Source organism: Streptomyces sp. UF-297 (assembly GCF_058245575.1).
In genome coordinates this window covers 1-54,255 of sequence record NZ_JBSIBZ010000063.1, presented here as the reverse complement: position 1 = coordinate 54,255, position 54,255 = coordinate 1, and the positions used below count along the sequence as shown (strand labels likewise).

53 protein-coding genes and 1 pseudogene (1 of these 54 only partly in view) are annotated in these 54,255 nt (G+C 70.5%); 19 read left to right on the top strand and 35 right to left on the bottom strand.

From position 1 onward, the window contains the following. On the top strand, positions 1 to 464 hold the 3' portion of the coding sequence (locus AC4IJH_RS29470; protein ID WP_490854948.1) for a gamma carbonic anhydrase family protein. It extends 79 nt beyond the left edge of the window; only the last 464 of its 543 coding nucleotides appear in the window; the start codon falls outside the window, past its left edge; it ends in the stop codon at positions 462 to 464. 170 nt (positions 465 to 634) lie between these two features. Here the strand turns inward: AC4IJH_RS29470 and AC4IJH_RS29465 are convergent, their stop codons facing one another. Further along, positions 635 to 1,810, bottom strand: coding sequence for a glycosyl hydrolase family 28-related protein (locus tag AC4IJH_RS29465; RefSeq protein WP_490854947.1), 1,176 nt, complete (start codon positions 1,808 to 1,810; stop codon positions 635 to 637). 149 nt (positions 1,811 to 1,959) lie between these two features. Then, entirely contained in the window at positions 1,960 to 3,195 is a 1,236-nt protein-coding gene (locus AC4IJH_RS29460) for an FAD-dependent oxidoreductase (RefSeq protein WP_490854946.1), read from the bottom strand. An 80-nt stretch (positions 3,196 to 3,275) separates the two neighbouring features. Between AC4IJH_RS29460 and AC4IJH_RS29455 the strand changes: the two genes are divergently transcribed. Next, positions 3,276 to 3,743 carry a MarR family transcriptional regulator gene (locus tag AC4IJH_RS29455; RefSeq protein ID WP_490854945.1) on the top strand — a complete coding sequence of 156 codons (468 nt, stop codon included), beginning with the start codon at positions 3,276 to 3,278 and terminating at the stop codon, positions 3,741 to 3,743. A gap of 86 nt (positions 3,744 to 3,829) precedes the next feature. On the opposite strand, the gene AC4IJH_RS29450 is transcribed toward AC4IJH_RS29455, so the two are convergent. Then, entirely contained in the window at positions 3,830 to 4,501 is a 672-nt protein-coding gene (locus AC4IJH_RS29450; RefSeq protein WP_490854944.1) for a DedA family protein, read from the bottom strand. A gap of 818 nt (positions 4,502 to 5,319) precedes the next feature. On the opposite strand from AC4IJH_RS29450, the gene AC4IJH_RS29445 reads away from it, so the two are divergent. Both AC4IJH_RS29445 and AC4IJH_RS29440 read left to right on the top strand, forming a co-directional pair. Beyond that, positions 5,320 to 6,141, top strand: coding sequence for an SDR family NAD(P)-dependent oxidoreductase (locus AC4IJH_RS29445; RefSeq protein ID WP_490854943.1), 822 nt, complete (start codon positions 5,320 to 5,322; stop codon positions 6,139 to 6,141). Between the two features lie 68 nt (positions 6,142 to 6,209). Then, positions 6,210 to 7,943, top strand: a complete 1,734-nt coding sequence (locus AC4IJH_RS29440) for an MFS transporter (protein ID WP_490854942.1) — start codon at positions 6,210 to 6,212, stop codon at positions 7,941 to 7,943. Between the two features lie 151 nt (positions 7,944 to 8,094). On the opposite strand, the gene AC4IJH_RS29435 is transcribed toward AC4IJH_RS29440, so the two are convergent. The 4 genes from AC4IJH_RS29435 to AC4IJH_RS29420 form a co-directional block, all read right to left on the bottom strand. Next, entirely contained in the window at positions 8,095 to 9,228 is a 1,134-nt protein-coding gene (locus AC4IJH_RS29435) for a GDSL-type esterase/lipase family protein (RefSeq protein WP_490854941.1), read from the bottom strand. Then, positions 9,225 to 10,424 carry an MFS transporter gene (locus tag AC4IJH_RS29430; RefSeq protein ID WP_490854940.1) on the bottom strand — a complete coding sequence of 400 codons (1,200 nt, stop codon included), beginning with the start codon at positions 10,422 to 10,424 and terminating at the stop codon, positions 9,225 to 9,227. The genes AC4IJH_RS29435 and AC4IJH_RS29430 overlap by 4 nt, the downstream gene beginning before the upstream one ends. 83 nt (positions 10,425 to 10,507) lie before the next feature. Further along, positions 10,508 to 11,218 (bottom strand): FadR/GntR family transcriptional regulator, encoded by a 711-nt coding sequence (locus AC4IJH_RS29425; protein ID WP_490854939.1) that lies wholly within the window; start codon positions 11,216 to 11,218, stop codon positions 10,508 to 10,510. Positions 11,219 to 11,413: 195 nt separating this feature from the next. After that, a complete protein-coding gene (locus AC4IJH_RS29420; RefSeq protein ID WP_490854938.1) occupies positions 11,414 to 11,932 on the bottom strand; it encodes a VanZ family protein in 519 nt (172 codons plus the stop codon). Between the two features lie 140 nt (positions 11,933 to 12,072). Here AC4IJH_RS29420 and AC4IJH_RS29415 point away from each other — a divergent pair, with 140 nt between their 5' ends. Further along, positions 12,073 to 14,442, top strand: a complete 2,370-nt coding sequence (locus AC4IJH_RS29415; RefSeq protein WP_490854937.1) for a phosphoketolase family protein — start codon at positions 12,073 to 12,075, stop codon at positions 14,440 to 14,442. Positions 14,443 to 14,604: 162 nt separating this feature from the next. On the opposite strand, the gene AC4IJH_RS29410 is transcribed toward AC4IJH_RS29415, so the two are convergent. Together AC4IJH_RS29410 and AC4IJH_RS29405 are read right to left on the bottom strand one after the other, a co-directional pair. Continuing rightward, positions 14,605 to 15,123, bottom strand: a complete 519-nt coding sequence (locus AC4IJH_RS29410) for a cupin domain-containing protein (protein WP_490854936.1) — start codon at positions 15,121 to 15,123, stop codon at positions 14,605 to 14,607. A gap of 247 nt (positions 15,124 to 15,370) precedes the next feature. Further along, the gene (locus AC4IJH_RS29405; RefSeq protein ID WP_490854935.1) at positions 15,371 to 15,826 is read right to left on the bottom strand and encodes a DUF4442 domain-containing protein; all 456 of its coding nucleotides are present in this window, start codon (positions 15,824 to 15,826) and stop codon (positions 15,371 to 15,373) included. Between the two features lie 140 nt (positions 15,827 to 15,966). On the opposite strand from AC4IJH_RS29405, the gene AC4IJH_RS29400 reads away from it, so the two are divergent. Continuing rightward, positions 15,967 to 17,292 carry an MFS transporter gene (locus AC4IJH_RS29400; RefSeq protein WP_490854934.1) on the top strand — a complete coding sequence of 442 codons (1,326 nt, stop codon included), beginning with the start codon at positions 15,967 to 15,969 and terminating at the stop codon, positions 17,290 to 17,292. A 573-nt stretch (positions 17,293 to 17,865) separates the two neighbouring features. Here AC4IJH_RS29400 and AC4IJH_RS29395 read toward each other — a convergent pair. The 5 genes from AC4IJH_RS29395 to AC4IJH_RS29375 form a co-directional block, all read right to left on the bottom strand. Further along, entirely contained in the window at positions 17,866 to 18,765 is a 900-nt protein-coding gene (locus AC4IJH_RS29395; RefSeq protein ID WP_490854933.1) for a spermidine synthase, read from the bottom strand. Positions 18,766 to 18,868: 103 nt separating this feature from the next. Continuing rightward, complete coding sequence (locus AC4IJH_RS29390; RefSeq protein WP_490854932.1) at positions 18,869 to 19,849, bottom strand: patatin-like phospholipase family protein; 981 nt, start codon at positions 19,847 to 19,849, stop codon at positions 18,869 to 18,871. Between the two features lie 405 nt (positions 19,850 to 20,254). Beyond that, positions 20,255 to 21,424, bottom strand: coding sequence for an elongation factor Tu (gene tuf / locus AC4IJH_RS29385; RefSeq protein ID WP_490854931.1), 1,170 nt, complete (start codon positions 21,422 to 21,424; stop codon positions 20,255 to 20,257). Between the two features lie 148 nt (positions 21,425 to 21,572). Further along, positions 21,573 to 21,740: a hypothetical protein gene (locus AC4IJH_RS29380; RefSeq protein WP_490854930.1), complete on the bottom strand. Its 168-nt coding sequence runs from the start codon at positions 21,738 to 21,740 to the stop codon at positions 21,573 to 21,575. A gap of 249 nt (positions 21,741 to 21,989) precedes the next feature. Next, a complete protein-coding gene (locus tag AC4IJH_RS29375; protein ID WP_490854929.1) occupies positions 21,990 to 22,724 on the bottom strand; it encodes a DNA alkylation repair protein in 735 nt (244 codons plus the stop codon). 49 nt (positions 22,725 to 22,773) lie between these two features. On the opposite strand from AC4IJH_RS29375, the gene AC4IJH_RS29370 reads away from it, so the two are divergent. Both AC4IJH_RS29370 and AC4IJH_RS29365 read left to right on the top strand, forming a co-directional pair. Next, a complete protein-coding gene (locus tag AC4IJH_RS29370; protein WP_490854928.1) occupies positions 22,774 to 23,475 on the top strand; it encodes a TVP38/TMEM64 family protein in 702 nt (233 codons plus the stop codon). Positions 23,476 to 23,673: 198 nt separating this feature from the next. After that, positions 23,674 to 24,546: an undecaprenyl-diphosphate phosphatase gene (locus AC4IJH_RS29365; protein WP_490854927.1), complete on the top strand. Its 873-nt coding sequence runs from the start codon at positions 23,674 to 23,676 to the stop codon at positions 24,544 to 24,546. 245 nt (positions 24,547 to 24,791) lie between these two features. Here the strand turns inward: AC4IJH_RS29365 and AC4IJH_RS29360 are convergent, their stop codons facing one another. The 7 genes from AC4IJH_RS29360 to AC4IJH_RS29330 all read right to left on the bottom strand — a co-directional run bounded on the left by AC4IJH_RS29360 (position 24,792) and on the right by AC4IJH_RS29330 (position 30,742). After that, positions 24,792 to 25,316 carry a hypothetical protein gene (locus AC4IJH_RS29360; protein WP_490854926.1) on the bottom strand — a complete coding sequence of 175 codons (525 nt, stop codon included), beginning with the start codon at positions 25,314 to 25,316 and terminating at the stop codon, positions 24,792 to 24,794. Positions 25,317 to 25,325: 9 nt separating this feature from the next. Then, on the bottom strand, positions 25,326 to 26,498 hold the full coding sequence (locus AC4IJH_RS29355) for a restriction endonuclease fold toxin-2 domain-containing protein (protein ID WP_490854925.1): 1,173 nt from the start codon (positions 26,496 to 26,498) through the stop codon (positions 25,326 to 25,328). Positions 26,499 to 26,943: 445 nt separating this feature from the next. Continuing rightward, positions 26,944 to 27,330 carry a hypothetical protein gene (locus tag AC4IJH_RS29350; RefSeq protein ID WP_490854924.1) on the bottom strand — a complete coding sequence of 129 codons (387 nt, stop codon included), beginning with the start codon at positions 27,328 to 27,330 and terminating at the stop codon, positions 26,944 to 26,946. Then, complete coding sequence (locus AC4IJH_RS29345) at positions 27,327 to 28,457, bottom strand: 3-oxoacyl-[acyl-carrier-protein] synthase III C-terminal domain-containing protein (protein WP_490854923.1); 1,131 nt, start codon at positions 28,455 to 28,457, stop codon at positions 27,327 to 27,329. Before AC4IJH_RS29345 ends, AC4IJH_RS29350 begins: the two co-directional genes overlap by 4 nt. A 75-nt stretch (positions 28,458 to 28,532) precedes the next feature. Then, complete coding sequence (locus tag AC4IJH_RS29340; protein WP_490854922.1) at positions 28,533 to 29,294, bottom strand: enoyl-CoA hydratase/isomerase family protein; 762 nt, start codon at positions 29,292 to 29,294, stop codon at positions 28,533 to 28,535. Then, positions 29,291 to 30,079 carry an SDR family NAD(P)-dependent oxidoreductase gene (locus tag AC4IJH_RS29335; protein WP_490854957.1) on the bottom strand — a complete coding sequence of 263 codons (789 nt, stop codon included), beginning with the start codon at positions 30,077 to 30,079 and terminating at the stop codon, positions 29,291 to 29,293. Before AC4IJH_RS29335 ends, AC4IJH_RS29340 begins: the two co-directional genes overlap by 4 nt. A 90-nt stretch (positions 30,080 to 30,169) precedes the next feature. Beyond that, the gene (locus AC4IJH_RS29330; RefSeq protein WP_490854921.1) at positions 30,170 to 30,742 is read right to left on the bottom strand and encodes a DUF6082 family protein; all 573 of its coding nucleotides are present in this window, start codon (positions 30,740 to 30,742) and stop codon (positions 30,170 to 30,172) included. On the opposite strand from AC4IJH_RS29330, the pseudogene AC4IJH_RS29325 reads away from it, so the two are divergent. Next, positions 30,655 to 31,402 (top strand): annotated as a pseudogene (locus AC4IJH_RS29325) (helix-turn-helix domain-containing protein). The gene AC4IJH_RS29330 and the pseudogene AC4IJH_RS29325 sit on opposite strands and share 88 nt — an antisense overlap. 93 nt (positions 31,403 to 31,495) lie before the next feature. On the opposite strand, the gene AC4IJH_RS29320 reads toward AC4IJH_RS29325, so the two are convergent. Then, a complete protein-coding gene (locus AC4IJH_RS29320; protein WP_490854920.1) occupies positions 31,496 to 32,242 on the bottom strand; it encodes a TetR/AcrR family transcriptional regulator in 747 nt (248 codons plus the stop codon). A gap of 81 nt (positions 32,243 to 32,323) precedes the next feature. Between AC4IJH_RS29320 and AC4IJH_RS29315 the strand changes: the two genes are divergently transcribed. Continuing rightward, positions 32,324 to 33,877, top strand: a complete 1,554-nt coding sequence (locus tag AC4IJH_RS29315) for an FAD-dependent monooxygenase (RefSeq protein ID WP_490854919.1) — start codon at positions 32,324 to 32,326, stop codon at positions 33,875 to 33,877. Positions 33,878 to 34,005: 128 nt separating this feature from the next. On the opposite strand, the gene AC4IJH_RS29310 is transcribed toward AC4IJH_RS29315, so the two are convergent. Further along, positions 34,006 to 34,200 (bottom strand): hypothetical protein, encoded by a 195-nt coding sequence (locus AC4IJH_RS29310; protein WP_490854918.1) that lies wholly within the window; start codon positions 34,198 to 34,200, stop codon positions 34,006 to 34,008. A gap of 478 nt (positions 34,201 to 34,678) precedes the next feature. On the opposite strand from AC4IJH_RS29310, the gene AC4IJH_RS29305 reads away from it, so the two are divergent. Further along, complete coding sequence (locus tag AC4IJH_RS29305) at positions 34,679 to 35,401, top strand: adenosylcobinamide amidohydrolase (RefSeq protein ID WP_490854917.1); 723 nt, start codon at positions 34,679 to 34,681, stop codon at positions 35,399 to 35,401. Positions 35,402 to 35,842: 441 nt separating this feature from the next. Here AC4IJH_RS29305 and AC4IJH_RS29300 read toward each other — a convergent pair whose 3' ends face one another. Continuing rightward, positions 35,843 to 37,378 (bottom strand): SDR family oxidoreductase, encoded by a 1,536-nt coding sequence (locus AC4IJH_RS29300; protein ID WP_490854916.1) that lies wholly within the window; start codon positions 37,376 to 37,378, stop codon positions 35,843 to 35,845. Positions 37,379 to 37,704: 326 nt separating this feature from the next. On the opposite strand from AC4IJH_RS29300, the gene AC4IJH_RS29295 reads away from it, so the two are divergent. After that, positions 37,705 to 37,845 carry a hypothetical protein gene (locus AC4IJH_RS29295; protein WP_490854915.1) on the top strand — a complete coding sequence of 47 codons (141 nt, stop codon included), beginning with the start codon at positions 37,705 to 37,707 and terminating at the stop codon, positions 37,843 to 37,845. A gap of 7 nt (positions 37,846 to 37,852) precedes the next feature. Here the strand turns inward: AC4IJH_RS29295 and AC4IJH_RS29290 are convergent, their stop codons facing one another. Next, positions 37,853 to 38,314: a hypothetical protein gene (locus tag AC4IJH_RS29290; protein ID WP_490854914.1), complete on the bottom strand. Its 462-nt coding sequence runs from the start codon at positions 38,312 to 38,314 to the stop codon at positions 37,853 to 37,855. Positions 38,315 to 38,821: 507 nt separating this feature from the next. After that, entirely contained in the window at positions 38,822 to 39,223 is a 402-nt protein-coding gene (locus tag AC4IJH_RS29285; RefSeq protein WP_490854913.1) for an effector-associated constant component EACC1, read from the bottom strand. Between the two features lie 416 nt (positions 39,224 to 39,639). On the opposite strand from AC4IJH_RS29285, the gene AC4IJH_RS29280 reads away from it, so the two are divergent. Next, positions 39,640 to 39,843, top strand: a complete 204-nt coding sequence (locus AC4IJH_RS29280) for a bacteriocin immunity protein (protein ID WP_490854912.1) — start codon at positions 39,640 to 39,642, stop codon at positions 39,841 to 39,843. A gap of 16 nt (positions 39,844 to 39,859) precedes the next feature. Here AC4IJH_RS29280 and AC4IJH_RS29275 read toward each other — a convergent pair whose 3' ends face one another. The 6 genes from AC4IJH_RS29275 to AC4IJH_RS29250 form a co-directional block, all read right to left on the bottom strand. Beyond that, positions 39,860 to 40,696 (bottom strand): M55 family metallopeptidase, encoded by an 837-nt coding sequence (locus tag AC4IJH_RS29275; RefSeq protein ID WP_490854911.1) that lies wholly within the window; start codon positions 40,694 to 40,696, stop codon positions 39,860 to 39,862. A 499-nt stretch (positions 40,697 to 41,195) separates the two neighbouring features. Beyond that, on the bottom strand, positions 41,196 to 42,383 hold the full coding sequence (pqqE, locus tag AC4IJH_RS29270; protein ID WP_490854910.1) for a pyrroloquinoline quinone biosynthesis protein PqqE: 1,188 nt from the start codon (positions 42,381 to 42,383) through the stop codon (positions 41,196 to 41,198). Further along, on the bottom strand, positions 42,380 to 42,616 hold the full coding sequence (gene pqqD, locus AC4IJH_RS29265; protein WP_490854909.1) for a pyrroloquinoline quinone biosynthesis peptide chaperone PqqD: 237 nt from the start codon (positions 42,614 to 42,616) through the stop codon (positions 42,380 to 42,382). Before pqqD ends, pqqE begins: the two co-directional genes overlap by 4 nt. A 107-nt stretch (positions 42,617 to 42,723) precedes the next feature. Further along, a complete protein-coding gene (gene pqqC, locus AC4IJH_RS29260) occupies positions 42,724 to 43,413 on the bottom strand; it encodes a pyrroloquinoline-quinone synthase PqqC (protein WP_490854908.1) in 690 nt (229 codons plus the stop codon). Continuing rightward, positions 43,410 to 44,351 carry a pyrroloquinoline quinone biosynthesis protein PqqB gene (gene pqqB, locus AC4IJH_RS29255; RefSeq protein WP_490854907.1) on the bottom strand — a complete coding sequence of 314 codons (942 nt, stop codon included), beginning with the start codon at positions 44,349 to 44,351 and terminating at the stop codon, positions 43,410 to 43,412. The genes pqqC and pqqB overlap by 4 nt, the downstream gene beginning before the upstream one ends. Before the next feature lie 10 nt (positions 44,352 to 44,361). After that, the gene (locus AC4IJH_RS29250; RefSeq protein WP_490854906.1) at positions 44,362 to 44,532 is read right to left on the bottom strand and encodes a pyrroloquinoline quinone precursor peptide PqqA; all 171 of its coding nucleotides are present in this window, start codon (positions 44,530 to 44,532) and stop codon (positions 44,362 to 44,364) included. A gap of 737 nt (positions 44,533 to 45,269) precedes the next feature. Here AC4IJH_RS29250 and AC4IJH_RS29245 point away from each other — a divergent pair. The 5 genes from AC4IJH_RS29245 to AC4IJH_RS29225 all read left to right on the top strand — a co-directional run bounded on the left by AC4IJH_RS29245 (position 45,270) and on the right by AC4IJH_RS29225 (position 48,899). Next, the gene (locus tag AC4IJH_RS29245) at positions 45,270 to 46,388 is read left to right on the top strand and encodes a PQQ-dependent sugar dehydrogenase (protein WP_490854905.1); all 1,119 of its coding nucleotides are present in this window, start codon (positions 45,270 to 45,272) and stop codon (positions 46,386 to 46,388) included. Between the two features lie 190 nt (positions 46,389 to 46,578). Continuing rightward, positions 46,579 to 47,106, top strand: coding sequence for a methylated-DNA--[protein]-cysteine S-methyltransferase (locus AC4IJH_RS29240; protein WP_490854904.1), 528 nt, complete (start codon positions 46,579 to 46,581; stop codon positions 47,104 to 47,106). 81 nt (positions 47,107 to 47,187) lie between these two features. Next, positions 47,188 to 47,901 (top strand): 2OG-Fe(II) oxygenase, encoded by a 714-nt coding sequence (locus AC4IJH_RS29235; RefSeq protein WP_490854903.1) that lies wholly within the window; start codon positions 47,188 to 47,190, stop codon positions 47,899 to 47,901. 42 nt (positions 47,902 to 47,943) lie between these two features. Next, complete coding sequence (locus tag AC4IJH_RS29230) at positions 47,944 to 48,636, top strand: alpha-ketoglutarate-dependent dioxygenase AlkB family protein (protein WP_490854902.1); 693 nt, start codon at positions 47,944 to 47,946, stop codon at positions 48,634 to 48,636. 32 nt (positions 48,637 to 48,668) lie between these two features. Beyond that, positions 48,669 to 48,899: a DUF2277 domain-containing protein gene (locus tag AC4IJH_RS29225; RefSeq protein WP_490854901.1), complete on the top strand. Its 231-nt coding sequence runs from the start codon at positions 48,669 to 48,671 to the stop codon at positions 48,897 to 48,899. Here the strand turns inward: AC4IJH_RS29225 and AC4IJH_RS29220 are convergent. From AC4IJH_RS29220 to AC4IJH_RS29210, 3 genes are all read right to left on the bottom strand, one after another. Next, positions 48,878 to 49,783 (bottom strand): endonuclease/exonuclease/phosphatase family protein, encoded by a 906-nt coding sequence (locus AC4IJH_RS29220; RefSeq protein ID WP_490854900.1) that lies wholly within the window; start codon positions 49,781 to 49,783, stop codon positions 48,878 to 48,880. The two genes, AC4IJH_RS29225 and AC4IJH_RS29220, sit on opposite strands and share 22 nt — an antisense overlap. A 104-nt stretch (positions 49,784 to 49,887) precedes the next feature. After that, positions 49,888 to 50,514 (bottom strand): flavin reductase family protein, encoded by a 627-nt coding sequence (locus tag AC4IJH_RS29215; protein WP_490854899.1) that lies wholly within the window; start codon positions 50,512 to 50,514, stop codon positions 49,888 to 49,890. A 177-nt stretch (positions 50,515 to 50,691) separates the two neighbouring features. Continuing rightward, on the bottom strand, positions 50,692 to 52,446 hold the full coding sequence (locus AC4IJH_RS29210) for a CocE/NonD family hydrolase (protein WP_490854898.1): 1,755 nt from the start codon (positions 52,444 to 52,446) through the stop codon (positions 50,692 to 50,694). 299 nt (positions 52,447 to 52,745) lie between these two features. On the opposite strand from AC4IJH_RS29210, the gene AC4IJH_RS29205 reads away from it, so the two are divergent. After that, positions 52,746 to 54,209 carry an amino acid permease gene (locus tag AC4IJH_RS29205; protein ID WP_490854897.1) on the top strand — a complete coding sequence of 488 codons (1,464 nt, stop codon included), beginning with the start codon at positions 52,746 to 52,748 and terminating at the stop codon, positions 54,207 to 54,209. Positions 54,210 to 54,255: the final 46 nt, after the last annotated feature.

The following is a 54,255-nucleotide window of genomic DNA, read 5'->3' as shown; positions in this document are numbered from 1 at the left end:
CGGTCGTCATCGGCGACGTCACCATGGGCGAGGGATCCAGCCTTTGGTACCACGCCGTACTGCGGGCCGACTGCGGCCCGATCTCCATCGGCGCCGGCACCAACATCCAGGACAACTGCACCGTGCACGTCGATCCCGGCTTCCCGGTCACCGTCGGCGACAACGTCTCCGTCGGCCACAACGCCGTGCTCCACGGCTGCACGGTCGAGGACGACGTCCTGGTCGGCATGGGCGCGACCGTCCTCAACGGCGCCCACATCGGCGCCGGTTCACTCGTGGCGGCACAGGCCCTGGTCCCCCAGGGCCTGCGGGTCCCCCCGGGCTCGCTGGTCGCCGGTGTCCCCGCGAAGGTCAAGCGCGAACTCACCGCGGAGGAACGCGAACACATCAAGCTCAACGCGACGATGTACCTGGAACTGGCACAGCAGCACCGCGCCGCGACGGGCGACGAGAGCGGCAGCTGACACACGCGCTCCTGGGCGAAGGGCGGGTGTCAGCCGAAGTTCTCGCCGGCAGGAGCGGTATCGCTTTGCTGGATGCCCGCGGACTCGGGCGCCGGGCTACTTGCGGCGACGACCTGAGGGACGCCGCGGGATTTCCCCGGGTGGCAGCGCATACCGGCATGGGCCGGTGATCAGGCGAGGGTGATGCGGTTGCCCGCCGATACCTCGGCTCCCACTATTCCGGCGCCGGCATAGCGGACGTTGTTTCCGGTGGCCGTTCCTCCGGAACAAGAGGTGAACAGGATTGCCGTGCCCGTTCCGTTGTGCTGGTACTTGACGACGTTTCCGGTGACGACACCCTCGTGGACGTACTGGAGGACGATTCCGTTGGAGCTGCGCCAGTCCCGCACGATATTGCCCGACACGATCACATTCTCCATCGGCCGGTCCTGCTGGCCGTAGACGCCGACCGTCGCGTACCGGGCGCCCTGCCCCGGAGAGTTCTCCAGGCCCATGTTCGACATCACGTTGTCGGCGACGACGATGTTCTCCGTCTGGGACCACCACCAGGACTCGTACGCGGCGTTGCGGACCAGCTGGACCATGATGCCGGAGTTGCAGTCCTGCAGCAGGTTGTTGGCGATCACGGCATTGCGCCAGTTCTCGGCCCGTATCCCGTAATTCTTCGATCTGGTCACGCGGTTGTTGACCACGCGGATGCCGTCGTGGAACTTGCCGGGTGCCGTGGCGGTGTGCGTCCCCACCAGCGCGCCGAACCCGTCGGAGGCGCAGCCGTCCACCACGAGGTTGACGCTGTGCGTGCCGTCGTCGCCCTCTTGAATCTGGATTGCCTCCGAGTAGAAGCGCGAGGGGGTCGGGGCGGTGAAACCCCGGAACACACAATTCCGGGCCGTGCCGTTGCGTACGGCCCGGAATTCGATCGCATGCCAGTCCGGGATGTTCTCGACGATCAGGTCCTCGTAGTGGATGTTCTCGCAGCACTGGATGCAGAACATGTCGAGATGGCTCATGTTCGTCGCGCCGCCGTCCCATCTGCCGCCGCTTATGGTGACGTTCGAGGGGCCATCGAAGCCGGTGGCTGTGAATCCTCCGCCGATCAGTACGTCGAAGACGGCTGTCTCGCTGCGGAAGACGTGGGCGCCGTGGGCCTGGATCGTGATGTTGCCGGAGTCGGGAATCAAGATTCCCGCGCTGTGTATCCGGTAGTGCCCGGCGGGAACGATCAGGATTCCGCCGCCGCTCGCGCAGAGATCGTCGACCGCTCGCTGAAAGTCCGTTGCGCAGTCGCTCGATCCGGTGGGATCCGCACCGTAGTGATCCACGAGATTGCGTATTCCGGTCGTCATTCACCGAGCGTACGGCGCACCGGCATTGACGTCTCGCCTCGAAAGAAGCCATTCCGCACCGAGCAGAAATGCACGAATTGCCCCTGTGTACCGTGCAGGCCTCCGGGAGATGGGCACGCCCGGCGGGGCACGGTCGCGCAAAACCCCTTTCAGCCGCGGGTGGTCGAGCGCCGCGGCAGGCTCCGGTCACCGGCGGGCGAGGGCGCCTCCCAGTCGGTGTGGTGACCGTATGTCCGCTGCATGTGCTTGCTGTTGGCGACCGTCCTGAGGAACAGCGGCAGCAGCGCATCGCGGACGATGCGGGCCATGGGCCCCGCGGTCTTGTTGCTGTTGGAGCGGGCCGCCTGCTGGGCGATGCGCTCGACCCGGGGGCGGCGCAGCGCCTCGTACGCCGCGAAGGCCTCGTGGACGCCGGGGCCGTCGCGCAGGCACTTCGCCAGTTCGACTCCGTCCTCGACCGCCAGGGACGCGCCCTGGCCCGAGCTGGGCGAGGGGGCGTGAGCGGCATCGCCGATGATGACCATCCGGCCGGAGTGCCAGTGGGGCACGCTCGGCATGATGTGCAGCGGGCTGGCCGGAAGGAGTTCCTGGCTGGCCTCGATCAGCCGCCCGGCCGGCCCCGCGTCGCGCGCGAACAGACGGGCCAGTCGGCCGCGCCACACCTCCGCGCCGATCGCCTCGACCTCGCCGCGGGCGGGCTCCTCGCGGCGCGGCACGTTGGCGAACCACCACACGTCGCCGCCGGGCTCCTGGGCGTAGCCGAAGAAGCCGCGCTTGCCGAAGATCATCCTGAAGGTGCCGGGTTCGGTGTCGAGGCGCACCCCGGAGGTGTAGCCGCCGAGCCCGACCAGGCCGACGTAGCGCGGCGCGGGCGCGGTGGGGTCGATGGCGCGGCGTACGGCGGAGTGGACGCCGTCGGCGCCGATGAGCAGGTCTCCAGTGGCTTCGCTGCCGTCGGCGAAGAGCGCGCGTACGCCCCGGGGGGTCTGCTCGGCCGAGACCAGCCGCTTGCCGTGCTCGACGGGTACCGCCCGGCGGCGGGCTTCGTCGTTGATGGCCTGGTAGAGATCGGCGCGCTTGAGGGTGTGGCTGACGATGCCGTCGCCGTCCCCTGCGGGGCGGCTGGCGAGGAACGTGCCGAGGCGCTTGCCGGTGCCGCTGTACATGACGATTCCGGGCGTGGGGAAACCCGCGGCGAGGGCGGGGGCGTCGGCGCCGATGGCGGCGAGCGCGTCGATGCCGTTGGAGCCGAGGGTGAGGAAGGCCCCGGCTCCCCCGGCGCCGGTGGGGTGGGCTTCGTAGACCGTGGCATCGATGCCCGCCCGCCGCAGCGCCATGGCGGCGACCGGCCCCGCTATGCCTCCTCCGATGACCAGTGCGTGCATGAGAAACCTCCGTCGCTTCACTACCACTACAGAGAGTTATTTAGTTCAATCTAACTAAACTGTAGGGGTAGACTGCCGCCATGCCAAGCCGCGAGGAAGAAAAGGAAGCAGCAGCGGTCGAGCGGGTGCTGCTGGCAGGCCGCGAGCTGAGCACCGCGGCCGTGCTCTTCCACTCCGCGCTCGCCGCCCGCCAGGGCATGAGCGCCACCGAGACCAAGGCCGTGGACCTGCTGCAGCGCCTGGGCCCGCTCACCGCAGGAGACCTGGCACGGCACACGGGACTGACGCCCGCCTCGGTGACCGCGCTGATCGGCAGGCTGGAGGAGAAACAGGCGGCCCGCCGCGTCCCGCACCCGGACGACGGGCGCAAGGTGCTGATCGAGTTCGACGGCCGGTTCGCCGCCACGGTCGCCCCGTACTTCACCGACTTCGTCGGCTCCCTGCGGGAGCTGTGCGCGGACTACTCCCCGGACCAACTCGCGCTCATCGCGGACTTCATGACCGAGGCCGCCCGCCGGCAGTCCGAGGCGACCGAGCGGCTCGCGTGAGCGGCTGCCGCCCGGGCGCGGAACGCAAGAAGCGGCCGGCCCTCAGGCCGACCGCTTCCCGTATTCTCGCGCGTCCGCGAGGTGCCTCAGTCGGTGACCGCCACGGGCTCCGCCGTGCGCTCCGGCGCCACGGCCGCCTGCGCCTCGCGCTTGGCGGCGGCCTTCTGCGCACGGCGCTTCATGACGACGAGCGAGCCGATGCCGAAGAGGACCGCGGCCACCAGGCCCAGCCAGGAGAACTTCTTGAGCCAGGACTCGGCGACCACGCCGACGCTGTAGATCAGCGCGGTGGTGCCGCCCGCCCACACGATGCCGCCCAGCACGTTGGCGATCAGGAACTTCCAGTACGGCATCTTCAGTACGCCCGACAGCGGGCCGGCGAAGATCCGCAGCAGCGCGATGAAGCGGCCGAAGAAGACCGCCCACATGCCCCACTTGTCGAACTTCTCCTCCGCCATGGCGACTTGGTCGGGCCCGAAGTGCTTGGGGAACTTCCGCCCGGCCCACTGGACCAGCGGCTGTCCGCCCTTGCGGCCGATCAGATAGCCGATGGAGTCACCGATGATCGCGCCCGCGGTCGCGCAGGCGCCGAGTACCACCGGGTTGATGTGGTCCTGTGTCGCGGCCAGGATCGCCGCGCTGACGAGAACGATCTCGCCGGGCAGCGGGATGCCCAGACTCTCCAGCCCGATGACCACCCCCACCAGCAGATAGACGCTCACCGCCGGTACGGTCTCGAGCCAACCCTGGACGTCCAACGCCGCTTCCTCCACACAGTGCGGGCCCCCGTGGGCCATTGACCGGCGCCTCGGGGCGCCGCTGGTCTTCCCCGTCACGCGCCACGCGGGCGGCGCATCGGCGCACCGTACGGGCGGCGCGCTCGGGAAGCCTACTCGATCGTCATGACACCGCCGGGTACCCCACTGGTTCCCCTGTCGCCCCACTGGTTGCCTGCACCCCCTGTTCTCCGCCCTCGTGCATCGGGGGTACCGCGCGTCCGTACCGCCGGGAAGCCGTACCCACCGGTGGGCTTGTCGTTCCGGCCGGTGACGATCTGGTTGCGGCGGCGCCGGCCGCCATTGCAAAGCGGCAGGGGCGGTCGTTGGCCCGGACATGGATGCTCTGACCTGTCGTGGATGGGATGGCGCGATCGGTGCGGCCCTGCTGGAGCCCTACTGGCTGCAATCCCCTGTTCTTGCGCATGGCGGCTGTCGGCCGGGAAGCCGCGGCCCGTCACCCACGCTCCCCGCCCACTGTCGCGCCGCGGGCCTCCCGGGGGCGGGGACCGTGCCGCCGGAAGACACGAACGAGGGCACGGTGGAAGGGAGTTGGGGGGTGCGGACCGTGATGGTGGGGATGTCCGTCGTCACGATCGTCGCGGGAGCCGTCGGCGTCGTACGCGGTTGAGCCGCCGCCTGCGTACGGGGGGGGCCGGGCCGCCGGGTGGCCCGGCCCTCCCCGTGCGCCCGGGGCAGAAAGCCCGCGGCGCGAAGGCCGAGCCGCGAAGGTGGTGGTCGTGACACCACCATGAGCCGACTCTCCGCACGCCGCGCGGGTGCCGACCACGATGGTCGGCATGATCAAGAACTCGCCTCGCACCGAGGCCGCCTCGCCCCTCGCCGACACGGCCTCCCGCCTCGCCGACTCCGCGCGTTTCGACGGAAAGGCCGCCCTGATCACCGGCGGCGCGTCCGGCATGGGATTCGCCACCGCCGAACTGCTGCTGGCCGAAGGAGCACGGGTCGTCATCACCGGGCGCGGCCATGAGCGCCTCAGCGCCGCCGCCGACCGCCTCGACGCCGGTGACCGGCTCCTCGCCGTACCCGCCGATGTCACCAAGTCCGCTGATCTGAAGCGGCTGACGGCGACGGTGGCCGAGCGCTTCGGCCACCTGGACATCGTCTTCGCCAACGCCGGCGTCGGCGTCTTCAAGCGCATCGAGGAGATCACCGAGGAGGACTTCGACCAAGTCGTCGACGCGAACTTCAAGGGGGTCTTCTTCACCGTCCAGCACGCCCTGGGGCTGCTCAGGGACGGCGGCTCGATCGTGATCAACGCTTCCTGGACGGCGCACCGCGGCCTCGCCACCGGTTCGCTGTACTCGGCCTCCAAGGCAGCGGCGGCCAACCTCGCCCAGACTCTGGCCAGCGACCTCGCGGCACGGTCGATCCGGGTCAACTCGGTCAGCCCCGGCTACATCGACACCGAGATGTTCCGCACGTCCGTGCCGACACCGGAAGCCGTCGAGGCCAGCCGCGAGCAGGTGGTCCTCCAGCGGATCGGCAGCCCCGAGGACGTCGCACGGACCGTCGCCTTCCTCGCCTCGGATGCGGCCGCGTACGTCAACGGCGTCGACCTGCTGGTCGACGGGGGCCTGGCCAACTCCCTTCCGGCCTGAAGCGCGAATCCCGCACCCCGAAATCCGCAGTCGAAGTCCGCAGTCCGATGCCTGATGGAGCACACCGTATGAACGCCCCCGCCGGGCGGAAAGGGCCGCGGCCCAACTCCGCGATCACCCTGGCCGCCGTCCTGCTGACGCTACTGATCCTGCCGACCGCGGTGACCGGCTCGGGAGTCGCGCTGCCGCACATCGCGGCACAGACCCATGCGTCCCTGGACGCGCTGCAATGGGTGGTGCACGGCTACAACCTGGCCTTCGCCAGCTTCATGCTCTCCTGCGGCTCGCTCGCCGATCTCATCGGCAGGCGGCGCATGTTCCTGGCGGGCGCCGCGCTGTTCACCGCGGCCTCGCTGGTGAGCGCGCTGGCGACCGACATCCTCCTGCTCGATCTCCTGCGCGCGCTGGCGGGCGTCGGCGCCGCCGCGCTGCTGACCAGCGGCAGCTCGATCCTGGCCACGACCTTCCAGGGCACGGCCCGCACCCGGGTGTTCGCGGCCGTCGGCGTCGCCACCGGCGGCGGGCTGGCCCTGGGAGCGATGGTGGCGGGCGCCCTGGCGGACTCCCTGGGCTGGCGTTCCTTCTTCGCCGCGCACGCGGCGCTGATGCTGCTGGTCCTGCTCGCCGTACCGTTCCTGCCCGAGTCCCGCGCCGAGCGGGCCGCCGCGGTGGACTGGCCGGGTACCGCCACGTTCGTCGGCAGCCTGTTCCTGCTGATGCTCGGCATGGTCGAGGGCCCGCAGTGGGGCTGGGCCAGCCCCGGCGTCCTGGGTCTGCTGGCCGGGTCGGCGCTGCTCATGGTGGCCTTCATCCTGGTGGAACGGCGCCTGGCGCACCCGATGTTCGATCTGCGGCTGCTGCGCAACGCACGGTTCATGGCGCTGTGCCTGATCCCCGTCGTGGTCACCTTCGCCTTCGTGATCCTGCTGCCGCTGCTGCCGAACTATCTCCTGGTCGCCAACGGCTCCTCCAGCCGCGCCGCGGGCGCCACCATGCTCCTGATGACCCTGCCCATCCTGGTCACTCCGCTCCTGGCCGGAAAGCTGGTCAAGTGGGGCCTCTCCACCCGGGCCGTATTCACCATCAGCCTGACCTGCCTGACCGCCGGCGTCGCCTGGCTGGCCCTGGTCCTGCAACCCGGCGTCGGCGCAGGCGCGTTGGCCGGTCCGCTGCTCACTCTCGGAGTCGGTCTGGGCCTGAACTTCGGCCTCGTGGACGGCGCGGTACTCACCGTCGTACCCGCCACCGCCACCGGCACCGCCGCGGGATTCCTCAACACCCTGCGCCTGGGCAGCGAGGCCGTCGTCATTGCGGCGGCAGGCTCGGCCCTGGTCAATCTCGTACGGGGGCGACTGAGCGATGGGCTCAAGGACTTCCCGGCGTACGGCGGCGGTCCCGGGGAGCTGGCGAACAGCATCAATTCCGGTGACGTGAAGGGTCCGTTGTCTGACCTGCCGACGCAACTACGGCCCCACTTCGCCGAGTTCGCCGCTGATTCCTTCACCGGCGCCTGGCACACGGTGCTTTGGGGCTGCGCCGCGGTCTGCGCGGCGCTGTCGGTGGCGATCTATGTGATGCTGGCCGAGCCCCGGTCCGGGTCGAAGCCCGGGGCCGGGGACGGAGTCGGGGTCGTGGCCGCGGGCGGGCCGCGACGGCGCGTACCGTCGGCGGCCGTCCGGAGGTCCGCGGTAGGTCCGGAGGGTTCTGCGGACCCAGAAGGTACGGGCACCTCTGACCGTACGGCTGCCTCTGACCGTACGGCTGCCACAGAGCGTACGGCGACCGCGGACACGACCCCGTAGCGGGGCCGCGTACGGAGCGGCGGGGCCGCGAACGGAAGGCCGCCAACGGACACCCGGCGAACCGGTTTCCGTACGTATGGCAGCCGCCGCAGACCCGGCCCCGCATCCAAGCTCCGTACGAACTGCCGCCACGGCATCGCGGGCGCCGCCCTCAAAGCGTGAGCGCCGCGAGATCGACCGTCCCCGCCATGGCCCGGGCCCCGGCGTCATTCAGGTGCATGCCGTCCCCGCTGTCGAAGTCCGGCCGGATACGGTCCGGGTCCGCCGGGTCCGCCACCGCCCGCGCGACATCGAAGTACGCATCAAAGGTTCCGCCGATACGGATCCACTCGTTCACGCGCCGCCGCGCCGCCAGCCCCTCGGGCGTACTGACGCCCGCGACGACCGCGCCGGCGAACGGCCCGATGGTCGCGGCGAGGACCGTCAGACCGGCGCGGTGTGCCCGGTCGGCCAACTCGCCGAATCCCGCGATCAGTTCGTCGGCGGTGGCGGGCGGCAGTCCGGCCGTGCCGGGCAGGCCCAGGTCGTTGATGCCGAAGTTCACCAGCACATGGGTCGCGCCCGGCACCGACAGCACGTCCCGCTCGAAGCGCGCCAGGGCGTGCTCGCCGATCTCGTCGGTCAGCAGCCGGTTTCCGGTGATCCCCTGATTGACGACCCAGCCGCGCGACAGCCGCTGGTTCAGTACGTCCACGGAGCGGCGGTTGGCGCCGACAGTGGTCCCGACGCCCTCGAACCACGAGTCGCCGAACGCGACGGCGACCGCGGTGCCCTCGTCCGCGAGCACATCGACCCCGGTCACATAGAACCTGGACTGCACCTGCTCGGCCCCGTGCAGCCCCGCCGCACGAACCCGGTCCCCCGGTGCCACATAGGCCGTCTCGACGGGCCGGTGCGAGTAGGTCGCCGGACCGGTCCCGCCCGGCACGTACAGGCTGAGCACCAAATCAGCACCCGCCTCGACAGCCATGTCCACCGGGTCGCTGACCACCTCACCACCCGCCGGAATCGTCACCCGCTGAGCTCCGTCGAACCGCAGCCCGCGATCGGTCTCGACGACGATCTCGTCAGCCGCCTTGCGCTCGGCGACCCGGGCCGCCCCGATCGTCAGCGGACCACGCCCGTAACGGTTGCTCAGCCGCACCCGTATGCCCGCGCCACCGCCCGCCAGATGCAGCACCTGACGCACCGTCTGATCGTGGAAACCGCGCGGCGTGCTGAGCCGAATCTGCTCGTACGGGCTGATCACCGCGCTGCGGAACCCCGCCACCCAGCGCTTGCTCATGACGTACCTTCTTCCTTCTTGACGAGATCCGGCCCCTTAACGGCAGGCGACCGAGGGGGAGTTGAGGAACGCGCACTCCGCCCACCACGGCCGGCGCGCGCCGGGCGGCCGGCGAGGGCGACGCTGACGGCCACGGTCACCAGGCAGAGCGCACCGAGCACCACCGGCAGGGCGCCGACGCCGTACGCCTCAATGGCCGCCCCCAGTGCGGGCGGCACGGCGACCGAGCCGAGCATGGCCGCGGCGACGACGTAGGCCATGGCGTTGCCCGCGGCCGGCGCCCGCTGACCGAGCCAGGTAAGGCCGTTGGGAAAGATGGGGCCGATGCACAGCCCCGCCGCCGCATAGGCCCACGGCGTGAGCGCGGTGACCGGCACCAGCAGTACGCAGACCGTCATCAGCACGCAGGCCGTGGTGACGAGGGCGGCGGCCGACCAGCGCCGCGCGAGCGGGGCGACCAGGAAGCGGCCGACGGTCATCGCCAGCCAGTACAGCGACGTCGCGAAGGTCGCGGCGCTCGCGCTGTGGCCGAGGGCCTGCAGGTGCGTGGGTTCCCAGCTGCCGATGCCGCTCTGCACCGCGAAGTGCAGCAGATAGAGCGCCGCGAAACCGCCGAGGACGGCGGTGGGACGGCGCCGGGCGGCAAAGGTGTGCTGCTCCGCAGTGGCTCCGTCTTCGCTCCCGTACGGAGTCGGGCGCGGGCGGATGCCCCGGACGAGAACCAGCGGAACCACACTCAGCAGCCCGAGAACGACGAACACGGCTGCGAAGCGATCGGGACCGACCACGGCGACCACCGCCGGCGCCAGAACGGTCCCGAGCCCGAAGCAGCCGTGCGCCACGTTCAGCAGCACGGGTCCGCGTGCGCCGAGCCCGACGAGGAACAGGCGGCTGATGGCGAAGTCGACGCCGCCCAGGCCGAGTCCGGCGACCACGGCGGCGGCCATCATCAGCGGCCACACCCCCACCAGACCGAACGCGACGGCTCCGGTCGCCAGCGTCAGATACGACCAGGCCAGCACCGCCCGGTTGCCGATACGCCGATGGACGGCATGGAATCCGACCACACCTAATACGGCGCCGAGCGACTGCGCGGCCAAGGCCAGCCCGGCCGTCGACTCCGACAAGCCGAAACGGTCACGGAGTGCGGGCACCACGGGCCCGTACAGCGCGAGCAGCACGCCGATGATCAGCATGCCCCCGCAGGACCCGGCCACGGCGCCGCGCGAGAACAGCGCTGTCCGCCCGCCGCCGTCCAGGCCCGGCGCGCCCCGGCCCCTCACCGCGCATCCGCACGCCGCGCCCGGCGCGCTTCCTCCTCCCGCAGCGCGCTGAGGAAAGTGGTGACGTGCTCGGCCGCCGCGTCCCGCGCCGCCTGTACGTCACGGCCCGCGATCGCCTCCAGGATGCGGGCGTGCCCCGGATCCTCCAAGTGCTCAACGGGACGGCGCAGCCCGCCGGTCCGCACCGAGGCCCGTACGGGGCCGAGCATGCCGCCGTACAGGCGGGTCAGCACCGGATTGCCCGCCGCCTCGACCACGGCCAGGTGGAAGTCCACCGCCGCCTGGCTGAACTCGTGCCCCCTGCGCCCCCGATGAGCGGCCATCTGACGCTCGTGCGCGGCGGACAGCCGCCGCACATCGTCCGCGCTGCGGCGCTCGGCTGCGAGCCCGGCGGCCTCGACCTCCAGGCCGCGACGCGCCTCCAGCACGTTCAGCAGGTCGGCATCGGCCAGATATCGGGTCAGTACGGTGTCGACCTCATGCGTACCGCGCACGAACGTGCCTCTGCCCTGTGCGGTCTCCAGCAGCCCCACGTACACCAGCGCCTGTACCGCCTGCCGCAACGTGCTCCGGCTGACCGCCAGCTCCTCCACGAGCTCGTCCTCAATGGGGATCTTGCTCCCCAACGGCCAGACACCACCCACGATCTGCGCCTTCAGACGCTCGATCGTCGCTTCGACCAACGCCGAACGCGGCACGGCCCGCATCGCCCACCTCCTCGTAAGGGCATATCATCACCCCTTAATAAGGCGACCCTAACAAATCCCGAACACCCATGGACCGCACCCCCCTTGACGCGACCTCACCGATGCCCGAAAAGCCACCCGTTCAAGGACGAACAGGACCTGACCCCGGCCGTGTCCGACTGGGCCTTCGACACCTGGATGCGGGATCTTGAGGGCTCACCCCCGTAGCCCCCCACAGGCCGGATCTTCTGCGCCGCCGCGCTTGGGTGCCATGGTTCGGCGGGCGAGTGCGAGGGCGCCTGCGGCGCAGGCGAAACCGAGTAGTGCGCCGAGGGTGTTGCCGGTGAGGTCGTTGATGTCCGCACTCCGGCCCGACCGGGTCAGGTACTGGGTGGTCTCGATGGCGAGGGAGCCCAGGAATCCGTAGAGGCCTGCCTGGTACCAGCGCAGCGGGAGCAGTGCGAGCAGGAGGCCGCCGGGGACGAACATGAGGACGTTCAGCAGGGCGTCGAGGAGGTCCGCGGCGTTGGTGACGTCCAGCGGTGTCAGGTTGAGGGACCGGCCACCGCCCGAGGGCGTGCCGAAGGTGAAGTAGACGACGCCGGCCGCCCAGAACCACAGGAGTGCGAGAGCCAGCCGCCGGGCCACGCGCCGCGGGGCCTGCCGCGCAGAGGTGACGGCGAAGATCGCGGCGCCGCCCAGGACACCGATGAGAAGAGCGGTCGGGAAGAACATCGGCAAACGCTAACCAACAGGACATAAGGGCGTTGTTTGGCTGGTGAGACGGCACCCGGCGGCCGAGGGCTGAATGGCCCCTGCCCTTCGGTGGTACTTCGCCCCCACTGTGGAGGGAACCCGTCGACGAAAGGCAGTCCATGGAGAGCCGACAGCCGTTGGACGACAGCGAGGTGGAGGGCCTGCTCGCGCACTGGCGGGCGCTCAACTATCTGGCCGCGTGCCAGATCTATCTCACCGGAAACCCTTTGCTCACCGAGGAGTTACGGCCCGAGCACATCAAGCCCCGGCTGCTGGGGCACTGGGGCACCTGCCCCGGGCTGAATCTCGTCTACACCCATCTGAACCGGGTGATCGACGAGCGCGACCAGGACGCCGTGTGCGTCTGGGGACCCGGGCACGGTGGTCCCGCGGTGCTGGCCGGGGCGTGGCTGGACGGCTCGTACGGGGAGCTGGAGCCGGACCTGGGGCGGGACGCGGAGGGAATGACCCGCCTGTTCCGGCAGTTCTCCTTCCCCGGCGGTGTGCCGAGCCATGTCGCACCGCAGGTGCCGGGCTCCTTCCACGAGGGCGGGGAGCTGGGGTATTCGCTCGCGCACGCCTATGGTGCGGCGCTGGACAACCCCGGGCTGCTGGTGGCGTGTGTCATCGGGGACGGCGAGGCGGAGACCGGGCCGCTGGCCGCCTCCTGGCATGCGAACAAGTTCCTGGACCCGGTGCACGACGGCGCCGTCCTGCCGATCCTGCATCTGAACGGGTACAAGATCGCCAATCCGACGGTGCTCGCCCGGCTGCCCGAGGACGAACTCGACGCGCTGATGCGGGGGTACGGGCACGAGCCCCTGCACGTCACGGGCGACGACCCGGTGCAGGTGCACCGGGACATGGCGGCCGCGATGGACCAGGCGCTGGACCTCATCGCCGAGTCGCAGCGCCGGGCGCGCGCCGGTGAGTCCGGTGTCCGGCCGCACCGGCCCATGATCGTGCTGCGGACGCCGAAGGGCTGGACGGGCCCGGCGGAAGTGGACGGTCTGCCGGTGGAGGGCACCTGGCGCTCGCACCAGGTACCGATCGCGGGGGTGCGGGAGAACCCCGAGCGCCTGCGGCAGTTGGAGCGGTGGCTGCGTTCGTACGCGCCCGATGAGCTCTTCGACAGGGACGGCCGGCCGCGGCCGCGGGTCCTGGCCTGCGTGCCGAGCGGGGCGCGCAGACTGGGGGCGAATCCGCACGCCAACGGCGGCCGGCTGGTGCGCGAGCTGCCGCTGCCCGCGCTGGAGCGGTACGCGGTGGCCGTGGACAAGCCGGGCACGCAGCTGCACGAGCCGACCCGGGTGCTGGGGCGGATGCTGCGCCAGGTGATGGCGGACACGGCCGAGCGGCGGGACTTCAGGGTGGTGGGACCGGACGAGACCGCCTCCAACCGGCTGCAGGACCTCTTCGACGTCACGGAGAAGGCCTGGCAGGGCGAAGTGATGGCCACCGACGAGCACTTGGGGCCGCACGGCCGGGTGATGGAGATCCTGTCGGAGCATGTGTGCCAGGGCTGGCTGGAGGGCTATCTGCTCACCGGGCGGCACGGGCTGTTCTCCTCCTACGAGGCGTTCGCGCACATCGTGGCGAGCATGGCCGCCCAGCACGTGAAGTGGATCGAGAACGCCCGGCGGGTGCCCTGGCGCGCGCCGATCCCCGCCTTCAACTACCTGCTCACCTCGCACGTCTGGCGCCAGGACCACAACGGCTTCTCGCACCAGGACCCCGGCTTCGTCGACCACATCCTCAACAAGAGCCCCGCCGCGGTACGGGTCTACCTGCCGCCGGACGCCAACACCCTGCTGTGCGTGGCCGACCATGTGCTGCGCACCCGTGACGTGGTCAACGTGGTGGTGGCGGGCAAGCAGCCGTCCTTCGACTGGCTGGGACTTCAGGAGGCGCGGGCGCACTGCGCGCGCGGTGCCGGGATCTGGGAGTGGGCGGGGACCGAACGGGCCGGCGCCGGACCGGATGTCGTGCTGGCCTGCGCCGGAGACGTGCCGGTCCAGGAGACCCTGGCCGCGGCCTCGCTGCTGCGCACCCACCTGCCGGAGCTCTCCGTCCGGGTCGTCAACGTCGTCGACATGACCCGGCTGCTGCCGCGCGAGGAACACCCGCACGGCATGACGGACCTGGAGTTCGACGCGCTGTTCACGAGGGACCGGCCGGTGGTCTTCGCCTACCACGGCTATCCGTGGCTGATCCACCGCCTGGCCTACCGCCGGGCCGTCCACCCCCAGCTGCATGTGCGCGGCTACAAGGAGATGGGGACGACCACCACACCCTTCGACATGGTCGTCCGCAACGACCTGGACCGCTACCGGCTGGTCATGGACGTCATCGACCGGGTCCCGGATCTCAACGTCCGGGCGGCGGCACTGCGGCAGCGGATGGAGGACGTACGCCACCGCCACCACACCTGGATCCGCGAGCACGGCACCGATCTGCCGGAGGTCGCCGACTGGAACTGGCCCGGCTGACCGGTGCGTGACCGGTGCGCCGCCCCCAGTGATCGCGGGCTACGCGCAGATCCGCGGCGCGGTCCAGAATGCCGTGGGCCCAGCCGCGGGTCTGCGCGAAGCCCCGCCGGTCCAGTCGCCGTCCGCTCCGGCGCCGCCGACCCGTTCCGCGGTGGCCCCGGGCTATCCCGCCCCGGGCTCCAGGTCCTCCACGAAGTAGCTGTCGTGCCGGACGCGGAACCGCTTGCGTTCCTCGCCGTCGCGCTGGGCCATCTCCGCGGCCCGCTCGAAGTATTCCTCGCGCGGAGCACCCGGGGAGAAGAGCATGAGCATGGACATGGGCTCGTCGGTCACGTTCTTGAAGGCGTGCAGACTGCCGACCGGCACGTACAGAAAGTCGCCCTCCCGGCCCGTGACCCACTTCTCGCCGTTGTAGAGCGCCAGTTCGCCGGAGAGGACGTAGAAGGACTCCGACATTCCTCGGTGGAAGTGGGTCGTGGCTCCGGCGGACCGGGCGGCTAACTCCACTTTGTAGAGGCCGAATTCGCCTCCGGTCGACGCGTGGGTGGCGAGATAGTGGGTGGCGCCGTCGGACGAGGCGACATCCGGCGGAGTGCCGGCCGGACGGAAGACCGCGCTCACTTCGCCCTTGTCGCCGTGGTAGCGGGGTTCCGGGTACTCGTCGTGTGGCAGGTACGACATGATGCGCTCCTTGTCGAGAGTTCCCCCTCGGCATGGTGGCTCCCGCCGCCGGAAGACAGCATCGGGCTTTCGGACGACCTTGGACGGGCCGAGATCGAGGACCCGGGGCCTAGGCCCGCGGTAAACCCAAGAGCCGAGCTGCGCACGCAGCGCCTTCCCACAGCACGACGAGGCAGCCCCGCGGAACGTGAGGTGGGCGCGTCGCCTCACCTTCCGAACATGTCGCAGGGCTGCCTCGTCACAGGTCTCACGCGTTGGGGCGGAGGGTCCAGATGATGCGCATTTCGCCGGTGACGGCACCGTCTTCGCGGCGGATGGCGATGTTGACCGGGAATTCGGGGCGCTCGCCGGCGTCGAGTTCGGCGACGACGTCGGCGATCGGGCGGCCGAGTTCGGCGGTGGCGGTGACCGGGCCCATCGCGAGCTTCTTGTAGTCGATCTCGGCGCGTACGGCGAGCGGCACGGCGCGTGAGAGCTGGTCGCCGAACGCGGCGATCACGATGGCGCCGCTGGCGGACTCCCCCAGCGTGAACATGGCGCCGGCGTGCGGGCCGCCGACGTGATTGTGGTACGCGGGCTGGTCGGGCAGGCGCAGTACGGCGCGCTCGGCGCTCGTCTCCTGGAACTCCAGGTTCAGGGTGGCGGCCATGGGCACGGTGGCCAGCAGCATCTCGCCGATGTTCGGCAGGGTCTCGGAGGACATGGCGTCACATTACCCATGAGTAGCTTGTGCTGGGAAGCCCATGCGGATGCGTGAGGTGCGGCGCAGTGCGCGTCCCCGTACCGCATCGGCGCCGCAGCCGTTGTGACACTGCCTCCCAGCTCCGTCTATCGTTGTCGCTCATGTGTCCAGGACCTGCGATACCCCGCCCCACCTGGGCAGGCCGTAACTTCAAACTGCTCACAGCCGCCGCCGTCATCACCAACCTCGGCAGTTCCGGAGCACTGATCGCCACCGCCTTCGCCGTGCTCGGCGCGGGTGGCTCGGGCACGGACGTGGGCCTGGTCACCGCGGCCCGTACCGTCCCGCTCGTCGTCTTCCTCCTCATCGGCGGCGCGGTCGCCGACCGCTTCCCCCGGCACCGGGTGATGGTCGCCGCCAACGCCCTCAACTTCCTCTCCCAGGGCACCTTCGCGCTCCTGGTCCTGGCCGGAAACCCGCAGCTGTGGCAGATGGCGGTACTGGCCGCGCTCGGCGGCACCGGCCAGGCGTTCTTCGGCCCGGCCTCGGAGGGCATGGTGCTCGCCAGCGTGTCCGGCGAGCAGTCGGGCCGGGCCTTCGCGTTCTTCCGTATGGGCATGAACGGGGCGAACATCGGCGGCGCCGCGCTCGGCGGCGCCCTGGTCGCCGCGTTCGGCCCCGGCTGGGTGCTGGCCATCGACGCGGCGGCCTTCGCCCTGGCCGGAGCGCTGCGGGCGCTGCTCGACGTCAGCCATATCCCCGAGCGCACCGCGCGCGGCGGGATCGTCTCCGATCTGCGCGAGGGCTGGCGTGAGTTCATCTCGCGGCCGTGGCTGTGGTCGGTGGTGATCCAGTTCGCGATCGTCAACGCCGTCGTCGCGGCGGCCGAGGCGGTGTACGGACCGCTGGTCGCCGCCGAACACCTCGGCGGGCCGCGCCCGTGGGGCCTGGCACTGGCCGCCTTCGGCGCCGGTACGGTCGCCGGCGCCCTGCTGATGACCCGCTTCAAACCACACCGCATCCTGCTGACCGGCACCCTGTGCGTACTGCCGCTGGCCCTCCCCTCCGCCGCGCTGGCGGTCCCGCTGTCCGCCGCCGGGCTGGCCGCGGTGATGTTCGCGACCGGAATCGCGATAGAGATCTTCGCGGTGACGTGGATGATGGCGCTGCACCAGGAGATCCCGGAGGAGAAGTTCTCCCGGGTCTCCGCGTACGACTGGTTCGGCTCGGTGGCGCTGGTCCCGGTGGCAACCGCCCTGGCCGGCCCCGTCCAGGACCTCATCGGCCGCACCGCCGCCCTCTGGGGCTGCTCCGCACTGGTCGCCCTGCTGACGCTGGGGGTGCTGTGCGTACCGGATGTACGGCGGCTGACTCGGCGGGCGCAAAACGCGGGCGTCGCGGAGGGCAGCGGTAATTCGGCTGCTCCTGCTCCTGCTCCTGCTACCGTTCCCGCTCCCTCCGGCCCGGCCGGCGAGACGACCACTTGAGCCACGGCCGGGGACCGCGGGCTGCCGTCGGCCCGTGACCGGGGCACGACCGGTCTCTAACCGGGGCACGACCGGTCCCTAACCGGGTCACGACCGGGCCACGGCCCGTGCCCGGGTTCACGACCGGGTTCACGACCGGGTCACGTCATCGAACCTGCCCGAGTCGTCCGGCGCCAGCGGCGGCTGCCGACCCGGAGCTGGCCCCCATCGGCGGGCGCGCCCGCGCCGCCCCCGGCCCTTGGATGTCGGTCGCCTGCTCCGACAGGCCAACCGTCCCACGCGCATGGCCGGCGCTCGGCTCAGGAGCACGGGCGCCCGAGCCGCGCACAGCCGCCGCTCTTCCCCGCGGGCCGCGCATCCGGCCGATTCCGATACGGAAGGCCGACGGCCGACCCGGTCAGCAGGCGCTCCTGTGCGGCACACAGCCACCGGGTGTCTCCGCCGGACCTGCAATCGCCCCCGTCACCGGCCCTCCGACCGACCACCGCCTCCGGCCCTGCGCCCGCCCGCGTCACCGCCCAGCACTCGCCACCTGCCACCAACCATCAGCGATCAGCGATCAGCGATCAGCGATCAGCCAATGCTGAACGCCCCCTCCGGTGGCTCCGGTGAAGGTGTTGCCTGCGCGTCGCGTACCGGAGTGGCGCCCGCCATCAAGCGGCGCAGGGGGGCGCCGTGTTCGACGCGGGCCGGGAAGGCGTCCGCGGCCGCTCGTCGGGACAGGGCCGCGATGGGCAGTTCGGCCCGGGAGGCGACCAGTACGGCGTTGCCGAAGCGTCTGCCGCGCAGCACGGCGGGTTCGGCGATCAGGCACAGGTGCTCGAAGACCTCCGCGGCGTTGGCGAGTTGGGTGCGCAGGAAGGTGAAGGGGGCGCTGTCGGCGAGGTTCGCCGCGTAGATGCCCTCGGGGCGCAGCGCGCGCGAGACGGCCTGTACGTACTCGGCCGAGGTGAGGTGCGCGGGCACCCGCGACCCGCCGAAGACGTCCCCGACGATGACGTCGGCGCCCGAGGGCGGCGCCGCCTCCAGGGCCGTACGGGCATCCTGTGCGTGGACGGAGATCCCGGCATCGGGCGGCAGCGGGAGGAACTCCAGGACGAGATCGAGCAGCCCCCGGTCGGCCTCGATCACATCCTGCCGGGAGCCGGGGCGGGTGGCGGCGACGTACCGCGGCAGGGACAGCGCTCCGCCGCCCAGGTGCAGCACATCCAGGGGGTAACCGGGGTCGGCCGCCTCGTCCAGGAGGTGCGCGAGCCTGCGGGCGTACTCGAACTCCAGGTACGTGGGCGCGTCCAGGTCGACATAGGACTGGGGTGCGCCGTCGACCGTGAGCAGCCAGGCCCGTGGACGGTCCACGTCCGGCATCAGCTTTGCGGTACCGCAGTCCACGGTCCGGATGACAGGTATCGCGTCGGAAGCTTCGTCCACCGTCCTATTGTGCCGGTGCCCGGGCACGCTCCGTCCCTCGCGCATGCGCCACAGCAGAACTCCTCAGCAGCCCGGACGATCCCGAACGTACGGTTCTGTCCGCCTGTTGCCAGGCCGACCCCGCCGATCTTGTCGACCCCGCCGACGCTCAGCCCTTCCAGACCTCCGCGACCTGCCGCGCGTGCACTGCCGCCTGGCGGCGTCCGGCGCGGGCGGCGTCGGCGCGCTTGGCGGGGTCCAGGACATTGCGGCCGAAGGCGGAACGGGCCGCGCGGTCGGGGGTGATGACGCAGACCCGGCTGCCGCGCCGCGCCAGCGCCTCGCCCTGCTTGCGCGGGGTGGCGATCGGCCCGCCGCCCGCGGCCATCGGCGCGAGGACCACGACCCGGGCGCAGCCCTCGGCGAGGTCCACGTTGGCGCTGGAGTGCACGCCGCCGTCGATCCAGCGCCGTCCCGCGATGGTCACCGGCGGCCAGATGCCGGGGACCGCGCAGCTGGCCGCAACGGCGTCGACGAGTTCCACGCCCGCGTCGGAGTCGAAGCCGGTGCGCTGCCCGGTGTACGCGTCCACCGCTGTGATCACCAGCCGCCGTTCGGGCCAGGCGTGCGAGGTCAGGCGCTGCTCGATCACCGCGCGCCGCTCGGCCTCGGAGGGCGTACGGGCCGCCAGCGCCAGGCGGCCCATGCGGACGCCGAAGGAGACGGCATTGCGGGAGCCGAGCGCGTTGATGGCGAAGCGCATCATCTCCGTCGGCCCCATTTTGGCGGCCATCTCCCCCGTCGGGTCGGCAAGTTGGCGTTCGAAGAGCTCCTCGGGGGTGAAGGCGCCGCTGGTGAGCTGGGCGCCGACGATCGAGCCGGCCGAGGTGCCGATGACCAGGTCCGCCGTGCCGAGGTCGACGCCCGCCTCGGCGAGCCCGGCGAGCATGCCGACCTCCCAGCCGATGCCGGTAAGGCCGCCGCCGCCCAGGACGAGGGCGGTACGGCCGGATTGCGCGGCCGCGCCGGGCTCCTCCACAGTCACGCCAGGCTCCACGGTCACGGCGGGCTCCACGGTCACAGCGGGTCCCCTGGACGCATCCGGCTCCGTGCGCGCACCGGACTCCGCGTTCTCCGCCGTGCCTGCCATGGTCGGCCTCCTTCGTACGGGCGCGCGGGCTGGTACGCGGGGGCAGCATCGCCGTACCGGTACCGATGCCGTACCGGTACCGGTACCGGTACGGCATCGGTACCAGGGCCAGTGCCAGTACAACGCCGTACGTGTGCCGCGGCGTCGCCGCACCCGTACCGCGTACCCGTACTGCGGCATCGCCGTCCCGGTGCTTCGGTCCGCTCCCGCGCGCGGGCAGTGTCGCACGCCGTGCCACACACGTACACAGCGCCGGTACACCGCGTGCTCCGCACCGGCAGCACAGCGATACGGGCGCCCGCTCCCCTGGCTGCCCGCAGGCGCAGCGCCCCTCACCCCCACCCCAGAGCGCGGGACACACAAAGCAGCTCGTCCCCGCCCACTACCTACTCCACCGCCCGCTCCCTACTCCACCGCGCTCACCGTCCCCGCCCCCACCGTCCGGCCGCCCTCCCTGATGGCGAAGCCGAGGCCCGCCTCCAGCGGTATGGCCCGGTCCAGCTCGACCGTGACGGTCACGGTCTCGCCGGGGCGGGCCACCCCTCGCGCGCCGAGGTCGAGGTTGCCGGCCACATCGGCGGTGCGGAGGTAGAACTGCGGGCGGTAGCCGGTGGCCAGCGGAGTGCGGCGGCCGCCCTCCTCCGCGGACAGGACGTGGACCTCGGCCGTGAAGCGCCGGCGCGGTCTGATGCTGCCGGGCGCCGCGACCACCTCGCCGCGCCGTACCTGCTGGCGCTGCACTCCGCGCAGCAGCAGCGCCACGCTGTCCCCGGCCTGCGCGGACTCCATCGGCCGCCCGAAGGTCTCCAGGCCGGTGACATGGGTGAACCTGTCCAGGCCCGTCACCTCCACCGGGTCGCCCACGCGGACCGTGCCGCGCTCGACGGCTCCGGTGACGACCGTGCCGCGCCCGCTGATGGTGTGCACGTTCTCCACCGACAGCAGGAACGGCGCGTCCACATACCGCTCGGGCATCGGCACATAGGTGTCCACGGCGTCCAGCAGCGCCTCGATCGCCTCGGACCAGCGCGGGTCGCCCGCCAGCGCGCGCAGCCCGGAGACCCGTACGACCGGTACGTGCTCCCCGTCGTAGCCCTGGGCGCTCAGCAGCTCGCGGATCTCCAGCTCCACCAGGTCGGTCAGCGCCTGGTCCCCGGCGTCGGCCTTGTTCAGGGCGACCACCAGGTGCCGTACGCCGACCTGTTTGGCGAGCAGGACGTGCTCGCGGGTCTGCGGCATGACGCCGTCGAGCGCGGAGACGACGAGGATCGCGCCGTCCAGCTGTGCCGCGCCGGTGACCATGTTCTTGATGAAGTCGGCGTGGCCCGGCATGTCCACATGGGCGTAGTGCCGGGTGTCGGTCTCGTACTCGACGTGCGCGATGTTGATGGTGATGCCGCGGGCGGCCTCCTCTGGCGCCCGGTCGATCCGCTCGAAGGGCACGAAGGTGCCGCTGCCCCGGTCGCTGAGCACCTTGGTGATCGCGGCGGTCAGGGTCGTCTTCCCGTGGTCGACATGGCCCATCGTGCCGATGTTGAGATGCGGCTTGGTCCGTACGTATGCCGTCTTGGACATGGTGAATTCGTCCTCACAACCCTGCAATTCGCTTCGTACGCGCGCGTCGTACGCGAACGATGCGGTGGTGACGGCGCCTGGCACCGTGGGGACCCCGGCGGTGGGCCGACCCTCCCCCTGCGGGGTCCGCCGGACGATCCGGGAAGGGTCAGCTTCGCGCGCCGCCGGGAGCGACGGCAGGGGGGACGGTGGGCCCGGGGGCTGCCGGGCCGACCGCCTCGTCGGCCGCTGCGAGGATGGCCGCGATGGACTTCAGGGCAGCCTTCGGCGCGTCCGCGACCGCGGACGGCAGCACGTGGAAGGCATACCGGAACATGTCTGAAATGATCGCGCCCCGGCGCGGCTGGGTCCAACGATTTATCGGGGTCCGTCAGTTGGACGTCCACGGGGCGTCGGCGGGGCGTCGGCAGGACAACGGGCAGGACATCGGGCGGGACATCGGCGGGACTTCACAGGTTCATCTGCCGGGTGCCGGAACGTCCCGGTGCCCGGCCTCGCAAGCCCCCGAACGTCACACACTCCTGCATGCCCCCGGACGTCACACGTTCCTGCGAGCCCCCGAACGTCACACATTCTTCAGCGCCTCCCGCACCGACAGCGGCGACAGCCTCTCCCGGTGCCGCTCGACGAAGTCGCGCACGGCCTCCGGGTCGGTCTTGGCGTACTCGCGCAGCGCCCAGCCGATCGCCTTGCGCAGGAAGAAGTCGGGGTGCCCGGCCTGGCGCAGGCAGTAGGCGAAGAGGCGTTCGCGGTCCGTACGGTCCTTGAAGCGCAGCTGGTGCAGTACGGCCGTGCGCGCCACCCAGATGTTCTCGTCCTCGATCCACCGGTCCATCTCGGCGCCGAGCCCGCCGTCCGCGGCCACCAGCCCGCCCACCACATGGGCGGCGAGCGCATCGACCGTGTCCCACCAGGAGGTCGTGACGATCAGGTGCCGGGCGATGGGCAGGAATTCCGAGGAGCAGCGCTTGATGTGGCGCCGCAGGTAGTCCACGGCGAAGTAGTGGTACTCGCGCTCGGGCAGCTCCCAGCAGCGCAGCGCGAGTGCCGCGCAGTCCGCCTCGTCGGGTTTGTCCGTACCCGCGAGGAGAGTGCGGTCCAGCGCGCGCCGGTCGCCCGCGGGAATCCCGAGAAAGGGGCAGGCGCCTTTCATGTACGCGCCGATCTGCTCGGCCCGTACGGGATCGGCGGCCGGCGGGTAGGCAGCCGTGAGCCGCGCCAGCAGGGTGTCGGCGAGGGCGCTGGGCGGGACGGCGGGCGTCGCCCCACGCTCCCCACCCGAAACCGGTTTCGAGGCCATGCGAGGAAGATTACGTCCCCTTGACCCCCTTGTCGGTTACGCTCCCCGGATGCTCGAACCCGCCGCAACGCCCGACGGCCTCGCCGCGCGCTGCACGCGTGTGCTCTTCTCCCCCTGGTCCCGGCTGGCGCTCCTGCTGGTACTGCTGGCCTGCGCGGCCACTGCCGTACTCCTGTGGCAGCCGCAGCGGCTGCTGGCCGACGGCTGGCCCCCGCAGCTGGCGGGAGGCATGGCAGTGGTGATCTACGCGCTCGCGTACGGGGTGTGCACCACGGCGTTCGTACCGCGGCCGGTGCTCAATCTCGCCGCGGGTGCCCTCTTCGGCAGCCAGGCCGGTTTCGCCGCGGCGCTGGCGGGGACCGTCCTGGGCGCCGGTCTCGCCTTCGGCCTGGGCCGGCTGCTGGGCCAGGAGGCCCTGCGCCCGCTGCTGCGGGCCCGCTGGCTGGCCGCCGCCGACCGGCAGCTGAGCGACCACGGCTTCCGCTCGATGCTGGCCGCCCGGCTCTTCCCCGGACTGCCCTTCTGCGGCGTCAATTACTGCGCCGCCGTCTCCCGCATGGGCTGGACACCCTTCCTCCTGGCGACGGCGCTCGGCAGCGTCCCCAACACCGCCGCGTACGTCATCGCCGGCGCCCGCGCCTCCACCCCGACCTCGCCCGCCTTTCTCCTCTCCATGGGCTTCATCGTGGTCACCGGCCTGGCCGCGGTGCTGGTCGCCTGGCGCAAACGCCGCTCGCTGCGCGGCCGTTGACCCGCTGCGGTCCCGCCACCCGCCCGTTACCTCTTCCCCTCCCCCACACCAGCGCCCTTTCGCCCCCGCGTCACCTTCGGGCGCTACCCTGCCCCCAGCCGATCGACGATCCGTCGGTAATTCCCCGATCCGGCATGCCCACCCCGTCCGTGCTGGTAAGCGCTTGATCACCCTTTGGATAGCGTAGTTTCCATGTCAATGTCCTGGTTTGAATCGTTCGTCCTCGGGCTCGTCCAAGGGTTGACCGAGTTCCTCCCCATCTCCTCCAGCGCCCACCTGCGGCTGACGGCGGCGTTCGCGGGATGGCACGATCCGGGCGCCGCGTTCACCGCCATCACCCAGATCGGCACCGAGACCGCCGTACTGATCTACTTCCGCAAGGACATCACCCGGATCATCTCCGCCTGGTTCCGCTCCCTGTTCAACAAGGAACTGCGCAGCGACCACGACGCCCAGATGGGCTGGCTGGTCATCGTCGGCTCCATCCCCATCGGCGTACTGGGCATCACCCTCAAGGACGCCATCGAGGGCCCCTTCCGCGATCTGCGCCTGATCGCCACGACCCTCATCGTGATGGGCATCGTCCTGGGCATCGCGGACCGCCTGGCCGCCCGCGACGAGTCCGGCGGCCGGCACCGCGCCGTCGCCCAGCGCAAGACCCTAGGCGACCTGAACGTCAAGGACGGCCTCCTGTACGGCGTCTGCCAGGCCATGGCCCTCATCCCCGGCGTCTCCCGCTCCGGCGCCACCATCAGCGGCGGCCTCCTGATGGGCTACACCCGCGAAGCAGCAGCCCGCTACTCCTTCCTCCTCGCCATCCCCGCAGTCCTCGCCTCCGGCCTCTACGAACTCAAAGACGCCACCAAAGGCCACGTCTCCTGGGGCCCCACCCTCTTCGCCACAGTCATCGCCTTCATCGTGGGATATGCAGTAATTGCGTGGTTCATGCGCTTCATCACCACCAAGTCCTTCATGCCCTTCGTCGTCTACCGCATCCTGCTGGGCATCGCCCTGTTCGCCCTGGTCGGCGCGGGGGTACTGAGCCCGCATGCGGGCGAGTCCGGGGGCTGACGGCGGGGTTCGACGCAGCCTCACGCGCGACATCCTGGTAGTCGCTTCTTGTATTTCCTCGCAGGTAAGCGCAGCCTGACGCAGGCGATTGCCTTGATCGACTCCCATTCTGCTCCCAGTTGATCTATCGGATCCGCAACCAAAAGGCCCAAAAACCGGCCCCGGATCGCCAACTTAGGAGGTTGGACTGCGGCTCCCCCAGCCAGTGCAGGCCAGCGACGCCCGCTTCCGAGGTAGGCCGTCCGCTACTCGTCCACTACCTCTTCCAGATGTTGCAGCAGCGCTTCGGCGATGCTGTCTCGCGCGCCGTCTGCGGGAAGCCAGTAGTCGCTCATGTCGCCGCTCTCGACGCCTTCCTCGCTGTTGAATCGCATGCGAGCACCGCGGGGCAGCAGCGTCTGGAGCCATTCGATGAACACAGCGGCTTCTGCGGCTGTGCTCGGGCCGATATTGAGGCTCTGGGTCGACTCCCTGAACTGTCCGTCGATCCCCATCTCCTCGATGGGCACGGCGAACATCAGCGACTGACTGTCCTCGGTCTGTCTGGCCATTTCCTGTGGGATAGTCAGCGGGGCCGTCAGGGATGCGGAGCTCAGTTGCCGCGGCGCCGCGGCGAACTGTGCACTCTCGAGCCCCCAAGGCGCTCCCTCTGGTGCCGCCACGTAGAAGGTCGTGGCGATTTCAGCCAGTTGTTCCCGATTCATGACGTACCACTTTCTGGCCCACTGGGGAGTGGGACGTGCGTAACCCTCGACATGGTTGGTGGCCATGAGGAACCGCTAGTACGCCAGGGTTTCGGGGTCATGCGTATTGACTTCCACAGAGCGCATCTTATTGCCGGGGACCCGCATCGCCTGACCGTACTCGGCCATCTCCTTGAGGTCTCCCTCGTGAATTCTTTCTTCCCAGATCCGGACGTTCGGCTTGTTCATGTTACGCAGCGTTCGCGGTGAACGGCCTTCTTGCTTCACATACTTCGACTCGACCGCTGCGCCGTCGGACGGACGCAAGCCGCCAGCCATCAGCCGGCCACTACGCTTGGGCCATTCCGGCGGAAGCGGCAACCCCCGCTCCGGCGAGCCCGAGACGCGGTTCTGGTACTCGTCGGCAGGCCTGTTTCCGGGATTCTTGTACGGCAGGCCGTCCGCCCACATCTTGAATTCAGCCTGTTCCTTCGGCGACAACGGAACATCATACGGCGGCACGGGCGGCGCAATCGGCGGGAGCATCACCGGCGGACCCTGTTGCGAGGCCAGCGTCATCGCAGCGGCCGGACCGCGGAACGAGGCAGGCACGAGCGGGGGGACAAGGACCGGCACCCGAAACAAGGGTGGCATTCCCGGGAGCCCTGGCCGACCGTCCGGATTGGGCAGCCGGATGCGCTTCCCGGAGCCGTCCAGTATCCCGGGTACGCCCCCCAGCGACCGGATACGCGAGTCACCGACCACTTCGTCCACGGGGCCTTCCCTCGACCAGCGGGGCGTCATGTCGAACAGATCGACCTCGGTGCGGGCTTCCATGATGTGGTCGGCATAGGCTTTGCACGCCTTGCTGATCTGGTAGCAGGCTGCGGCAAGGTTCGGCAGTAGCGGTTCCCCGTCGGTGGCTTCGCCGGGCATGCCGCGCGTGCCGATGAAGGTGTCGCAGTACTGGTAGAAGGCGTCCAGCGCCTTACCGGTGCAGTCCGTCTTCAGCCGTCGCACCCCGGCCTGGGCCGTGTCCGCCAAGGCCTCGACGAGTCCGCCGGCCTTGTGCCAGGTGGCGGCAATGTTGTTGAGTTTCTCGTAGTCGCCGCGCGCCTTGGGGTTGCTGTCCGCGTCGAAGAATGTGTCGGCGAACGAGTCTTTGTGGACAATCTTCGGAAGTTGCCGCGACGTTCCCGTTGGGTCGCAGTCGTTGGCGGCGTCCCGCAGTCTGGACACATCCTGCCCGACCGGATGCTTGTTGAGCATCGACGCGGCGGTCGCGTCCTCGGCGGCCAGGTACTAAACGCCATCTCCATGAGACCGGCGGATGTACTGGCCAGGACGTAGGTGGAGAACACCAACAGCTCTACCGTCTCGCGGGCGGCTGGCTCGTAGACCTTGGCGAAGGCATGCCCTGCCTCGTCGTCACCGGCTATGTCCGCTGAATTACAGAACGCCATTAGTCAGAGAGCAATGGCCGGGGCACGCCTCATCGGATGCACTACTGAATTCCCCGGTCGGCACCGTTGGATGGCCCGCACCACTCACACGCCGACACATTCGGTCGACAAGCCAGGGACGTATCACGTAGTGCGCCCCGCCACGGGCGCTGTTCCGGGCGGGGCGAGGGTGTAGCAGCGCGGCAGCCAGCTCGCGCACACAGTGAATGTGATGACGCCAACGGTACGGGCGGGCACTGACAGCGGGAGCGTCACATGCTGCTGCGGATGCGCCGGGCGTCGTCGTCCAGCTCCGGCAAGCAGCGGGCGCAGCGCTGCCCGGTTCGCTCCTCGTCTGCGGGTGCCATGAACAGGTGTCGGGAGCAGAAGTAGCCGCCGCAGCCGTACTCGTCGCCGCCCGGCGTCTCGCCGCACAGGTGGGCGAGGCCGCGGTCGATCTGTGAGGTGCAGCGGCTGTCTTCGCACTCGGCCGCGACACCGTAACCGGCCTGGAGTGTCTCGCCGTTGCGGGTGATCTCGTAGAACGCGTAGCCCGCAGGGAGAGTGAGGCCAGGCGGTACATCGGGGGTTTGGCCGTCTTGGATTCTGTGGAGGCAGCCGACCTCCGCGCATGGGCGGGGGCGGCTGCCTCGGGTCATGCCGGCAGTGGCTCGAGCGGCTGTAGGGCGGGGATGCGGATCGGGGTGATGAACGCGCCGCGTTCGGGTCCGGAGCCGACGACAGAGAAGCAGGCCCGGTCGCCGTAGGTGAGGTTGCCGTTCGCTTGGTCGGCGTGGAGGAGCGCCAGCGTGGAGGGTGAGACGGTGTTGCCCAGTTGTCGTACGTTGCTGGGGGCTTGTTCCGAGGTCAGGCCGGTGCGCTGGATGAACTCCTCGACCAGGAGTGGGTTCGCCTGGTGGGTGTAGACCCGGTGGACCTGGTTGAGGTATCCGGGGCGGGCGGTTTCCAGCGCCTGGTGGTTGAGCATCATGCCGCCGCTGTAGTAGCGGGCGATCTCGGGCGCGTTCATGCCGAAGCACGCCAGTTCCACGGAGCCCGGTGCGCCGACGGGGTGCTCGGTGCCGCCGCCCAGGAAGTGGATCAGCGGGTCGTCGACTCCGGGTTCGTCGCCGAAGGACTGGCTGTCGCGGGAGTACAGCACCAGGCCGTCGATGGCCTCGTCGCGCTCCAAAACCATGGCTGCCGCGGCGTCGGAGAACAGTGCCGGTGACGCCCACAGGTTCTTCCCGTAGGGGTGGACGGCGTTGTCCCGGTAGGCGGGGAGCATCACGCCGTCCTCGTCGAAGCTGATGCGGCTGGGGACGCTGTAGGCGATGACCAGGGCCCGCTCGGTAGCCAGTTGGGCCACGAGGGCGGCGGCCCGCGCCAGGCCCGCACAGCCCGCGCCGAGTTGCAGGGGCGGTACGTGGTCTGCGATGCCCAGCATGCGCATCAGGGCAAAGGCGTCCTGATCCAGGAGGGTCTGATACGGGTTGCAGGTGACCACCACGACGGCGGTGATGTCGCCGGCCTCCAGGCGTGCGCTGGCGAGGGCGGCCCTGGCGGTCTCGGCAACGATCTCGGGGGTGGCGAACTGGTCAGGCCCCCAACTCTTGCTCTCGATACCGAGGAGGCGGGTGACAAAGGAGCCGTCGAGTGCGCTGCCGGGCTCGCGTCGGTTGGGGACCCGCGCGAGCTTGGCCCACGCGTCCATGGTGATCACTGGTCCCAGTGTGGTGTGGGCACCGGCGACGGCGTAGGGGAACGGGCTGGGTGCTGTGAGCATCAGGACGGCGCTTTCGGTGGGCGGCAGGCGACTGCCGGAAGAGAAGTTGATGCGCGTGGTGGGGGTGCTCCGCGGTCAGGACGGATCCTGCGCGGGAACCTTCTGGAAGCTGTGGAAGTGCCGGGTTCGTTCACCTGCGGCAAGGAGCGGGGCGAAGAGATCATGTTCGAGGTCGAGGCCCTGTGCGAGCGGCCCCTCGAAGGACGCGTCGATCGCCTGCTTCGCCGCCGCCACAGCCGCGGCGGGATGCGCGGTATAGCGCGCCACCCACTGCATCACCACGGTGCGGAGCTCGGAGGCGGGCACGACCTGGTCGACCAGCCCGGTCCGGGCAGCCTCCTCGGCATCGACCTGCCGCCCCGAGAAGACGATGTCCTTGGCGCGGGAGCACCCGATCAGGCGCGGCAGCCGCTGGGTACCTCCCGCACCGGGGATCAGCCCGAGCGGGGTTTCGGGCAGCCCGAACCGGGCGGTCGGCGTACAGATCCGGAAGTCGGCGGCCAGCGCCAGCTCACATCCGCCGCCCAACGCGTACCCCTGCACCGCGGCGACCACCGGCAGCGGCAGGGCGGCGACCTCCCGGGTCAGACGGCTGATCCGGGCCGCGTACTCGGCCACCGCCTCGACCGTCAAAGTGGCCATCTCCCTGACGTCCCCGCCGGCCGAGAAGTGTCCGTGCGAGCCGGTGAACACCACGGCGCGGATACCCGAGCGGGTGCCCACCTCGTGGAGCGCCCGCTCGGCAGCGAGCTGGAGGCCGGTGTCGAAGAGGTTCAGCGGCGGCCTGTCCAGGGACAGCCACGCCACATCCTGGTCGATCTCCAGCCGCACCGTCACAGCAGCCCCCCGTTGACCTCAAACACGTGCCCGTTGACATAGGAGGCAGCCGGACTGACCAGGAACACTGCCGCATCCACCGCCTCCCGCGGGGTGCCCGCTCGCCCGGCGAGCATCCGAGGCCAGTACAGCTGGCGCAGTCGCTCATCCGCGCCCACGATCTCGCCCATTCCCACGCTCAGCATGCCGGGTGACAGGCAGTTGACCCGGATCCGGCGGGCCGCGAACTCGACCGCACAACAGCGGGTGAACGCCTCGATCGCGGCCTTGGATGTGGCATACGCACTCGCCCCGGGCACCGCCCGCGACGCCATCGCCGAGGAGACCGTCAGAATGCTGCCACCGGCCTCCAGGTGCGGCAGCGCCGCCTGCACGGTGTGAAAGACACCGTCCACGTTGGTGTTCATCACCTCTCGCCAGTCACCGGCAGTGAGCCTGGAGACACTGCCGTTGCGGGTGATCCCGGCGTTGGCCACCACGATGTCGAGACGTCCGAACCGCTCGGAGGCCTCGGCCATCAGCCTTCGTAGCGAATCGGGGTCGCGTACGTCAGTGGGGACGTACGCGGCATGGTCCTCATGGCCGGCCACCAGATCCGCCACCTCGTGCGCGCCGCGCGCACCGCACACGACTCGTGCCCCGGCTGCAAGGAAACCTTCCGCCAGGTGTCGCCCCAGCCCCGCAGTACCCCCCGTGACGACGGCGGTCATCCCCCGCAGAGCCTGTGGCCGATTAGCCGTCAGCTCCACCTCCAGGTCGGGCAGTACGGCCTGTTGATCGTCCATCGTCACTGCATATGCTCCTGTCGCGAATACCGCGAATGCTCCTACTCCCCGGAACATAGCCCGACCAAGGTCCTTCACACGGAGCCAGAATCAGCGCATCACCCAATGATCAAGGGGGTGCCGCAGGATCGCTGTCACCCGCCCCAGCGACTCCGCCCGCCACTCCAAGTTGACGTCCTCGCCTTTGCGTTCGCGTACCTGCCGCGATCGGATCCACGAGGTGATGGCGCGAGTGTGACTGAGCACTTGAGCCAGTTGTGACCGGGTAACGCCACCCGCTTCCACCGGTGCCCGGTAGCCGGCCTCGGCCGCCTTGGCGAACTCCCGGGCCCCAAGGCTGCCCCGAGCCTGCGTAACCTCCAGCCAGTACCGCCCGGCAATCTCCCAGTGGACGCGGCCAACTCCACTGTGGAAGTACCGGCCCAACACGATCCACAGAACGCGCCTGTTGAGCTGGCCAAGTTCGTAGCCGCTCGACCACTTACTCATGAACAAGTTTCTGATCATGATGTGGCGTTTCTGAGGTTTTCGCCTTGGGGCGATGGCGAATTCGCTGGTGGGCGCGTCCCGGCTGCATGCGGTATCCCGATAGGGGTGGCCTGACCGCGAAGCGGCGGGCTCAGAGGAAGCAGGTTCGGTTGCAGGCTGCCGAGTTATTCGCACGAGGGATGGCGCCGCCGCAGGCGGCACGACGGCTGCGGGTGTCCAGGAAGTCGGCGTATGCCTGGCATGCACGTCGGCGGGAGGGTGGTGTGGCGGCTCTGCGGTCCAAGGGGCCGTCGGGGCGTCCGTCGCGGATGAAGCCCGGCTGGCGGGTCTGGCTGGCCGCCGCGTGGGAGAAAGGACCGGCTGCGCAAAGGGCGAGGACATGGTGGCCGCCTGTTCAAGGAGGGCTGGCCCCGCGTGGAAAGACGGTGCGGGACCAGGACACGTGACTGTGCTTCGCCGACGAGTCGGGCCAAGTGCTCCGGCCGCCCAAAGCACGGACCTGGTCCCGGCGCGGTCACACGCCCCGTGTCACAGTCCGCGCTGCCGACTCGGGACGTATCTCGCTTGCCGGGCTGGTCTGCCGCAGGCCCGGTCGCCGACCCGTCTGCTGCCCGGAGCTGGCTGACTGTCTTTCGTTTTTCCTGCACGCACCCGACCTCAACCCTGCCGAAGGTGTGCGGGCGCACCTCAAGAACTGGCTGGGCAACCTGACCCCGTGCAGCATCGGCGAGTCGGCTGCACCGGCCCGCACGCGTCTGAAGCACATGCAGTGCCAAGTCCGGCCTACTCGACGGATTCATCACCGAGACGGGACTCGTTCCAGCCGCGTCATGACGTCACCTGAAGGCGGAAGCCTCTGGAGCAGGACCGAGAGGCCGCCGGCCCATGCTCCGCGTTCAACGGGCCGACGCTCGGTCGGCACGGTGCTCACCGTTGCGGCAGGCTGAGTCCCATCCGGCCGGCCGCACCGTCCAGCAGTGCGGACAGGCCGTGGCGGAACCGGTCGCGTTCGGACAGGTCGTCGATGAGGCGGGGGGTTACCTGCCGGGGGCCGTCACCGCCGAACAATGCCTGGGTGTGGGGGAATTCCCCGGTGGTGAACTGGGTTTCGGCGAAGCGTGTGGCCGCCTCGGCCGCCTCGTCGTCCATCTGGTCGCCGGCCGAGCACCTCTCGGCTGAGCGCAGCACGTTGCCGTGGACGTAGTCGTCGACGATGTCGAGGAGTGCGAGCTTGGCGGCCGGCTTCAGGTCGGTGTCGGCGACGGCCGCGAGTGACTGTTCGAAGTGGCGCATGGCGTTGGGTCCGGTTGGCACGTTCTGCAGGGAGTGCAGGGCCCAAGGGTGGCGCATCAGCACCTCCCAGGTGCGCGTGCCAACCGCGGTGAGCGCGTCGTACCAGTGGGCCGGGAACTCGTCGGCGGGAATGAGTACCTCGCCCATGATCGCGTCATCCATCAGCGCGATCAGTTCGTCCTTGGTGCGGACGTAGTAGTAGAGCGTCATGGTGCCCGCGCCCAGTTCGCCGGCGATCCGCCGCATCGATACGGCGGCGAAGCCCTCGCTGTCGGCGATCGCCAGCGCGGTCGACGCGATCTGTTCGCGGGTGAACTTCGGCCGACGGGTACCGGGTTCCGGCCGGGTCCAGATGAGCGCTGAGTCCTCGGCTGTTGCCATTCGTACACTGTACCGTTAGCGTTGTTAGTACGCCGTACGATGAAGTCGTACGACATACGAACAGTGGATACAGGGGGCACCATGATGGATATCGACGTGCTGATCGCCGGGGCCGGTCCGACCGGGCTCACCCTCGCCTGCGAACTCGCAGTGCGGGGGATCGGATGCCGCATCATCGATCGGGCGGACCGGTTCTTCGGAGGATCGCGCGCCGACGGCATCCAGCCGCGAACCATGGAGGTCTTCGCCGACCTCGGGATACTCGAGCCGGTCCTGGCCGGCGGAGATCTCGGCACGGTGATGCGCGCCTACCAGGGCGAGAAAGTCGTCTGGGAAGGGCGGATGAGCGAGCCCGCCGAACCGACCCCGTCCGTGCCGTATCCGAACATCTGGTTTGTGCCCCAGTTCCGCACCGAGGAGATCCTGCGCGAGCGGCTCGCCGAACTCGGTGCCCACGTGGAGCGGTCGACCGAACTGGTCGACTTCACCCAGGACACCGACGGTGTGACCGCGACACTGGTCGCCGGCGGGGCGACCGAGACCGTGCGCGCCCGGTATCTGGTGGGCGCGGACGGCGGGCGCAGTACGGTGCGCAAGCGGTTGGGCATCGCCTTCCACGGCGAGACCGACGACGCCACCACGATGCTGTTCGCGGACGCCCAAGTGGACGGGCTCGGCCACGACCACGGCCGGATCTGGCTGAACGGTGACGCCCGGGTCTCGGCCGTACCGCTGGCCGGAACCGACCTGTTCGTCGTCGCAGCGCGCCCACCGGCCGTACAGGACGAGTCGATCCGCGACTACCTGCAGCGGCAGATCACCGAGTCGTCCGGCAGGGACGACATCCTGGTGCGTGAGGTGACCTGGCACACCACCTGGCGGTCGAACACCCGGCTGGCCGAGCGGTTCCGCGAGCAACGGGTCTTCCTCGCCGGGGACGCCGGGCATGTGCACCCCCCGACCGGCGGCCAGGGCATGAACACCGGCATCCAGGACGGCTACAACCTCGCCTGGAAGCTCGCCGCCACACTGACCGGCGCCCCGGGCCTCCTGCTCGACAGCTACGAACCGGAGCGGACGGCGACAGCCCGCACCGCACTGGACATCGCCACCGCACTGTTGGAGAAACACCAGCGCGGAGACGACGACGCGCACGTACGCGGCCCCGAGGTGCACGGGCTCACCCTGAACTACCGCACCGGTCCGCTCTCCCGCGACGACCGCACCCGCCCCGGCACGATCAGGGCAGGCGACCGGGCACCGGACGCACCTGCGACCACGGCCGACGGCCGACCGACGCGACTGTTCGACCTGTTCCACGGCCCGCACTGGACCCTCCTGGCCTTCGGCGCCGCGCACACGCACACCGTCACGGCACTCAACGACCGATACGGCCCCGCCCTCCACGCCCACGTCGTGATCCAGCCGGGCCAGTCGGCCAGCCGACACGCGCTGATCGACAGCCACGGGCACATCCGTGCCGGATACGACGCGACCGACGGAACCCTGATGCTGGTCCGCCCGGACGGCTACCTCGGCCTGGTGACCGACGGCGGCACCGTCGACCCGGTGGACGAGTACTGGACCGCACTGCACGGCTCCACGGCGGTGGTCATGGGGATCACCTCTTCGTGATCTCTTCAAGGGAGACATCGGCCGTCCGGCCGTCTTGGTCTTCCTTGATCTGTACGGTCTCGGTGTCTTCCTTGATCTGTACGATCTCGGCGCCTGCGACGCTGCCGACGCCGCCAACGACGCCGGTCTCACCGGATCACCTCGACCACGAGGCGTTCCCGCTCGAAGTGGGTCTGCTCGGGACGGTTCACGCCGTACCTGCCGTGCAGACGGTGTACTTCCTCGTCCACGGCCAGCCGGAGAAAGCCGCGGCCCGCCAGGGCCCGAGCGACGGTGGTCCCGCCGGAGCCGGTGGGGTCGGCCAGGACAACGGCGAGGGGCACCTGGCCGCCCCTTCTGCGACAAGGTGTGCGCGAGCGCGGTCCGTGTCACTGAACCCTGGCCGGTGTGCGCGCGGCCGACAGGTGGTGAAGATGCCACGGGCCCCGGCGGGCCATCCGAAAGGCATCCGGTCCAGGCTCGCCCGGGGGCGAACCGCTGATCGTTGAGGTCGACCACGCCACCGTGCCGGCCGACGCGGGCCGGCAGGGCGGCTGGCCTCGTCTCGCACAGCCGGGGCCTGTTCCCGCCAGGTGCCGGAGGTGACGTGCTGGACGCGGCGGCAGAGGTCGTCCAGGACGCCCGAGCGCCACGTGAGGTGGCGCACCGCGCAGATGCGGTCCGCATCGGGGCAGTGGCTTTCCGGCCCTGCTGGCGCTGTATCCGCCGGAGCGCCCGAGCGTACGACGGCACCCCTGCCCGTCAGGCCGCCTGCGGACCGTACGATCACCCGGAACACTTCCCCGCAAGGAGCCGCTGCCGGTGACCGCTGTCATACCCCCGCCCCGCACTGCTGCCGGGATGCTGCGCCCGCAGCTCGTGACCCGTGTGGAGGACGGGCAGCGGCTGCACGCCCTGCTGTGGCGGGCGGGACCCGGGTGGCGGATGGTCAGCAGCGCCGTACTCGGCGGCGGCATCGGCGAGCGGGACTGGGTCCTGAACGCCCAGGTCGCCCACGGCTACCGACGCACCGACCCCGACCGGCACCTCGCCACACTGGCCCACGACGCCGGCGTCCGCGGACCGGGCGTGGGCCTGATGACCGCCGCCGACGTCTCCCACTACGGGCACGCGCACGACGCCGGTGCCGCCGCCATGGTCTCCGCCGGCATCGAGGTACGGGGATGGGCCGCCTCACCCGCCCAGGGCACTTTGGCGCAGCCGGCGCCCGGCACGATCAACATCGTCGCCGCGCTCCCCGTGGCCCTGTCCGACGCCGCCCTCGTCAACGCGGTGGCCACCGCCACCGAGGCCAAGGTGCAGGCCCTGCTCGACGCCGGCCACGACTGCTCCGGCACCCCCACCGACGCCCTATGCATCGCCGCCCGCACCGCACACCCCGAAGAACCCGTCCACACCTTCGCCGGACCGCGCTCACTATGGGGCGCCCGCCTGGCCCGAGCCGTCCACCAAGCCGTACACGCCGCAGTGTCCCCGGACACCACCGACCGACCAGCACCGACCAGAAGCACCACCACAACCTGAGCCGCGCCACAGGCATCCGCACGCTGGGCACGGTTCACGTGGCCGCCGAGGAGCGAGGCGGTTGTGCTCATGCCGATGGCAGACCTGTGGCGCCGGTATGAGCGAGCGTGTGATGCAGGAGCTGACGCTGAAGATTCCGAGCGTCCGACCCTGTCGAAGATCTTGAATGAGGTCTGTGAACCTCAGGCTTGCTCGCTGGGAAACGGCTGCGCGAACCGGTGTCACCAGGCGGCGCGAAGCGGGAGGCTTGACGGGCCCGTCGAGGCCCGACAGGTCGCCCTTGCCCTGCTCCTGGCCTCGGCTGGGACCGGTTCCCCAGGCGGAGCGGCCGCCTCGGCGCGGGGAATGGGGCGCCTTCCTCAGCCGTCGGACCACGAGCAGTTGCCGGTGCTGGCACGGCCTGCCGGCGCACCCGAACTGCGGCGCTCGTCCTTGGCTCGGTTACCGGGCGGGCTGTTGTCGGGCGGTGGCTGTCTCGGCGGCGGTGGTGATGTTGCGGGCCATGCCACCGAAGACCAGGGCGTGGAAAGGGGCGACGGCCCACCAGTAGGCGTGGCCGGCCAGGCCGCGGGGGTGGAACAGAGCGCGCTGGCGGTACACCGTGCCGCCGTCCGGGTCCTGGTCCGCGCGCAGTTCGAGCCAGGCGCGGCCGGGCAGGCGCATCTCCGCGCGCAGCCGCAGCAGCCGTCCGGGCTCGATCTCTTCCACGCGCCAGAAGTCGAGGGTGTCGCCGGCGCGCAGACGGGTGGGGTCGCGACGGCCGCGGTGCAGGCCGACGCCGCCGACGAGTTTGTCGAGCCAGCCGCGGGCGGCCCAGGCCAGTGGGGCGGAGTACCAGCCGTTGGTGCCGCCGATGCCTTCGATGATGTGCCACAGCGTCTCGGGCGGCGCGGCCACGGGGCGTTCGCGGTGATCGGTGTAGAGGGAGCCGCCGGCCCAGTCCGGGTCGGTGGGCAGCGGGTCGCTGGGGGCGCCGGGCAGTGCGGCGGAAGTCCAGCGGGTGGTGACGTTCGCCTCGCGGATACGTTTGAGGGCCAGGCGCAGGGCGTCGTCCACGCCGGTCAGGCCGCCGGGCGGGTCCGGCAGGTAGTGGGCGATGTCGTGTTCGTGGCAGGTGACTTCGTGGCGCAGGGATTCGGTCAGCGGGCGGGCCAGGGCATGCGGGACCGGGGTGACGAGCCCGACCCAGTAGCTGGACAGGCGCGGGGTGAGCAGCGGCACCGAGAGGATGATGCGGCGTGCCAGGCCGGCCGCGGCGGCGTAGCGCTGCATCAGGGCGCGGTAGGTGAGCACGTCCGGGCCGCCGATGTCGAAGGCGCGGTTGACCTGTGCGGGCAGGCCGGCGCAGCCGACGAGGTAGCGCAGCACATCGCGTACGGCCAGGGGCTGCACCCGGGTGCGGATCCAGCTGGGGGTGATGCTGATGGGCAGGCGCTCGGTCAGATAACGCAGCATCTCGAAGGAGGCCGAGCCCGAACCGATGATGACCGCGGCCCGCAGGACCGCGGTCGGCACCCCGCTCTCCAGCAGGATGCGGCCCACCTCGTTGCGGGACCGCAGATGCGCCGAGAGCTCGCTCGCGGGGATCCCGGCCGGGGTCAGCCCGCCCAGGTAGATGATCCGGCCCACCTTGGCGGCGCGAGCCTGCTCGCCGAACAGGCGGGCCGCCCGCCGGTCGGTCTCCTCGAAACCGGACCCGGCATCCAGGGCATGGACCAGGTAATAGGCGACCTGTACGCCCTCCAGGGCCCGCCGCAGCGAGTCCTCATCGGTCACATCCCCGCGCACCGTTTCCACCCGGTCCGCCCACACGTGGTCCCGCAGCTTGGCGGGCGTACGGGCCAGGCAGCGCACCCGGTACCCCGCCTCCAGCAGCTCCGGCACCAGCCGCCCCCCGAGATAACCGGTGGCCCCGGTCACCAGCACCAGCGGGGCCGCAGAACCCGGCACCGACCCGGCACGCACAGGAACGCTCATACCATCATGATCACCGCACATCAGCCGCCCGGCATCCCGAGTGCCGCGCAGAGCGGGGTGCCTCGGCCGAAGCCTGCGCTGGGCAGCAATGCGTTGATGTCCCGGTGGGATGGATAGCGCACACTTCTGGCGGCCCTGCTCCGCGTGATGGGGGTACACCTGGGAGTACGCCGTCGAACTCCACGCCCTCGCCGAATCCCTCACCGGATTACGGTCAACAGCCGAGACCACCGCAGGCATGTGTGCCTGCCCGGAACCCGTTGGTTCCGACCCCGACTCGCGCCGTCCTGCGGTAGAACAGAAGAGCCATTGGACACAGAGGCTGGGTGATCAGCATGAAGTGGTTCAAGCGCGTCGGGCTCATGACCGCAGCGGTGGTGCTGGGCACCGGGCTCGCCTTTGCGGCTCCTGCGCAGGCCGGGGACGGCTGCCCGAGCCCGGACCCCGACTCGTGCGTCTGCTGCTGAGCGGCTTTCAGTCGTAGAAGAACTGCTCGAGGTCTTCGATGGAGCCTGGGCCGGTCAGAAAGGTCTCGGCTTTGGCGATCTCGGCTTCCGGTGGGGGCATGCCCTTCAGGAGTTGCTTTCTCCATAGTTCGCCCTGCTCACCGATCGCGTAGATGGCGGAGAGCAGTTCGGGCATGCCTGCCGGGTGCTTCGGGTGGTGGCCTACGACGGGGTCGAGTTCCCAGCCGCCTGCGCGGGCGGCCAGGCGGAGTACGCCGGCCCAGTTGGCGATGCGTCCGATGCGGACGTGCCACGAGTCGTCGGTGAACGGGGGCAAGCGTCCGTCGTGGAGGGCGCTGGTGGCTGCCTGGATGTCGGCCATCACTTGTCGTTCGACGGCATTGCGGACCCAGCGCCCTTCCTGTGAGTCCTCGATGGCGGCGGACCACCATTCCCATGCGCTGTCGAGCCGGTCCGCGAAGGTGTGCATGGCGACATTCTCGTACGTGGTGGCGTTGGTGTGCGGGGAGCGGGCGTGGCGGTGGCGGTGGGCGGTGGTGTGCGAGGTGGGCTCGGCGGGGGTCTGGTCCGGCGGGCTTGGTGACGCGACCTGCAGGGATGGCGCCGCTGTGGCAGCAGTCGAGGATGGGCCGCTTCTGGCGCGAGACGCGGCCCTCTATGGTCTGGTGTCGATCTGGTCGGCGGATGGTGCGGTGAACAGCGGGCTGTGGCGTGGGGTGTTGGTCATGGTCAGGTAGAGCCGGGCGTCGTCGTCCTTGGGCCTTGGCCGGTTGTGGAGTGCGGCTGGGTCAGGTCGTCGTCGCGGCGGCGGCCTCGGTAGAAGTCGCCGATGGACTCGCCGACGGCACAGTGGGGGTCGTTGACCAGCGTGGTGGCCTGGGACCCGGCGACGGATGGATCCCGCAGTGCCTCGGCGAGCGAGTCCGCGTCGTGTAGGTGTACGTGGCGATCAGCGGCGCCAGTCGGCGGCGCACGGCTAACTGTCGGTGTGGCGGCGGATGTACGCGTCGACCAGTGCTCGGCGCTCGGCGTCGGACGCCCGCTCCAGTTCGATCGTGTCGCCGTCGATCGTCACCGAGACGCGATGCCGTGCGGAGTGCCGGCCGAGCCAGTCGCGCAGGGTTTCGACGAGCGCGGTGAGTACGCCGCCGGATGCGCTGAGCGCCACCACGAGGGCCCCGACGGTGACCGGGTCGATGCCCTTCGCGCCGTCGGGGACAGCACCGCTGGGCCCGGGGCGGACCGATTCGACGTCCAGCTCGACGATCTCGTACCGCAGGCGGCGCGTCAGCTGTTCGCTCTCCTCCGGGTCCAGTTCGGGGTCGGGCGCGATGACCAGCAGTACGTTCAACTCGCCGTCCGTGTGGTCGGTTCGCACCGAAGCGTTGTCCCGCATCCGTCCCCCGGTGGCGAGTTGTCGCGAAGTCGTACCTCACAGTGTGGCGGTACGGAGGACCCGGCGGCAGCCCGTTGGGACTACGTCAGTCCTTCTGTGTGGCGGTCAGGCCCCATCGGATCGTCTGGTTCGACGCGGTGACGTCGACGTCGCCGCCGCCGTGCAGCCGACCGTTACGGTGGGGCGCCCCGTGCTCGCGCCGCCGGTCACCGCTCCCCCGTCGCCGATCCACGCGGGGAGCCGTATCAGGACGTCGGGCCCAGGGTGGGGCAGTACTTCTCCCGGGCCTGGTTCTGCGGCGGCGGGGCCTGCGAGGAGGAGGGCGGTTGGGCGGGGAGCGGGGCGGGGCGGGGCGGGCCAGGGAGGTGGCTCGGCCGGCGCATCCTCGTGTGGCAGATATGACGAGGGACGAACTCGTCGAGATTGTCCGCAGGTTGCTTGGTGCGGATTCGGAGATTGGCTATTACCTGCGGCTTCTCCGGGGGAATGTGGTGCATCCTCGGGTCAGTGACCTGATTTTCCGTCCCGCAGACGCGCGGCAGGACGCGTCTGCGGAGGAGATCGTCGATGAGGCCTTGAGGTATCGGCCTATCGCGCTCTGAAAGGTGGGTGCGGGTATCAGCAGTAAGGGTGTTGGTTGGTCAGGGTTGTGGCGACGCGCATGAAGACGACGAAGAGGCGGAAGAGGTCCGGTGTGGGGCCGGTGGCCTCGACGGTGCGGGAGTCGCGCAGGGTGACGCCCGGGATGGAGAGCAACTGGGTTGCCACGGAGGAGGATTGCCAGCGGACGGCCAGGGTTGCCGGGTCGTCGGACGGGGTGGGGCGGGGGCGGGCGTAGGCGCGGCGGACACCTTCGCTTGCGGCGTGCTCGATTGCTTTGCGTGCCTCGTCGGGCGGGAGCAGGCGGGCGGCGAAGCGGGCGCGGGCGTATTTGACGGTGGCGGTGGCCACCGTGGGGTCCCAGGCCGTGACTTCGCCGCAGGCGACGTCGTCGCCGGATAGCATCACCACGGGCACGCCGAGGGCAGCGGCAGTGGCGTGCGCGAAGCCGATCTCGCCCATGGGGCGGCCGTCGAGCCACATGTCCTCGATCTCGTGGCCCATGTAGCTGTGGCTGAGGACGCCTAAGGTCCCGGCACGCGCGTGGAAGCCCACGCACAGTGCGGCGTCGAAGCCCGAGTCCAGGCCCTCCAGCATGCTCATCACCTTGTGCGTACCGCGTATCAGCTCGGCCTCGGGGTGGATCCGGTCGGAGAGCAGATTGCGCATGGAGCTGTGGGCGTCATTGACCAGAACGCGGGTCGCGCCCGCCGCGAGTGCGCCGCGTACGGCGGCGTTGACGTCCTCGGTCATCATCACCCGGCCGCGTTCGTAGTCCCGGCCGCCCAGTTGTACGTCCTCGGCGTCGACGAGACCGCTCACGCCCTCCATGTCCGCGCTGATGTATACCTGCATGCTGTGCTGCTGCCTCCGGTGTCGTCATGAGTTGTGGGTTGTGGGTTGACGAGTCGGCCACGGCGGGTCAGGGCGCAGGCGGTCAGATTGAGAACTCGCCCCAGTTCAAGCTGTCCGGATCTTCGAAGACCGGGTCGAGGTTGTAGGAGCCGGTTCCGTCCTCCCCGAGCGCGGAGTCGGGGAATGCTCCTGCACGCCGTGCACCGTGGGCAGTTCGCGCATAATCGCGCGGGCTCGGGCTGTGTCGTGGGCGGGGACCTGGTCGATGGTGCGGTAGGTGTAGCAGGCCGGGGGCGGCGAGTGTATTCGGGTGAACTGGGTGATGCTGTGGCGGCATCTGGTGGCACGGTCAAGGCTCATGAGGGGCGATCTTAGGGCCGCGTACGGGGCGGTGTCGGGTGACTGTGGCGACAGTCGTATGTCGTACGCCGGCTTTGTGAGCGTGGTGATGGATGCGGTCGCGCGGCCGTTTTGCGGCACGGGCGAGCGAAGGTCGACGTCAGGGGGACGCGGCGGGGCTTCTTGTGGGAGTGCGGGGGTGACCCAGTTGGCGAGTTGGGCGGCCGGGGGTCGTGTCGGTGGTGGCGGCCGTGGTGTCCGTCAAGGAGCGGAGCAGTGCGTGGTCCCGGGAGAGGGCGCAGGCCGGGTCGGTGCGGGTGGCGTCGCCGGTGAGCGCGTGGGCCTGGCAGCGGCAGCCGCCGAAGTCGCGTTCCTTCAGGGCGCAGGTGCGGCAGGGGTCGCGCATCCACGCGTCGCCCCGGTAGAGGTTGAAGGCCTTGGAGTGGTCCCAGATCCATGCCAGCGAGTGGTCGCGCACGTTGGGCGGGTCCAGGTCCGGGAGGGCGGCGGCAGCCGGGCAGGGCAGGACCGTACCGTCCGGGGCGATGGTGAGGGAGACCGCGCCCCAGCCGCCCATGCAGGGTTTGGCCACGCCGTCGAAGTAGTCGGGCAGGACCCACACCAGCTCTACGAAGTCGGGGAGTTGGGCGCGTCGCCGCTGCACGGTGGAGCGTGCGCGGTCGAGCTGTTCGCGTCCCGGCAGGAGTGCGGCACGGTTGCGCAGGGCCCAGCCGTAGAACTGGGTGTTGGCCAGCTCGATGCGGGACACGCCCCAGGACAGGCCCAGGTCGATGAGGGCGTCCAGGGCGTCGAGGTTGTGGCGGTGCAGTACGACGTTGAGGCCGAGGGGCAGGCCGGCGGCCCGTACGAGTTCGGCGGCGCGCTCCTTGGCGGAGAAGGAGCGGTGGCCGGCGATGAGGTCGGAGGTGCCGGGGTCGGCGTGCTGTACGGACAGTTGAACGCTGCGCAGGCCGGCGTCGGTGAGGGTGCCGAGCCGCCGCTCGGTGAGCCCGACGCCGCTGGTGACGAGCTGGGTGTGGATGCCCGCGCGGTCGGCGGCCTCGACGATCCGCGCCAGGTCGGGCCGCAGGAGGGGTTCTCCGCCGGAGAGGTGGGTGCTGACGACGCCGAGGTCGGCCGCTTGGCGGAGGGCGTCCATCCATTGATCTGCCGTCAGTTCCTGTGATCTGCGGATGAGTTCGGTGGGGTTGGAGCAGTACGGGCAGTGCAGCGGACAGCCGTGGGTCAGTTCCGCGAGGAGGGCCCAGGGGCGGGGCGGGGCAGGTGGGGGTACGGGGTCCGGCGGGAGAGCGGGGTCCGGCGGATGTGCGGGGTCCGGTGCTGTCATGTCAGCCAGCCCTCCCCGCGTACCCGCTGGAGGAACTCCGGTACGTCGTCGGCGACCGGCGCTCCGGGAAAGCGAGCACTCAACTCACGGATGATGTCGGGCACTTCGCGGTCTCCGTCGCACAGGCGCAGGATCGCTCCCGCCTGGCCGGTGAGCACCACGACGCGCTCCGGCAGCACCAGGAGGTCGGTGTCGCGTACCCGGTCGTGGCGCAGCAGGACGGCGGGCGACAACGCGGGACGCCAGCCCTCCGTACGGCCGTCCGTACGGGAACCCGAACAGCAATCCGTACCGGCACCTCCGGCAGGCCCCGCGCCGGGCCCCCGCCCTCCGGCCCCCCTCACGCCGCCCCCTCCGGACCGCCACCGTGTTCCACCGCGTCCAGCAGTGACCACAGCACCTCGCACTTGAACTTCAGGGCGGCTACCGCCCGTTGCCGGTCGTCATCGGTTTTGGCCCACTCCAGGACCAGGGCCAGTGCTTCCTTGCTGTCCCGGCGGCCCTGGCTCTGGCGGCCGCGGAAGTACGCCAGACCCTCGGGCTCGATCCACGGGTAGTGGCGTTCGAAGGCGTCGATGCGGGTGCGCATGATGTCCGGGGCCGAGAGTTCGGTGAGGGAGGCGGCCACGGCCTCCAGTGGTGTGCCGAGGCGGCAGAAGTTGACGTAGCCCTCGACGGCGAGGCGGACGCCGGGCAGGACGTTCGACTCGTCCTGCAGTACGCCTCGTTCGATCCCGGCGGCCTCGCCGAGGCGCAGCCAGCGTTCGATGCCGCCCTCGCCGTCGTGTGTGCCGTCGTGGTCCTGGATGCGGCGCAGCCACATACGGCGCAGCGCGGGTGTGGTGAGTTTGGCGGTGATCAGGGCGTCCTTGACGGGGATGTGGCGCTGGTAGTGGAAGCGGTTGGTGATCCAGCGGCGCAGTTCGTCGGCGGTCAAGTCGCCTTGGTGCATGCGGAGGTTGAAGGGGTGGCGGTCGTGGTAGTGGTCGCGGGCGACGGCCCGCAGCCGTTCCTCCAGCGGCGTGCTCATAGCGCGATCTCCATCCCTTCGGCGGCCACGGCGATGCCGCGTTCGGCCAGCAGTTTGTGCTGCGGCGCGCCGGGGTCCACGAGGGGGTTGGTGTTGTTCAGGTGGGTGTAGAAGCAGCGCGCCGTACCGGCCAGGGGGGCGAGGAGCCGCGCGGTGCCGTCCGGGCCGTCGATGGGCAGATGCCCCATGCCGGTGGCGGAACGGCTGGAGATTCCGGTCCTGCGTGGCTCGTCGTCGTCCCAGAAGGTGCCGTCGACGATGACGCAGTCGGCGCCGGACACGGCCTCCTGGAGCCGGTCGGGCCAGGCGGCGAGGGCGGGGGCGTAGACGGCGCTGCGTCCGGTACGGCGATCGCGCAGGTGCAGGGCCACCACCCAGGGGGCGGTGTCGGCCGTGGCGGCGGGGTCGGCTTCGGCCGCGTACCGGGGGCGTTTGACGGAGACGGGGATGGCGGCGATCTCCACGTCGGCGCCGCCGGAAGCCGCGGCTCCTTCGGTTTCGCCGGTCAGGGGTATGGCCGCATCCTTCAACTCCCGCCATTCGATGGGCGCGTACGGCCGCAGGATCTCGTCCAGGTGAGCGCGGTCGCACAGCGCCCTGCGGACCGGCCCGGTGGCCAGAACCTCGATGCGGTCCGCCTCGCGCAGGCGGGCGATGCCCAGGGTGTGGTCGAGTTCGGCGTCGGTGAGGACCACTCCGGCCAGTGGGGTGTGCCGTGGCTCGGGGCCGGGGTGGAGGTCGGGGCAGGCCTCGATCTGGTCGGCGATGTCGGGGGTGGCGTTGACGATGTACCAGCGGCCTTCGGCGGCCCGTACGGCGAGCGAGGCATGGCGGCGGCGCCAGGTGGGGTGGGCGCGTGCCCCGGCACAACCGGGGCACGCGCAGTTCCACTGAGGCAGGCCGCCGCCCGCCGCGGTGCCCAGTACCCGCAGCAGCATGGCGGGCCGGTCAGCGGGTGGCGAGGGAGTAGGCGGTGACTTCGAGTGCGGTCTCCACGACCGTGTAGCCGGGTGTCACCCAGGCCGCGGCTTCGGGGCGGGGGGCGACGGGATCGGTACGGGGGTGTGCCGTGGCCGGGTCCTGCGTCAGGGGCCGGGTCGGGTCGATGGCGTCGTTCATGTGGGGGAACCTGCCTTTGTGTTGCGGCACCGTCGGCGCGTGGCCGGCCTGGCGTCGTCGGCGCGCTGTGGAGTGGTGGACTGCCCTACGGGGGGACGTCGTGCGATGAACGCTGTCGTGCAGGGGACGGACGGCCTTGCGTGAACTGCTTTGCGTGAACTGTCCTGTGTGAACTGCCTTGTGAACTGTCTTGCGCACACCGCCCTGTGTGAACTGCTGGACGGTGTTGTCCGGCGTGAACCGCTCCTGGACGGTGTTGCCCGGGCGGCGCCGCGCTACCGCTGCTGCGCCGCTGCACCATGCTGCGTCGCGTTGCCTCGTGTTGTCTCGAAGAATCGCGAGCCGACGGGGGCGCGGTCAATGGGGCGGTGGGCAAAATGGTCCGATCATTGGAGCCGTCGCCACCGCATAGCGGAGGAGGGCAGCCTTCACATCGCGCATATGCCAAGGCGGTTCACATACCGTACGGCCATCCTCAGGATCACCGGCTTCGCCCATCCGCCTCCTCCGATGGATACCTCCTACCTTCGAACCTCTTGACCCTCGGCAGTCACAGCAGTATTTTCCCGCCGAACCAACAGGAAACTTTCCTGTCCGCCCGGCCGCCACTGTCGCCCGCCCTTCATACCCCCCACCCGAAGGCCACAGTCCCGCCGGCCCCACCCGCCCCCTGGGCGAAGTCGACCGGGAGCCCCCGAGGGAATGCCGCCTCGCACCTTCCTGACCCGGAGGACCCCATGCGCACACGTACCAGAGCCGCCCGCCACGCCATGACCGCGACCGCCGCCGCCACCGCACTGGCCGCCGGACTGCTCCTGGGTGCCGCCACTCCCGGCACCGCGACCACCGCCGACGCCACCAGCGCCACCAGCAACAGCCCCGCCTCCGAGCCCGGCGCCATCAGGACCGTCTCCTCAGGCTGGACCATCCCCTGGGGCCTGAGCTGGCTCCCCGACGGCTCGGCGCTGATCACCGAGCGCGAGTCCTTCAGCGTCTTCACCCTCTCCCCCACCGGCGCCAAGAAGGCGGTCGGCAAGGTCCCGGACGTCGTGACCACCAACGGCGAGGGCGGCCTGATGGGCATCGCCGTCTCCCCGTCATGGAGCAGCGACCACCACATCTTCGTGATGCACACCGCCCCCGAGGGCAACCGCATCGCCCGTATGACGTACGACGGCAGCTCGCTCAGCGACTACAAGGCGCTGGTCACCGGCATCAAGAAGGCCAGGTTCCACAACGGCGGGCGGCTGAAGTTCGGCCCGGACGGCTATCTGTACGCCACCACCGGCGACGCGCTCACCCCGAGCAGCTCGCAGGACCGCGCCTCCCTCAACGGCAAGATCCTGCGGATGACCGCCGACGGAAAGCCCGCTCCCGGCAACCCGTTCGGCACCCTCGTCTACTCCTACGGTCACCGCAACCCGCAGGGCATCACCTGGGACCCCCAGGGCCGCCTGTGGGAAGCCGAGCTGGGCAACAACCGCTACGACGAGCTGAACCTCGTCGAGCCCGGCAAGAACTACGGCTGGCCCACCTGCGAGGGCACCTGCACCACCCCGGGCATGACCAACCCCAAGCGCCAGTGGCCGGTCAGCCAGGCCTCCCCCAGCGCGGTCACCTACGCCGACGGCGCGCTGTACGTGGCCGCCATGCGCGGCCAGCGGATGTGGCGCATCGCCGTCGACGGTACGGAGACCGGCACACCCCGGGCGTACTACACCGGCAGTTACGGGCGGCTGCGCACGGTCGAGACCGTCCCGGGCAAGAACGCCCTGTGGCTGGCCACGACCAACGCCGACGCCGGTGGCGGCCGGCCCAGCGGCTCCGACAGCGTCTTCGAGGTCGAGCTGCGGTAGGCACCGCACCCCGCGCTGCCCTCTCTCCGTACCGCCTCTCCCCGTACCTCATCGCCCCTGCCCGCCCTCTCCCCGTCCCCGTACCCCGCGATCGCCGGCGCGACGTCCGATTCCCGCCGGTACCGGCTCTGCTTCCGGCGCAGACTCGCAGGTGAACAGGGAGACCGGAGAACGAGGAGAGGACGGGTCCATGGCACCGCACCGCACGACCCTGCACACCACACTGCACAGCCCCGTCGGCGAGCTGCTGCTGACCGGCGAGGAGTCGCAGAGCGCGCCGGGCGGCCTCGCCCTGGCCTCGCTCTCCATGCCGCAGCAGAGGGGCGCGGCGACGGTCGAGCCCGGCCTGCGCCCCTCACCCGCCGCCTTCGCCGAGGCCGTACGCCAGATCCGCGCGTACTTCGCCGGTGAACTGACCCGCTTCGAGCTGGAGTTCACCACCCGTGGCACGGACTTCCAGGAGCGCGTGTGGCGGGGCCTGGAGTCCATTGCGTACGGCAGCACGATCAGCTATGGGCAGCTGGCCGACCGGATCGGGGTGCCGCGCTCGGAGGTCCGCGCACTGGGCGCCGCGGTCGGCGCGAACCCGCTGCTGCTGGTCCGCCCCTGCCACCGCGTCATCGGCGCGGACGGCTCGATGCGCGGCTACGCGGCGGGCGTCGAGCGCAAGACGGCGCTGCTCACCCACGAGGGCGCGCTGCAGCCGACGCTCGTCTGACGCCTCCCTCCGGCCCCGAGCCCGACCCCGAGATCGGCCCCGAGGCCAGCCCGATCCCGCTCAGCTCTTGTGGAGACACCGATGAACGCCCCCCTCGACAGCGCCGTCCGCGGCGCCGACTGGGCCGCCCTGGCCGACGAGCTCAACGCGTACGGCTGCGCGCTGACGCCGCAGCTGCTGACCGCGCGGGAGTGCCGGGAGATATCCGCCCTGTACGACGAGGCGGACCGCTTCCGGTCCACCGTCGACATGGCGCGGCACCGCTTCGGCTCCGGCCAGTACCGCTACTTCGCCCGCCCCCTGCCCGACCCCGTACAGCGCCTGCGGGCGGCCTTCTACCCGCATCTGCTGAGCATCGCCCGCGACTGGGCCGCCAAACTCGGCAGGCCCGCCCCCTGGCCGGACACCCTTGAGGAGTGGCTGCGGATGTGCCACGCGGCGGGCCAGACCAAGCCCACCGCCATCCTGCTGCGCTACGGGCAGGGCGACTGGAACGCGCTCCACCGCGACCTGTACGGGGACCTGGTCTTCCCGCTCCAGGTCGTCATCGGCCTGGACGAGCAGGGCAGCGACTACACGGGCGGGGAGTTCCTGCTCGTCGAGCAGCGGCCCCGGGCCCAGTCCCGGGGCACCTCCACGGTGCTGCGCCAGGGGCACGGCCTGGTCTTCACCACCCGCGACCGCCCGGTGCGCGGCGCCCGCGGCTGGTCCGCCGGGCCGGTGCGCCACGGTGTGAGCACGGTGCGTACGGGGCGTCGCCATGCGCTCGGGCTGGTCTTCCACGATGCGGCGTAACGTGGTCATGCAGGAGTTGTGCGCAGGTGAGGAGCGGTGGCGATGAACATCCCCCTGCCCGGCTTCGGGCCGCAGGCGCGCGGCCGGGCCCGGGTGGCGCCGGGCGCGGTGCATGTGCCGGGCTGGCTGGGGCCCGCGCGGCAGCGGGAGCTGGTGGCGGCGTGCCGCCAGTGGGCCCGTGGACCGGTGCCCATCCGGCACACCGCGCTGCCGGGCGGCGGGGTGATGTCCGTGCAGACGGTGTGCCTGGGCTGGCACTGGCGGCCGTACGCGTACTCCCGCACCGCCGATGACGTCAATGGCGCCCGCGTGTTGGAACTCCCGCACTGGATGGTGGAGTTGGGGCGGGCGGCGGTCGCCGAAGCCGGTGCGGGGGAAGGCGGGGAGGACCTCTTCGGGCCGGCGGCCGGTTACACGCCGGACGCGGCACTGGTGAACTTCTACGACGGGCAGGCCCGGATGGGCATGCACCAGGACAAGGAGGAGCACTCCGGCGCCCCGGTGGTCTCCCTCAGCATCGGCGACACCTGCGTCTTCCGCTTCGGCAACACCGAGAACCGCGGTCGGCCGTACACCGACGTCGAGCTGGCCTCCGGCGATCTGTTCGTCTTCGGCGGGCCGTCCCGCTTCGCGTACCACGGCGTGCCCAAGGTGCTGCCCGGCACCGGCGACCCGGCCACCGGCCTGGGCAGCGGCCGCCTGAACATCACCCTGCGGGTCACCGGGCTGAGGTGACCGGGGGCCGCGTGGGGCGCACACTGGGTCCCATGTGCAGAAGCATCAAGACCCTGCGGCCGCCCGCCACCCCCGAGGTGACCGATGAGGACATCCGGGCGGCGGCGCTGCAGTACGTACGCAAGATCTCCGGCTTCCGGGCGCCCGCCGCGCACAACCGCGAGGTCTTCGACCAGGCGGTGGACGCGGTGGCGGAGGCGACGCGCGACCTGCTGGGCGGGCTGCGCGTCCGCGGGTCCGCTCACAGCTCCAAGGACGCCTGAACCGGCAGGTGGTCGCTGGGGAACTGGCCGCCGCGGGAGAAGGTGTTGATCTCCGCTCGGTGTGTGCGGACCGTGGGCGAGGTGAGTATCCAGTCGATGCGGTCGCCGTCCGGCACCAGCGGCCGGTAGCCGTGGAAGGTGGCGTACTGCGCGCTGCGCTCCCGTGCCACCTCCCAACTGTCCACCAGGGCACCGTTGTTGAGCAGGGCGGTGTAGACCGGGTTCTTGTGTGCGGCGACGTTGAAGTCGCCGGTCACGATGCGGGGCAGCGCCGGGTCCAGGCCGCGCAGCCGTGCGGTGATCAGGGCGGCGGAGCGCTCGCGGGAGTGCCGGCTGAGGTGGTCGAGGTGGGTGTTGAGCGCGTAGAAGCGGCCGCCCGTGCGCAGGTCGCGGAAGAGGATCCAGGTCACCATGCGGATCACGGTGTTGCCCCAGGTCGCCGACCCGATGACGTACGGGGTGTCGGAGAGCCAGAAGTGGTCGTATTCGAGCGGCTTGAGTCGTCGCACGTCGTAGAAGACCGCCATGAACTCGTCCCGGCTGCCGCCCGCCCGGCCCGTGCCGAGCCAGGCGTAGCCCTCCCCCAAGTCCTCGGCGATGTCCTGGAGTTGGCCGTACAGGCCCTCCTGGGTGCCCAGCAGGTGCGGGGACTCGTGGCGCAGCAGTTCCCGCATGACGGGACGCCGCTCGCCCCAGGAGTGGGGGCGGGAGTCGGAGGCGTAGCGCAGGTTGAAGGACATGGTCCGCAGGCGGCGGCCCCGGCCGTCGCCTGCGGCCCGGGCCGTCCCCGTTGCGTGCACCGACAGCGGTACGACGGCCGCCGCCAGGGCTGCGGCCCGTAGCGCGACCCGACGGCTGAGCGACCAACGCGCGGATGCGGTCATGACACCTCCAGTGCCCCGGTCCTGGGCACTGGAGAGTCTCAGACACCGCGGTGTTGCGGAAGTGGCCGCAGCCCTACACGGCGCAAAACCCTCGCTTCACCTTGCTACGAAAGGCCCTTGGCGTCTTCGGCCTGCCGCCGGTCCGCGTACCGTACCCGCGGCAGCTCGCGCACCTCGCCCAGCGTCCCCCACTCGTCCTTGCCGAGCCGGGAGAGCGGCCGCAGCTTGGTGATCTCGGGGTGTCCGTCGACCATGACCTCCGGGGAGACCACGGCGTGCACCACCCGGCCGAGGACGAGCGTGGAGTCGCCGATCCCGAGGGTGCTGTGCACCTCGCACTCGAAGGCGACGGGCGCGGCCGCCACCCGCGGCGGCTTGACGCGCAGGCTGGGCTCGGTCTCGATGCCCGCCGCCGCGAACTCGCTGATGTCCTGCGGGTAGTCCGCGCCGGTCTCGTTGATCTGCTCGAAGAGCGGCTCGGGCGCGAAGTTGACCACGAACTGCCCGGTCGCCTCGATGTTGCGCAGCGAGTCCTTGCGGCCCACGGAGGTGAACTGGACGACGGGCGGGGCGACGGAGGAGATGGTGAAGAAGGAGTGCGGGGCGAGGTTGGCGACGCCCTCGGCGGAGAGGGTGGACACCCAGGCGATGGGGCGGGGCACCACCGTCGCGGTGAGCAGCCGGTAGAACTCGTTGCGGGCCATGGTGGCGGGGTCGAAATCGATGCGCATGAAAGCCAGTATCCAGGTACGCGATCTTGCGCGGTGCGTACGGGTGGGGGCGCCGGCCCGTGCGAGCGCAGCACCGCCCGCCGCGCAGGGCGCCGCTGCGCGGCGGTGCACAGCGGCGAAGGACCCGGGCCACCGCGGTTGCGGGAGCCCGGGCCCCGGCGCGCCGGTGCGGCGGCCTCAGTCGACGGGCAGTTCCAGGTAGCTGACCCGGTCGGCGGGGGAGCCGAACGTCAGCGTCGCGCCCGGCTCGTTGGCGTTGTCGTAGAAGGGGTCGGCGGTGTCGATGGCGAGCATCAGGCGCCAGCCCGCGGGCAGGAAGAAGTGGGTTGCCTGGAAGGCGAGTTCGGCGGTGACCGGGTTCCCGGCCTGTCCGTCGTGGGAGGTGAAGGGCGCGTGGGTGACGATGTACGCGCCGCCGGTCACGTCCACGGCGAAGAGGTACGCGACGAACGTGGAGCGGTCCGTGGTGGGCGTGTAGGTCACCCGCAGCCGCGCGGTGCCGCGCAGCCGCAGGCCGCCGGGGCCCAGCGGCCCGGTCTGCCAGATGGCCACGCGGTTGCGGGTCGCGCCGAAGTCGAAGTGGTTGGTGAGATACCGCTTGGGCTGGACGAAGCGCTCGAAGATGCCGGTGATGATGACCGCGTCCGCGACCTTCGCGGCCGTGCCGGTACCGGTCTCGATGGGCAGGCTCCAGCCGCTGGACTCCTGCGGCGCCAGCCTGCCCCGGCCGCGCCACCCTTCCGGGGCGCCCAGGTGCAGGCGCTCGGCGTTCTCCGGGGCGGCGCCCCAGGTGGCGTGGGTGCGGACGGTCCGGGTGAACATCTCCTCGGTGACGATCGGGTCCTCGGTGTCGATGCCGTTGTTCTCGCCCTTGAGGAAGCGGTCGAACCAGCGCCGCACGTCCTTGAGGATCGGGTCGCTGCGGACGCCGGACAGGCACAGGTACTCCGGTGCGCTGTGGTCACCGATGCCCAGGTGCAGGCGCTTGGGGACGGTCAGGCGGTCGAACAGCTCCAGCGTCTGGTTCAGCGGGAAGATCGTCTCGTGCCAGGCGTGCGCGAAGAAGATCGGTACGTTGTGGGAGTTGAGCTGTTCCACGCAGCGCAGCGGTGACCGCTTGGCGGCCCAGCGCAGGGCTTCTTCGATGTCCCCGCCGCCGAGCACGTCGTCGAACGCCGTCCGGGTCTCGTCGGCCAGCCGCTCGTCCTGCGGGGAGGACTTCAGCGCCCGGACGGAGGCCAGGTGCCGGGTGCCGTTCTCCAGGAACGCGGCCGCCATGTCGCCCCAGGTGCTCAGGGCCGCCACGGCCTTCACCCGGGTGTCGCGTGCGGCGATGAGCTGGCTGATGCCGGAGCCGTAGGAGTCGCCGAGGAATCCGACCGCGGTGACGTCGCCGGAGACCCGGTCGCGCAGGAAGGTCAGGGCCTGCGCCGCGTCCTCGATGTCGTTGTCGCTCGCGGCCTCCACATAGCCTTTGGAGTCGCCGAAGCCGCGCGGGGTGTAGGCCAGGACGTGGTAGCCCCACTCCTGGAACCTGGCGGCCAGTCCCGTGTAGACGCTCCAGCCCTTGTTCACCCAGGGGGCGGGCATGACCAGTGCCGGGCGCGGCTGGTCGTCGGGGTGCGTCCACAGGGCGCCGTCCAGTTCGACGCCGTGTCCCTGGAACCGTACTTCCGCATAGCCGCTGCTGCGGACCCGGTGCACTTCGGCGGCGAGCTCCGCGGGCAGCACATCGGTTTCGCCGGTGCGCAGCGCCTGCCGCAGTGCGGCCACCCGCAACTCGTCCACGGGCGGGAACGCCGCTTCGGGGTCCGGCAGTTCCTCGGCCGTCCGCTGTCCGCGCTCCTCCAGTTCGCTCAGGGCCGCCAGCAGCGGGGAGGACTCGGGGTTCGCGGTGTTCGCCTGGGGTTCCTCTTCGAAGAAGGTCGGCATACCGGGGAGCTCCGTCTCTGTCTCACCTGGTCAAGGGCGCTCGCGCCCGGTCGGGGACGCTCGCGAAGGACACCGCGCGGCGCGTCGGCCCGAGGATTCGAGCACGCTCGCGCCGGTGGGATGAAGGCGAGAACTGGACACACCGCGCCGGGCGCGCTCCGGGCGCGGGACATGGCCGCCGGTCCAGCATGTGAGACGTGAGGGGGTCCCGTTGCGAGATGGGTGATCTCTGACGGAGACTCCGCAAAGGGACCGCGCACACTCGTTCCCGCACCGCACCAAGAGTTCGGAAATACACCGTGAGTCTGCTACGCAAAAAGCCCCTGGAGCGCGCTATCAGGGAAGGGCGGGGCGAAGGAGAACAGCGCCTGCGCCGGGATCTTTCCGCGCTGGATCTGACGATCCTCGGGGTCGGCGTCATTCTGGGCACCGGAATCTTTGTGCTGACGGGCACGGTCGCGAAGAACATGGCGGGACCCGCCGTGGCGCTTTCCTTCGTTATCGCCGCCGCGGTCTGTGCCTGCGCGGCGCTGTGTTATGCCGAATTCGCCTCGTCGGTTCCGGTCGCGGGCTCGGCGTACTCCTACTCCTACACCTCGCTCGGTGAATTGCCGGCCTGGATCATCGGCTGGGCGCTGAGCCTGGAGCTCACCCTGGCCACGGCGGTCGTGGCGGTGGGCTGGTCGGGCTACCTGCAGTCCATGCTGGAGAACATCGGGCTGCACCTGCCCGCCGCGCTGAGCGGCGACGAGGGCTCGGTGGTGAATCTGCCCGCGGCCCTGCTCATCCTGGTGCTGGCGGCGGTGCTCATCGTCGGCGGCAAGCTCTCCAAGGGCGTCACGAATGTCCTGGTGGCCATCAAGTTCGGCATTGTGCTGCTGGTGATCGTCGCGGGGCTGTTCTTCATCGACACCGCGAACTACTCGCCGTTCATTCCCGAGCCGCAGCAGACCCCGAAGGTCTCCGGCCTGGAGGCCCCGCTGCTCCAGGTACTCACCGGCATCACCCCGACCGCATTCGGCGTGGCCGGCATTCTCAGTGCGGCGGCGATGGTCTTCTTCGCGTATATCGGTTTCGACATGGTGGCGACCTCGGCCGAGGAGACGCGTAAGCCGCAGCGCGATATGCCCATCGGCATCATCGCCTCGCTGATCATCGTCACCGTGCTGTACGTCGCGGTGTGCCTGGTGGTCACCGGTATGCAGCACTACTCCGAGCTGTCGGTGAAGGCGCCGCTGGCCGATGCCTTCACGGCCAAGGGGCACCCGTTCTTCGCCACGGTGATCAGTGTGGGCGCGGTGGTCGGGCTGGCGGCGGTGAGCCTGATCTGCTTCCGCTCGCAGAGCCGGGTGCTGTTCGCCATGGCGCGGGACGGGCTGCTGCCCAAGGCGCTGTGCAAGGTGGATCCCCGGCACGGCACGCCCAAGATCAATGTCATGGTGCTCGCGCTGATCATGGCGGGGCTGGCCGCGTTCATGAAGTTCGACGTGCTGGCCGAGATGGTCAACATCGGCACGCTCTTCGCCTTCGCGGCGGTGTCGGCCAGCGTCCTGGTGCTGCGGCGCAAGGCGCCCGAGATGACGCGCGCCTTCCGGACCCCGTGGGTGCCGTTCATCCCGCTGGTCTCGCTGCTGAGCTGCCTCTACCTGATGCTCAACCTCCAGGTGATCACCTGGGTGGGCTTCCTGGTCTGGCTTGCGGCCGGGCTGGCACTGTACTTCGGCTACGGGCGGCGCCACAGTGAGCTGGGCGCTCGGCCCTGAGCCCTGTCGCACCCGGTGCCGCCGCCGGACCCGCTACGGGTCCGGC

Excerpts from the sequence above, each read along its gene's own strand:
- AC4IJH_RS29465 (WP_490854947.1), bottom strand. The coding sequence starts at position 1,810 with ATGACGACCGGAATACGCAATCTCGTGGATCACTACGGTGCGGATCCC.
- AC4IJH_RS29460 (WP_490854946.1), bottom strand. The coding sequence starts at position 3,195 with ATGCACGCACTGGTCATCGGAGGAGGCATAGCGGGGCCGGTCGCCGCC.
- AC4IJH_RS29455 (WP_490854945.1), top strand. The coding sequence starts at position 3,276 with ATGCCAAGCCGCGAGGAAGAAAAGGAAGCAGCAGCGGTCGAGCGGGTG.
- AC4IJH_RS29445 (WP_490854943.1), top strand. The coding sequence starts at position 5,320 with ATGATCAAGAACTCGCCTCGCACCGAGGCCGCCTCGCCCCTCGCCGAC.
- AC4IJH_RS29440 (WP_490854942.1), top strand. The coding sequence starts at position 6,210 with ATGAACGCCCCCGCCGGGCGGAAAGGGCCGCGGCCCAACTCCGCGATC.
- AC4IJH_RS29435 (WP_490854941.1), bottom strand. The coding sequence starts at position 9,228 with ATGAGCAAGCGCTGGGTGGCGGGGTTCCGCAGCGCGGTGATCAGCCCG.
- AC4IJH_RS29430 (WP_490854940.1), bottom strand. The coding sequence starts at position 10,424 with ATGCTGATCATCGGCGTGCTGCTCGCGCTGTACGGGCCCGTGGTGCCC.
- AC4IJH_RS29425 (WP_490854939.1), bottom strand. The coding sequence starts at position 11,218 with ATGCGGGCCGTGCCGCGTTCGGCGTTGGTCGAAGCGACGATCGAGCGT.
- AC4IJH_RS29420 (WP_490854938.1), bottom strand. The coding sequence starts at position 11,932 with ATGTTCTTCCCGACCGCTCTTCTCATCGGTGTCCTGGGCGGCGCCGCG.
- AC4IJH_RS29415 (WP_490854937.1), top strand. The coding sequence starts at position 12,073 with ATGGAGAGCCGACAGCCGTTGGACGACAGCGAGGTGGAGGGCCTGCTC.
- AC4IJH_RS29410 (WP_490854936.1), bottom strand. The coding sequence starts at position 15,123 with ATGTCGTACCTGCCACACGACGAGTACCCGGAACCCCGCTACCACGGC.
- AC4IJH_RS29405 (WP_490854935.1), bottom strand. The coding sequence starts at position 15,826 with ATGTCCTCCGAGACCCTGCCGAACATCGGCGAGATGCTGCTGGCCACC.
- AC4IJH_RS29400 (WP_490854934.1), top strand. The coding sequence starts at position 15,967 with ATGTGTCCAGGACCTGCGATACCCCGCCCCACCTGGGCAGGCCGTAAC.
- AC4IJH_RS29395 (WP_490854933.1), bottom strand. The coding sequence starts at position 18,765 with ATGCGCGAGGGACGGAGCGTGCCCGGGCACCGGCACAATAGGACGGTG.
- AC4IJH_RS29390 (WP_490854932.1), bottom strand. The coding sequence starts at position 19,849 with ATGGCAGGCACGGCGGAGAACGCGGAGTCCGGTGCGCGCACGGAGCCG.
- tuf (WP_490854931.1), bottom strand. The coding sequence starts at position 21,424 with ATGTCCAAGACGGCATACGTACGGACCAAGCCGCATCTCAACATCGGC.
- AC4IJH_RS29380 (WP_490854930.1), bottom strand. The coding sequence starts at position 21,740 with ATGTTCCGGTATGCCTTCCACGTGCTGCCGTCCGCGGTCGCGGACGCG.
- AC4IJH_RS29375 (WP_490854929.1), bottom strand. The coding sequence starts at position 22,724 with ATGGCCTCGAAACCGGTTTCGGGTGGGGAGCGTGGGGCGACGCCCGCC.
- AC4IJH_RS29370 (WP_490854928.1), top strand. The coding sequence starts at position 22,774 with ATGCTCGAACCCGCCGCAACGCCCGACGGCCTCGCCGCGCGCTGCACG.
- AC4IJH_RS29365 (WP_490854927.1), top strand. The coding sequence starts at position 23,674 with ATGTCCTGGTTTGAATCGTTCGTCCTCGGGCTCGTCCAAGGGTTGACC.
- AC4IJH_RS29360 (WP_490854926.1), bottom strand. The coding sequence starts at position 25,316 with ATGGCCACCAACCATGTCGAGGGTTACGCACGTCCCACTCCCCAGTGG.
- AC4IJH_RS29355 (WP_490854925.1), bottom strand. The coding sequence starts at position 26,498 with ATGCTCAACAAGCATCCGGTCGGGCAGGATGTGTCCAGACTGCGGGAC.
- AC4IJH_RS29350 (WP_490854924.1), bottom strand. The coding sequence starts at position 27,330 with ATGACCCGAGGCAGCCGCCCCCGCCCATGCGCGGAGGTCGGCTGCCTC.
- AC4IJH_RS29345 (WP_490854923.1), bottom strand. The coding sequence starts at position 28,457 with ATGCTCACAGCACCCAGCCCGTTCCCCTACGCCGTCGCCGGTGCCCAC.
- AC4IJH_RS29335 (WP_490854957.1), bottom strand. The coding sequence starts at position 30,079 with ATGGACGATCAACAGGCCGTACTGCCCGACCTGGAGGTGGAGCTGACG.
- AC4IJH_RS29320 (WP_490854920.1), bottom strand. The coding sequence starts at position 32,242 with ATGGCAACAGCCGAGGACTCAGCGCTCATCTGGACCCGGCCGGAACCC.
- AC4IJH_RS29315 (WP_490854919.1), top strand. The coding sequence starts at position 32,324 with ATGATGGATATCGACGTGCTGATCGCCGGGGCCGGTCCGACCGGGCTC.
- AC4IJH_RS29300 (WP_490854916.1), bottom strand. The coding sequence starts at position 37,378 with ATGAGCGTTCCTGTGCGTGCCGGGTCGGTGCCGGGTTCTGCGGCCCCG.
- AC4IJH_RS29290 (WP_490854914.1), bottom strand. The coding sequence starts at position 38,314 with ATGCACACCTTCGCGGACCGGCTCGACAGCGCATGGGAATGGTGGTCC.
- AC4IJH_RS29280 (WP_490854912.1), top strand. The coding sequence starts at position 39,640 with ATGACGAGGGACGAACTCGTCGAGATTGTCCGCAGGTTGCTTGGTGCG.
- AC4IJH_RS29275 (WP_490854911.1), bottom strand. The coding sequence starts at position 40,696 with ATGCAGGTATACATCAGCGCGGACATGGAGGGCGTGAGCGGTCTCGTC.
- pqqE (WP_490854910.1), bottom strand. The coding sequence starts at position 42,383 with ATGACAGCACCGGACCCCGCACATCCGCCGGACCCCGCTCTCCCGCCG.
- pqqC (WP_490854908.1), bottom strand. The coding sequence starts at position 43,413 with ATGAGCACGCCGCTGGAGGAACGGCTGCGGGCCGTCGCCCGCGACCAC.
- pqqB (WP_490854907.1), bottom strand. The coding sequence starts at position 44,351 with ATGCTGCTGCGGGTACTGGGCACCGCGGCGGGCGGCGGCCTGCCTCAG.
- AC4IJH_RS29250 (WP_490854906.1), bottom strand. The coding sequence starts at position 44,532 with ATGAACGACGCCATCGACCCGACCCGGCCCCTGACGCAGGACCCGGCC.
- AC4IJH_RS29245 (WP_490854905.1), top strand. The coding sequence starts at position 45,270 with ATGCGCACACGTACCAGAGCCGCCCGCCACGCCATGACCGCGACCGCC.
- AC4IJH_RS29240 (WP_490854904.1), top strand. The coding sequence starts at position 46,579 with ATGGCACCGCACCGCACGACCCTGCACACCACACTGCACAGCCCCGTC.
- AC4IJH_RS29235 (WP_490854903.1), top strand. The coding sequence starts at position 47,188 with ATGAACGCCCCCCTCGACAGCGCCGTCCGCGGCGCCGACTGGGCCGCC.
- AC4IJH_RS29230 (WP_490854902.1), top strand. The coding sequence starts at position 47,944 with ATGAACATCCCCCTGCCCGGCTTCGGGCCGCAGGCGCGCGGCCGGGCC.
- AC4IJH_RS29225 (WP_490854901.1), top strand. The coding sequence starts at position 48,669 with ATGTGCAGAAGCATCAAGACCCTGCGGCCGCCCGCCACCCCCGAGGTG.
- AC4IJH_RS29220 (WP_490854900.1), bottom strand. The coding sequence starts at position 49,783 with ATGACCGCATCCGCGCGTTGGTCGCTCAGCCGTCGGGTCGCGCTACGG.
- AC4IJH_RS29215 (WP_490854899.1), bottom strand. The coding sequence starts at position 50,514 with ATGCGCATCGATTTCGACCCCGCCACCATGGCCCGCAACGAGTTCTAC.
- AC4IJH_RS29210 (WP_490854898.1), bottom strand. The coding sequence starts at position 52,446 with ATGCCGACCTTCTTCGAAGAGGAACCCCAGGCGAACACCGCGAACCCC.